Here is a 49,270-nt window from a genome sequence, read left to right as displayed (position 1 = left end):
GTCCCGTTATTCCGGTTGGGCCTGTTTCTCCGGTTGGTCCTGTTATTCCGGTCGGCCCCGTTTCTCCGGTTGGGCCTGTTATTCCGGTCGGCCCCGTTTCTCCGGTTGGGCCTGTTATTCCGGTTGGGCCTGTTATTCCGGTCGGCCCCGTTTCTCCGGTTGGGCCTGTTATTCCGGTTGGGCCTGTTATCCCTGTTGGTCCAGTCGGTCCTGTTTCTCCGGTTGGAATATAAATTGGTGGAAGAATCGGAAAGGTAGGTCCAATATTTTCTGGTCCTATCATCCCCTTATTCAATGATAAATTGTCATTGCGTTTCAATTTAATACCTCATTCCACATGTTTTTTAATTCATACACATCATTATGACCCTATCATTAAAGAAAAAATTTATAACTATTCTCTTTTTTCTTCCCAAAGAATTATTACATATATTAAACATTTTACCGTTGCTATAACCGCTTTAATTAATATAATAAATTAATCATTCTATTTAAAAAGTACTAAATCTATAATATTCTTATTTAAAAAGTTGAGGTGATTTATATTCAAGATAATAATGAAATTAGAAAAAAGGAATTAATATCAATGGCTCTTGACATTATTTTCCCTTACAGGCTTACTGGACCTACGGGGCCTACCGGGAATACTGGATCTACCGGCAGTACTGGGTCTACTGGGAGTACTGGGCCTACCGGCAGTACTGGGTCTATCGTTACAACAAACTCTATGTTCGCTAATAATACATCAGGTGGTCCTGTTTCAGTCATATTAGGAGGAACAAACATTCCACTTTCAAATAACCAAAGTCTTGGTAATTTTACAGTTAACGCTTCAAATGACGTATTTACAATTCCTGTAACTGGAAGATATCATTTAACCTATCAAGTTAATACGACAACCGCTCTACTTGCTGGAACTAGACTACTATTAAACGCTTCTACGCCAATTCCTGGCTCTATTTTTTCTCCCGCTTTATCAACTTCAAATTATAGTAATAATTTAATTACTAATTTAAATGCTGGTAATACAATTTCACTACAATTATTTGGTATATTATCTGTCGTGAATTTAGTTGGAGGTGGATCAACAGGTGCCTCTCTTACAATTATACGAATTGATTAAAAAATGATTCATTCTTTTTATAATAAACAACCTAAATACTCAATTGGTAAATATTACGATAGTGATTACGTAATAAAAGTAAATTGTACTATATCCATAGTAGAAAACATCTATACTAAATTTTCCGTATATATATTATCAATTTACACTTTCCCCATGTCGATGTTACATTAAAGATGAAGATTGTTTCTTTTTTACAGACCATCTCAATATGTATTTGAGGAACATCTCCAATCCTATACGCGAGAGCAATACTATATTGACACTCAATTGAGTGTCTTTTTTTATATTCAAAAAAATAAAACCATCTCTTATAGATGGTTTTAACAATACACTTTTACTCTTCATATTATTGCCAGCTTATAAAGCTGGATAATAAATAGTCATACTTAACCGAGTTAATGTTCTTCCTGAGTTAGTATAAGTATGCGGTCTATCCGCCTTAAAGCGAATTGAGTCTCCATTATTTAACGTATATTGACAATCATTTATGTCAATTGTCAATTTCCCTTCAAATACTGTTATAAACTCCTCTGTTCCTTCTTTATGCGCTTCTGAACTTAATTTCCCTTCTGTATCAATTTCAACCATATAGATTTCAAAGTTCCTATCATCTTGGAAAGGAAATGAGGGATACACCTTATATTTCCCATTGTCTTCAGACAATACTTGAACATCATTTCGTAAAACTACTTTCGTATCAGGCTTTGGATTATTGATTAAAGAGGTAAAGGATACTTTCAAACCATTAGCAATTTTCCATATTGTCGTTATTGTCGGGCTTGAATCTCCTCTTTCTATTTGTCCAATCATTGTTTTACTTACACCTGTTAATTGAGAGACCTTTTCTAAACTTAATTTTTCTTTTTCACGTATTGATTTTAAATTTTTTGCCAGAATAAGTTGAATTTCTTCCATAAAAAACACTCCTACACTGTATACAATATAACGACCGTTATGTATAATAAAAAACGTTATATCGTTCTTTTTGGTCATTATAACACACAAAAAATAAGGAGGTTGAAATGCCTATATTTTCTTTTTTGTTATTTGTATTTATAAGTAGCTTCACACCTGGTCCTAACAATTTCTTAGCTATGACATACGCAAATCAACATGGATTAAAGAGAAGCATAAACTTTTGCTTTGGAGTAGCATTCGGTTTTTTCATCCTCACTTCTTTATGTAGTTTCTTTAATATTGTATTAATTAATATTGTCCCTATAATTGAATTTCCTTTAAAAATTTTAGGTGTCACGTATATGCTATATTTAGCCTTTAAAATAATCACTAGTAAAGGCGGTGCAGATCACAATGAAAAAAATAATAAAAACTTATTTACAGTGGGTATTTTCCTTCAATTTTTTAACCCTAAAGGAATATTATTCGGACTCACAGTAGTCTCTACTTTTATACTCCCTTACTACAATTCATATTCAAGTTTTCTACTTTTCTCATTATTTCTAGGTATAGTCGGTTTACTGAGTACATTTAGTTGGAGCCTTTTGGGTTCCATGTTTCAAAAACTTTTATTAAAACATAATCAATTATTTAACATCATTATGGCTGTTTTATTAGTTTTCAGTGCTATTTCAATTGTTATCCACTAGCTATCAACTCATTCTGGATGCTTTTTTCATCCTCTTTTCTGTATACACCACATCATTATTATAATAATCTTAAAATGTTTTTATTAATAATCCATTTCGTAGTTCTAATTTATGGATTGGGACTACGAAATAAACTAGAATGTTTCTCACTTTATAATATTAATTTTGTTTTGTGACGCTAGCTTAATAAAGCTCTTCAATATTATTCAATTTAATATTATACGATTGTATGCAAAATGAAAACAATAAGTCTACAACATAGGCATTTGAAAATCTTTTTATAATTATAGAAAAAAAATACGTTATAATATAAATTACTGTTCTTTAGGAGGATCACAATGGCTGATAAGTATAAATTTTTAATTCTCATTGTTACCGCATTTTTTCATTCTTTTCTTTAATAAAAGATTTTCGCAATACTTCAAAAAGTTTCTTTTGGGGTAGTTTTATAATTCTTACAAGCTTCATGATACTATTAATACATGCTCTAGATTTAACTCAAATATTTTTTTATCCAAAGCAAATTGCGCTTGAATTTATTACAATACCACGTAAATTATTTCTACCATCTGTCACTGAGGCCGCCAGTTTCCCTCCAACACTAAGATAATAATTTGATGAAGAGCTCTTTTTTAACCTGAACGTACCATATACAAAATCCAACCTTAATCACTTAATTACTTATAAGAATCTAACTTGTAAAACGCATAATAATTATATTTATTTACTAGTATACAAGCCGTATCTCTTAGTAGAAGCACAGCATAATATACGATACAGGACAAAACTTTCAAAAAAACTTGTCTGAGTTAATTCTCAAAAAGGGGTGAATATAAATGCCTATCGTTAAACCTTTTATAGCTGGAAGACGATTTGTAAGTACAGCAGCAACAGGAACTGCTGCTGGAGCAGATTTAACTTTTGCTAACACAGACTTCACTGATGACACTGGTGCTGTAACAACATTCCCTGCTTCATATGCCTTTTTAACACTTTATATTAATGGTGTTATTCAAACAGGTGATACTATTACTGGTGTAACTACTACAGCTGCTACTATTGTAGGAGGAGCTGTCCTAGATGGAGGCACTCCTATCGCAATTGAATTTACTATAACGTAACTTTAGTTGTCTTTTTAGAGGTTTCATTAAAAGAAACCTCTAATTTTAAAAGTTCATATCAATTTTAGTAGCAACTACATAATACAGTGCATATACTAGATAGAATGATAGAAATTTATACTCACTCTCAAAAAGAGCACTTATCTATAGTGATCTTTTATATAGCGCAATAATTTTTCGTCTATTTGCTCTTGGAGAACCTACTAAGCAGTTAGCTAAATTAGCTAACTGCTTTTTCCATATAGTATTTATTATTATTCATAGCTTTATCCGTAATAGTAACGCTTATGCACTATCTACTATAAATTTTCATATATTGTATTATGCTTGTCCAAAATGTGAAGTTAATACTCACGAAATCTAAATACAAGAAAGGAGTGAAAATATGCGCTCATCCATTCGTAAATTCGCTAATTTTAATTGTGAAGCACAAGCATCTAGTACACTACCTGCCCTAGGTTTTGCCTTCAATGCTACTTCACCTCAATTTGCAACATTATTTACACCACTACTATTACCTAGTACAGGCCCAAATCCTAACATTACTGTCCCTGTAATCAATGATACAATTAGTACTGGAACTGGTATTAAAATTCAGGTAGCTGGTATTTATCAAATTAGCTATACATTAACGATTAGCCTTGATAACGTTCCATTAGCCCCAGAAGCAGCACGCTTTTTCTTGACATTAAATTCATCGACTAATGTTATTGCAGGATCCGGAACCGCAGTCCGTTCTAATATTATCGGAACTGGTGAAGTTGATGTATCAAGTGGTGTCATTCTAATTAACTTAAACCCTGGTGATTTAATTCAAATTGTCCCCGTTGAAGTAATAGGTACAGTAGATATTCGTTCTGCAGCGTTAACAGTTGCGCAAATTCGTTAATAAAGTGAAACTTTAATCATTGGGGTTTAGTTCATCCCCCATGATTATTAGCCCTCACCAATTGGGTTGCCCGTTAATGCGGGATAAAAACAAAAGACTTGGCTAACTAACATTTAATGTTCCTTATACACACTAAAAAATATTTTTATAGATTTGACACACATTTATATCAAACAAGCATATTTTATTGTATGTTGACTATATAGTCATACAAATCTAAAGCGTTCATAAAAGCACACTTATATGTGTGCTTTATTTTTAATTAAAACCTACAACATTCTCAAACAATATCCATATATTATCTTGATTCCTCTCTAAATATATAGTTTGTCTCAGAGCGCTTTTAACAGCGCTCTTTTTATTTAAATTCCGATTTTTAAGGTTCGATTTTATGATTTACGTTATACACATGCTACGCTACTTTTGAAACAAGGTATACATCTAAAGACTGTAAGTGAACAATTCAGTTATAAAGATATGTTCATAACATTAAATCGCTATCCACATGCTTTGCCTGGAATGCAGGCGGATGCTGTTAAACTATGTAGTGAAAGACCATTAGAATAATATTTACAAATATAAAAAAATGCGGTTTCTCCTCTCAAGAGAAACCGCAACATATCAATGCTTTTACTATATTTTAAACTGGCTCGTATACAAATCAAAATAGAATCCTTTATCTTTCATAAGAGATTCGTGATCCCCTCTTTCTAAAATTCTTCCATCCTTTATAACAAGGATTTGATCTGCTTTTTCAATTGTTTTAAGTCGATGAGCGATCACAAAACTTGTGCGACCTCTCATTAAATTATTTAGTCCTGCTTGTATTTGTAATTCTGTTCTTGTGTCAATATTAGATGTCGCTTCATCGAGAATTAATATATCTGCATCTGCTAAAATTGCTCGTGCAATCGCAAGAAGTTGTTTTTGTCCTTGACTTAAATTCGATCCTTCTGAAGCAATTTCTGTTTCATATTGATTTGGCAAATGCTTAATAAAAGAATGTGCAGATGCTGCCTTGGCTGCAGTGATGACTTCTTCATCAGTAGCATCTAAGCGTCCATAACGGATATTATCCATAATCGAACCAGCAAATAAATACGTATCCTGTAAAACTACTCCTATTTTACTTCGTAAAGAATTAATATCATAATCTTTTATATCTTTTTCATCAATATGAATTTGTCCTTGCTGTATATCATAAAAGCGAGTTAACAAATTAATGATTGTTGTTTTCCCTGATCCAGTCGGACCAACTAAAGCAATTGTCTCTCCTGGCTGCGCTTTAAGACTCACTTCTTTTAAAATCGTTTTATTCTCTGCATAGCCAAATGAAACATTCTCAAGTGCAACATGCCCTTGTAAATTTTGTACAACAAATGCGTCTTTTTTATTTTGAATTTCTGGTACCTCATCCATAATCTCAAAAACACGTTCTCCACCAGCAACTGCCGCTTGAATTGTATTCATTAAAGTCGCAAATTGACTTAACGGTCTTGAGAATTGACGAGAATAATTAATAAAAGCTGCAATAACACCTACTGTTGTCATTCCGTTTAAGACCATAACTGATCCAGTCCCAATGACAAGCCCCATACCTAAGTTATTAATAAAGTTCATACTTGGAAAAATAAAAGCTGAAAATGTATCAGCCTTCGTAGCTGAAACTCTTAGCTGTTCATTAATTTTATTGAAATTTTGTACAGTTTCTTTTTCTTTTCCGTACAACGTCGTAACATCCGCACCTGTAATTGCTTCCTCAATAAATCCATTTAATTCACCTAAATCTTTTTGACGCTTCGCAAAGTTTTTACCACTATATGCAACTAGTTTTTTTGTAACGTAAAACATAATAGGTACTGTAATTAAAGTTACAATTGCTAAAATCCAATTTAAAGCGAACATCGCAATCGTTACACCTATAAAAGTTAACGCTGATGAAATAATTTGTACAACACTTTGTGTCAAAGCTTGATTCAAATTATCTATATCATTTGTCACCCGGCTCATTAAATCACCTTGAGAACGCACATCAAAGAACCGTAAAGAAAGCGTTTGGATTTTCTCAAAAATATCTTGTCTTATTTTTTGAATTGTTTTTAATGCAACGTTAATCATGACAAATGTTTGTAACCATGTTAAAAGTACAGTTACACCGTAAATCGCGATAAGTAACATACACATTCTTGCTGTACCACTTAAATCTTTCGGTACAATATATTGATCTATAATGACTCCCATAAAATAGGGACCTAATAATCCAAGTAAAGTAGTAACAACGACTAGAAATATAACAAACATTAGAGCAGCTTTTTGATAGCCCATATAGTTCCATATCCGCATTACAGTTCCTTGGGCATTTTTAGCTTTTCCCATCTTTGGTGTGTTTCGTCCACCTTTATTAGCAAATTGCCCTTGAAAATTACGCATGTTCTTCCCCACCTTCTTTATGCAAATTACCACCTTGGGAAAGATAAATTTCCTGATAAACCTCACTTCGTTCTAACAATTGTTCATGTGTACCATTGCCAACTAATTCACCATTATCTAATACAAGTATTTTATCCGCATCCATTATGGAAGAAATTTTGGACGCAATTAATAAAGTCGTTGTGCCTTTATATTTTGTTTTTAAAGCTGTTTGAATAGTAGCCTCTGATTTCGCATCAACTGCTGATGTAGAATCATCTAATATGAGAATCGGTGGTTTTCTCACAAGTGCCCTTGCAATTGATAGACGTTGTTTTTGTCCACCTGATAGATTTGTCGCACCTTGTGTTAAATTATATTGATAAGATTCTCCCAGCTTATTGATAAACTCAGTCGCACAAGCTGATGCAGCTGCTACTTCCAGCTCATCATGTGTTGCATCTTCTTTACCATAACGTAAATTCTCTTCTATACTACCTGAGAACAACAAAGCCTTCTGAGGTACAAACCCTATTGAAGCACGAAGTTTTTGCAAATCATATGTTTTAACATCTATTCCATCTATACATATTTCACCTTGATCAACATCATATAGACGTGGTAACAGCTTCGCTAAGGTAGATTTACCACTTCCAGTCGATCCAATAATCCCTACTTTTTCACCTTTTTGTATGCTAAACGAAATATCTTTTAAAACGTATTCATTATTTTTCGTATAGCTATAACTAACATTTTTAAATTGAATATTCCCCTCGATTTTCTCAGGTTCGATCGCATTCGCTCCGCTTATAATATCAACCTCTGTATTTAACACTTGCTGTACACGATCCGCAGATGGAAAAGCTCGCGCAATTTGAATAAATACCATGCTAATCGACATAAGTGACATTAAAATGATATTCAAGTAATTAATAAATGCCAAAATCGCTCCTACTTGAAGCGTTCCATTGAATACTTTTTCTCCACCAATCCATAATGTTGCGACAATCCCGCCACTTACAACTAGCATAATGATTGGCATCATTAAAGAAATAAGCTGCACAGCTCGAATATTTATCTTCGTTAAATTTGTATTTACATTTCCAAATTGAGCGATTTCATATTTTTGTCTTACATACGCTTTTATAACACGCACACCAGATAAATTTTCTTGTAACTTTGTATTGACTTTGTCTAATGCCTCTTGCACCTTTTTAAATGTACCACTTGCTTTGCTTGCAATTAAAATAATCGCAAGTAATAAAATTGGAATAACTACAAGTAATATTGGAAATAACTCTCGCGCTGTTACAAAAACAATAATTATACTTCCAATAAACAACAGCGGACCACGAACGAGAACACGTAATGTCATTGTCATTGCCGATTGGATGGAAGTGATATCATTCGTCACAATCGTTAATAATTTACCTGTTCCAAATGAATCACGATTATTACTAGAAAATGTTTCTATTGTCGCAAACACATCTTTTCGTATGTCTGTAGCGAAATTAACAGCTGCTTTTGTAGAATACATCATACACCCAAGCCCTCCAACTAAACCGAGTGCTGCTGCTCCTATCATAAGAAGCCCCATTTTTATTACATAATTTAAATCCCGATTTGCAATCCCAACATCAATGATATGTTGCATAATAGTCGGTTGAATTAAGTCCATCGCAACCTCAAGTACCATAAATAGCGGTCCAATAATAGCGAAGAACATGTATGGTTTTAAATACTGTAATAACTTACGAAATGATTTCATACATAATCTCCTTTTCCTATGAAATTACCACTGAATAATTCATATCCCTCCTTATTTAAGCGATATTTTTTGCAATTTCTTCATTACTTCTATTATATTATGTAAATTAATATTTAACATTATTAAATGATAAGTATTAATGACTTTCTGGTCAATACATATGCTTTATATTATGTAAATACAAAAACCGCATTCTTAATAAAAAGAATACGGTTTTTCATCTATATTTCTTCAATTGTAAAATTTAAAAACTCAGTCTCAAATCCCTTATTTTTAGAAGGACTACACGTGTAAAAACCTATTTTAATAGGCTCATTCCCTATATCCTCCATTAAATGAGCGATTCTTATTTGTTCCCATTGATGGCTCTTTTTCACATATATTGTATAATCACCGCGTTTTCGAATAATGCGAAAACGAAGTTGTTGCTTAGCTGCTTCAGTTGGATAATCTTGCGTTGACCAGTCAGAATATCCATTATTCGTTACGACAGCACCTAAGTGAGATGGACCATCTGGAATATATTCTAATGAAGTTTTCAGCCAACAGTTCTCCGAAATCATAACAAAAAGACCTGCTTGATCGAATTTTGAATTTGGATTCATACGTAACTGAACTTCAGCTTGAAAGTCTGTCATCATCTCATTATAAAATACATGACCATTCATTACTTCAAAACCATAATGTGTTTTAAGCCAAAAATCGGTTTCTGCTTTCGAACGGACAATAAACGCATGATTGTCATTAATTTTATAGTATTCAGGTACATTCATTATAGTGAGTTGCTCAATACTTTCTGGTATATACGATATATTCATAGCTCCTCCATAACAAAGCATTTATATAGACATTTAAAACTCCGCTAATACTGGGAATTTATAACCTTTAAAATCTAACTCTTTATCACTTCGAACCATTAAATACTTGCTAGACTGTAATTCTGTAAACTGTACATCCTCAACCCCTAATTGATCCGGAGAAAAATAAAATTCGATTTCCGTAAACCTTTCATTGATTTCTCCACATAATTCATCTAAAACCGGAAGTACTGGCGCAAATACTCCAAATAATTTCAACTTTTCATTGTCTACTTCATAAACGATTAAAGCATCTAGTTTCTCTGAATAATACAGTTTCTCATTCCATTCTGAATCATACATATTCAAATAAAATGAAGGATGGAAGTTTAAAGTTGAAAAACTATTTGAAAGTCTTTGGCTACTATCAATAGTTTCATGTATTAACTGTCTATTCTCTATATTATAGAAATCTAACTTTTTAAGTAGTGAATCGTTATTATTAATATTTTTATCATATGGTATAGTCATCAAATATTCCTGCACAACTTCAAATCCAAATGCTGTATATAGTTCAGGTTTTTCCGTAAACAATAATGCACATTCACATTTCTTATCGATTTCCTCTATCATTTTACTCATTAATTGTGTCATTAGCCCTTGTCTACGGAAATTAGGGTGTGTCATTACTGATTGAATACCCGCTGCATTTATTTTTTCACCATTAATTAATAATGGGAGTGAAAATGCCGAAACATTTGCAATCACTTTACCTTCTTGTAAAAATGATAAAGCTTTATATGTATCATCCCAATATCCTTTATCCGAAAAATCATTTAATGTTTGAGTTGCAATTCCAAACACTTCTTCAAATAAAGGAAATAACTGCTCTCTTTTCGGTTCTTCTATTAGAAGACTTGCCAATTTTTCAACATTCCCCATGTTGTACCTCCAAATGTTAAATTCCATTAAATTAGATATACTTATATGACCTACTCTTAAAAATAGAGGTCTTACCAATCAATATACTATCATAAAACATAAAAAAAAAGTCTAATTAATTTTATGTTTTGACTATTTGAAAATAAGTCGAATAAAAAAATATTAAGATTTTCGGATATTAATTAGTTTATTTTATAAAAATAGCGCTTTCTAATTAGCTTTTACTAATAGAAATACACTATTTATAATAAAATATTTTTATTCTTTTATCCCTTCAAGTCTTTCCTTCGTATTAATTTCTTCTCCACTTATACGCTTTTCAAAAGACTTTCTCCAACTATTTGAAAGTGCATTTACTTCTAATATTCTTTTTACCCCTTCAATATTTTGTTTTTCCTTGTGCATAATACGGTTAGCGAATGCTACTGAAACACCTTTTGGATCAGACTGTATTCTTTTTAAGGTATCGACTGATGATACCCATCCTTCTTTTAATACACGAAAATAAAATCCTGTATACCCTGTTTCTTGAAAATATAGTGGTAACCTTGGAAAATTATATTTATTTGCTAATTTAAAACAAGGTTGCCTTGGTTGTGTTACCTGTACGATTGCCTGTCCTAACTCAAACGTATCACCAATACAAACATCCTCTTCGCTCATACCACTAACTGTTATATTTTCTCCGAAAGCCCCATATACAAGATCTTGATTCAATTCTTTTTCCCAGTATGGATAGTGATCACCAGTATAAACACAAACTGCTTTATCTACTCCTCCATGATGAACTAAGTCAGCTTGTCCATCCCCATTAAATTTTACAAAGGATAAATATACCGGTTCCTTTACTTGTTTCTTATTTATGCCTGTATGAATTACCTTTCCGCCGTATGTAACCTCTTTTGGTAATCCTATATTTAAAGATAATAATTGATATTCATTAGCCATTCTATTTCCTCCTTTAAAGGTGTTACATGTATTTTCTCTCAATTAATTTTTACAACCCTCTCTGTTATTTAAAGATGATTATAAAACCTCTAAAATCATTGTTCAATTCAATTATTTATATAATAATGATAGGTATAACCTATTATTATACTTGAGGTGATTTCAATCGAATTACGACAACTTGAATACTTTTTAGCTGTTTCAAAAGAATTACATTTCACAAAAGCAGCTGAGAAATTAAATATTTCACAGCCTTCTCTAAGTCAACAAATACGTGCATTAGAGCATGAAGTAGGAATGCCACTTTTCGATCGAATTGGTAAAAAAATATCTCTAACTGAAGCAGGGAAGATTTTATTATCACATAGTAAAACCATTTTTCATGAAGTCGAACAAGCTCGTTCAGCTATTCAAGACCTAAACGGATTACAGCAAGGTTCCTTAACAATAGGGGCTTTGTTAACCGTTGTAAATTACTTACTACCACCAGCTATTTTAAATTTTAATAATTTATATCCTAATATAGAGCTTTCTGTATTAGGGCTTCGTACAGGAGATATTCGTAAAAAATTATTACAAAACGAACTACATATTGGAATTACATTTCTCCCAGTGCAAGATAAAGAGATTATCTCTATCCCTCTATACAAAAGCGATCTTACATTAGTCGTGCCCACTGGTCATCGATTAGCTGAACGTAATCATGTATCTATTGCTGAATTACAGAACTACCCTTTAATTCTTTTACCTAAAAATTTCTTTTTAACCGAACTAATTACATCTTATTGTCAAAAATTCAACTTTAAACCAAGACCAATTTTAGAAATTAGCACGATGGAATCTTTAATCCAAATGATTTCCAAAGGAATGGGAATTACAGTGTTACCCAAACCATATATAGACTTTTTACAAAATAAAAACATTCAAGCTATTAAAATAGAAAACCCTACTCCAACAATTGAAATAGGGCTAATTTATAGAAAAGATAAATATATGTGTGCTGCAACTCGAGAATTTATTGAGCAACTAAAAAGCACAGTACGTTCTTTCCAAAACTAAACAAAAGAGGTTATCCTATGAAACCGTTTCACAACGATCTAGTAGAATAATCTCTTTTCAAAACAAAGTAAACATTATATTAAACTCTTATAAATTTTAATGTACCTTTTTAGATATTGGAATATATTTTGTAAAATATGCACCAACTAGCAATAATACAATTGAAAATAACCAAGTAAAAGCACCACCAAAATGAAACCAATATGCAAACATATTTAAAATCGCAAGTGAAAAGAAGCAAATAGAAGTTACCGCACTTTTCAATCCTTTTACCCCGGATTTTTTTCTCTTTTGATAAGTAATATACATAGCAATAACAAGAAAAAAGATAAGAACAAATGGTAACATAACTTTTAGCATTGGTAATCCCTCCAGTGTAAATGTATTTTTACATTACCATCTTATCCCATTTATCTTTTAGGAATCAATTTATTCTTATCTTCCCTCCAAAAGTCAGTATAAGTTTTATTTTCAAAGTTCACGTTCATCTCAGAAAACGGCATACTTCCTCCAACTTTCAATGAGTACCAGTCGTTTAAAAGTGGTGATCCGAAACAAATATTCATTGTACGATCATGTAAATCGAATAATACAGAATGTAACGTTCCAAAGCATTCTTCATAGTTATGCACACTCAGTCCAATAGGATATTCTTCTTCTACTAACTTTTTTAAAGACTCTATGCTTACTTGTTCACATCTATTTAAATGCTCATGTAAAACGTGATATCTCTTTGTTGATTGTTCTAATTTCCTATTATTTAATTTCTGAATAGATGAACTAACTGCATGGTTTGTTGATACAATAAAAGCTTGGTTGTCACCATCAATCGTTGTTGTGGATTTATGACCGTCAAATATTTCAATATGTGCTGCGTTTAAAGGATCAGCTGCTATTAAATTAATATTACTAGCAATTGGTATTTCTTCTATAAGTGACTTAGCTTCCTGCACATTTTTACATTTCTCCAACAACAATCGAATTACCGCAAAACATTGTAAACCATTTACCATTGGCTTTCTTAAACCTGCAATGTTTCCTACTGGTTGACCACATACTGAAAATGTAACAGATAATCCATGTTCGTTTATCCCTTCTGTTCGACCAAAATATTGAGTAGAAAAACCACTATGTGCATACGCACCTTCAACATGCGTCGAGCAAAAACGCATATCATCTATTACTGGTGACAAATCATAATTCCTTAATACATATGTGTGCTCTAAATCGGTCTTTTTAGGTAATACTGCACAATGACTACAACCTGCTTTCAATAGTGTTTGATAGTAATACATCATATTTTTCGAAGGAATTTTTAACACTTCACAAAACCCTTCAATTTCTTCATTTATGCCTGGACAATGTTTGTTTAGTATATTTCTCGATTCTGTCCAATGGTTATTAGATATTATATTTTCTTCGTGTATAAATTGCGGGATGAGATACGGATTTTGTTTCACGAATTCCCCTTGTTGCTTTCCAGTCTCATAATAACTTCCTTTTAATGATGAAAAATACCCCTTTACTTGATACATCAAATTCCCCCTCACATTGGATATATCCATATCATACCAAATGGATTTCATTCATCCTTGATGTTTTTTACTATCTTTCTTTAACACCATCCCATTTTAATATCTCCACTAATAATTATTTACTAGACAATTAAAGTTTTGTTAATATTGCTGTAATAGCTTTATTTCAAAATAAAGTAGTTTGGATATCAAATGAGCAAAATACTTTGTTAAACCCACTTATAAGCAATCATCTAATTCATGAAACTAAGAAACTTATTTATCAAAACAAAAAGAGAATTTATGTATGAATAATTGCAAACCAATTGATGAATTAACTATTGAAGACCTAAAACAAAACCCCATATGGGAATGGGCAATAGATGAAGAGGAAAATGAAGAACATGACGAAACATGGGTAAAACCAGCAGCAACTACTAATTTTACAGAAGAATTAAACGGTTCAATTGTACTAGGCGAATTATTCTTACATAATGGTGAAAAATTCCCTATGATGTGTGAAATTGATATCGAAGGTGACGAGGCCGTAATTCGTTCTGTTGTTTATTATAACGAAGCAGAAAATGAGTATATTGCTATAGAAGATATTGTGAAAACGGTCGAAATGCCGTTATCGATTATTATTAACCTTACAATTCATGTAGAATCCAAAACCTTACGCTTCTCTGCACATAAAGTAGATATTTATAAAAATTCAATAACAACTAATTTAAATTAAAGTTGGCCGAAATAAAGAAAACAATTATGAAATACAAACTGGGGAATCATTAACGATTCTCCAGTTTTTTTTAACTATATTAAAGTATCCCCTTTTCCACTAAAGTCTCTGCGATTTGAACTGAATTCCAAGCCGCACCTTTTAATAGGTTATCGGAAACAATCCAGAGGTGGAATCCGTTTGGCATATCAGGATCTTTACGTATTCTTCCGACAAATGTATCTATTTTCCCTTCTGCATATAATGGCATTGGATACAGCTGTTTACTAGGGTTATCCTGCAAAATAACACCTGGTGCATCCATTAATACTTCCTTAATTTCCGCAACGGTTGCTTCTTTTTCCAGTTCTATATAAACCGATTCTGAATGCCCTGATACAACTGGAACACGTACACAAGTAGCTGCCATTTTCAGGTTTTCATCTTCTAATATTTTCTTCGTTTCTTGAATCATTTTTACTTCTTCAAAAGTAAAATCATTGTCTGTAAATATATCTACTTGAGGCAGTACATTAAACGCTATTGGGTAATGTTTTTTATCTTTTTTCGCCGGTAATATATTACTTTTCACTTCTTCACCAGCAAGCATAGACTTAGCCTGCTCTTGTAATTCATGAATCGCATGAATGCCAGAACCCGATACAGCTTGATATGTTGAAACGATAATTCTTTCTAAACCGAATGATTTTCGAATCGGCTGAAGTGCTGTTACCATCTGTAATGCTGAACAATTTGGAACTGCAATAATACCTTTATGCTGCTTTAAAGTATGCGCATTCACTTCCGGAACAACGAGCGGTACACCTTGTGCCATTCGGTACTCACTTGTGTTATCAATTACAATTGCACCACTAGAAACTGCATGAGTTACAAATTGTCTAGATACTTCTCCCCCAGCGCTAAAAAAGGCAATATCTACACCTTCAAAGCTAGTTGTTTTTACCTCTTTTATAATTATCTCTCGTCCTTTGAATCTTACTTTCTTACCGGCGGATCGTTTTGACGAAAGCAATGTAACTTCAACTATATTAAACTTCATTTCATTCTCTAACAGTTCAATAATTTTTTGCCCTACCGCACCTGTAGCCCCAACAACAGCTATATGATAGCCCTTTTTGATCATCTTTTCTCCTCCAATATCACCTGAATGAATATTTCTACAATTTCATTTTATACAGAATTTAATCATTTGGAAAATTAAAATACATGATATAATCATTCACAAATCATGATAATAAAAGAGGGATCGCTTATGGAAATGAGACATGTTAAAACATTTTGCGCCATTGTGAAGTATGGTAATTTTTCTAAGGCTGCGCATGCGCTAGGTTATGCGCAATCTACTGTTACAGCACATATGAAAGCTTTAGAGAACGATTTACATATTCCTCTTTTCGATCGGTTAGGGAAAAAAGTGCTACTTACAAAAGCAGGTCATCAATTTCATCCTTATGCATTAGAATTACTTTCAATATATGAAAAAGCGCAAGAAATCCCCCAAAATACAGATTATTTAGAAGGTACATTAAGTATTACATCTAATGAATCATTAGCGGTATACCGATTACCACAATTATTACGTACTTACAAACAGAAAAATCCAAAAGTAAATATCGTACTTGAAACAAACACAAATGAACAAGCATTACAAAAATTACGTGAAGGAGAAACAGACGTTGTCTTCATAATTGGAGAAAGTATAGAACATAATGGTTTTATTACGCGTACTTTTAGTAATGAAACATTTGGATGGATTTTACCAGCTTATTCCTCTGCACATACAAATCCATTCCAGTTATTACAGGACACCCAGTTCATTTTTACAGAACAAAGCTGCGGCTATAGGCAAATGGTAGATCGTTTTTTACGTCAAAGTGGAAATATTCCAGCTAAAACATTTGAAACTTCCAATGTTGAAGTAATTAAACAATCCGTTATGTGTGAGTTAGGCATTTCAATTCTTCCTTATATTGTTGTACAAGAAAGTTGTCAAAAAGAACAACTATGTTTTCAGCCTATCGAAACTCCAACAGTTATTCAAAGTCATGTAATCTATCATAAATCTAGATGGATTTCCCCGGTGTTACAGTCGTTTCTTTCCTTACTTGAACGAGACTAAAATATTAAGATGTACGTAGAAAAAGAGTAATTGCCTAATAAGCAATTACTCTCTTTCATTAATTAGTATACTATTTATTAGTCTGTCCCCCACCTGCAATTAATTTACTACCTGAATATGTACCTTTGTTCATAAACACTTGATTAATTAATTCTTTTTGCTCAGCTTCCGACACTACTCCTTTTCCTTCTCCTAAATTCCCACTTTGTAATTTCCAAATCTTATTGTGATCCCCATCGACCTTTTCATATTTTCCTTGTTTCCATCGTTCTAAAATTTCTACATATGTACTTCCATGTACAAGATCATTACTCTTTACAATATCAATTAAACTTTCAATCCGTTCTTGTGTAATAAAAATATAGCCCCACTTTTGATCAGCTTTCGCTTTTTGATGTGCCATTTCATGTAATGCTGTCTGTATGTTCTCATCTGTCCATTTAAAATTTTTATTAAAACCACTATTCGGCAATGAATAATTTCCATTTTCTAAAAGCTTTGCATCTTCTGCTTTTACGTTACTATCAGCTAATACTTCTACTGCTGGAGCAGCTGGTGATACCTTTTTCGCAGCTGGTTTACTATTATTTAAATAATGCAGCATACCATATGTTAAACCTACTCCGATTACCGCCATACCAGCTAGAATACCGATTATTTTAAATAGTATTTTCATCGCGCTTGTTTCCTCCCAAATTTCTCTGTTCTGACTACCTAATTATTTCTTATATAAAAACTGTTACTTCATTCCAAATATCGCATCCCATCCCCTATCATATTATTTATATATACTTCCTCATATTGTATTTCTTTTCCTTTTAAATTAAAAGATTATTCTGTTAAATATTGAAAATATTCTACAAATTTTTCCTTTATATTTATAAAGAAACAAAAAAACAACGATTGCGTTCTACAACACTCGTTGTTTTTACTTTATGCACGATTTTCTTTTAACCACTTCGTAATAGCATCTAACCTCGAAACATCAAAACGTCCTTCTTCACACACGTTCAAATTTTTTGAGTTTCTCACTATTTCTAATTCATTATTTCTTACACTTTTTGCCTCAATTAATTTACAATACCCATCTGTAACAGTATTTAAATTTTCATAATAACGCTGAAACGATTTTGATATATGTAAATGTTTTTCAAAGTTTCTCCTTCTTTTCGTTTCATCAGATACTTTCCGTTTTCTAAGTTCTTCATCGTTCGTATATAAATAAAAATATTGATCTGGAAAACCAATTTCCCTATTTATCATCTTTTCTTTATAAAAATTTTCTATTAAAGATAATGGCTGATTAAATATATCAAAATGAAAACACCAATTATAACTAAGTGGCTGATATATATCGCCATCGAGTATTACTAATTCATATTGCTCTGACTTCTGAACAGCTATATTCCAGCGCTCAACTTGTTTTTCAAAATACCATGTTCTATGTTCATTTTTTGGCCTTTCAAATAAAGAATTCACTTCAGGTATTATATAAGCACCATAATTCTTTTCTAATTCACGGCACGTGGTACTTTTACCAACAGCGCTTGCTCCCTCAAATGCTATTATCCCCATAGTTTCTCCCTCTTTCATTAACTAAAATTTCGTTGTTTCACTTTTCTTCCCCATAACTTTCTCCATAAAACAATTGAAGCAATAGTGAGCATGATTGTTGTAATGATACTACCTTCAATTCCGAACGTGCCTCCATGCAATGTTTCTGGTCCATTTGTTATAGACTTAAAAATTGGAGTAGAATATACAGTTGTGCCACTAACTGCAAAACCATATACATTATATTGAGCCCAGTTCCAAATTGAGTGCCATGCACATATTCCCCACAGACCGTCTTCTTTCAATACATATAAAGCTGCGAAAACACCCACTAATATTATATTCGATATAGATAATATTGTAATTCCTGGATTAAGTAGATGAAGAAATCCAAATAAAAATGAAGTTACAATTATTCCAACCCATATACGACTTCTAACAGAAAGAATCGGGAATAACCAACCTCGTACAATAATTTCTTCCGTTGCCCCTTGTATTAAAAATGCAACTAGAGATCCTACTATTCCTACTATCACTGTTGAGGTAATATGTTGTACTTGCAATTTCACACTCCCCATTAGTAATAGTAGAATAACTGGCGTTGAAATAAATACAAACCCTATTAACGCACCTTTTAAATATTTTCTCATCCATTTCTCTTTCCAAAAGCCAATAGATGAAAAAGGTCTTTTTTCTACAAAACGAACCCATATAAATAAAATAAATATAGCTCCGCCAAACGTTAACACCATTCTAACATTGTCATAAATACCTTTCATGAATATCGTTTCAGCTTTCGGTAAAAATAACATAAATAACATAAAAAGTTCGCCTAAAGTCAAAAATATAATGGCTAATATTACAGCAAAGACTGGATGGACCTTTTTTCTCCCTGCTTTTGCTGCTTCAATTATTAAAAATGAATTATTTTTCACTTTCTTTTCTCCTTTTATAATATTTAACTACCAACAGTAAACATCCATATTTTACCACAAAAAATACATTATTAATATTTACTCTAAGTTTTTCTTACATGATTTTGCATAAATCCAAATTAGGAATAATATATAAATAAAAGAGGTGCCTTTGTGCCTTTACTATTATCACCCAGATTACTCAGTGGTATTACCAGCACTTGCTATTTCCCACCATTTGTTGTAAGATAGTAATTAAGGTCAATTTAACACTATATTTTCTTTGCATATTATCAAGTATCAATCAGGGACAGTTTGTACTCCTTATGGGTTTTTGATAATATGTGAAATTTTATTTTCATTCAAATAAGGCCGATCATATTGTAATTTTTCTACTTTTAGGAGGCATTACCATGACATTAACAGGTAAAGTAAAATGGTTTAACAGCGAAAAAGGTTTCGGTTTCATCGAAGTTGCAGACGGTAACGATGTATTCGTTCACTTCTCAGCTATCACTGGCGACGGCTTCAAGTCTCTTGACGAAGGTCAAGAAGTTAGCTTTGAAGTTGAAGAAGGTAACCGCGGACCTCAAGCTAAAAACGTTGTAAAGCTATAATTCAAACAATAAAAAGGTTGTTACCAGCAAGGTTAACAACCTTTTTAATATATAACTAAAATTTTTTACATAAAAGGAGTGGTTACATGTATCGCAATCGAAAGAACGATGTAGCAGAAGTACCACCAGAACAAACCCCTGTTTGGGAATGTGAATCAGAGGATTGTTTAGGATGGATGAGAAAGAACTTTTCATTTGAAGAAGAGCCTAAATGCCCTTTATGTAAAAGTAGCATGAAAAGCGGAGAACGTTTATTACCTAAATTAGGTTAATTTATAATAAAAAAAACCTCTTTTAATTAAGAGGTTTTTTTATTATAAATTTATGTCCTCAATATCAGTTCGTACTATAGAATACAATAATGCATCGTGTTGCTTATTTCCTTGATGAATATATCCGCGCAATAGACCTTCCTTTTGGAAGCCAATTTTAGATAACATTCTACAAGAAGTAACATTTTCAGGATATGTAATAGCTCCAATTCTAAACAAACCTAAATCTTTAAATCCATAATCAATAATTTCTCGAGCTGCTTCTGAAGCATAACCATTTCCCCAATAATGAGGATGCAGATCATATCCAATCTCAGATCGTTTGCTCCATAATTGTAAATTGTTTAGTCCAATTGTTCCTATTAAAACATTCGTTTCTTTTAACACAATTCCCCATCGTATTGCCTTTTTCTCAAAGTAATTTTTTGAAAAAGATTCGATCATACGTGAAGCTTGTCCAAACTCCGTAAAAGAATTCATACCGTAATAACACGTCACTTCATCCAATGAAAAGATTTCATATATTTTTTGACAATAAGATTGTTCTATTTCAACTAAACGTAAGCGTTCTGTTTCTAATATAGGAAATGCCATAGGATCACTCCTTTCTCTCTACTCGTTCATTATATCAGAAAAAATATGTATAATTAGTAAAGTCCTTATTGTTCCATAAATCAAACATTTCTAATGGCGCATTCCCTCTTTATTCTATATACACGAATTGGATACCTTCTGATTGCCAATCAAACATGACGCTATAATTTCCATAAATCTAATTTTAAATTATCAAGAACTGTAAAGAAATTGTTTCTTCATTTTCTCCTTCTAAACAACCACCCTACCCCATACATTTATGGTAAAATATAGTTAATGTATTTTTTTATTGTGGAGGTGTAAATTTCCTATGTATATATTCATCGGCTTATCCCTCTTACTCATATTACTTATTTTTTTATTCGCAAAAAAATTCACACCAAACTCATTCATGATGACTAGCTTTAAAGGCAATAGCTTTAGGACATTTTCAATCGGTATTTTAATCGCTGCCATACTCTCACTTTCATATGGAACTTATCATGCAGTAACATATCAACCTAGTTATTTAGATATTAAATTAAAAAATCAAAATTATACTGTTTTCGGTAATGTAGGCGAATTCGGTTATTTCTCCGAAGAATTATTAAAAAAAGATACAGAAGTACAACTATATTTCGTCTCTTGGAAAACAATACAGTTAAAAAATCCGGTAATACTTATAGAATATCCTTCAGGAAAACAAGAAACATGGAAGCCAAATATCGTATCAATACCGGTAAATAAATTACAAGAAAAACATGATATAAAAGATATTTATCAACTATCACCGTATTCATTTAAAGAGTCTGGAGAAATAACATTAACAATAAAAGAAAACAATGTAAAAAACAATACAATTTCGATTCAAATAAAATAAATAAAAACTGTTCCTCCATTTTGCTGAAGGGACAGTTTTTATTTATTCTACAGTATTATTTATTTAATGTAGCCATTATTTCATTGGCTATATTCTTTCCATTTCCAATACACGCACCAATTCCGACACCGTAATATGAGGCACCAGCTAAATATACATTTGGATAAAGATTCGTCATTTTTTCTTGCAATGTTTGAACCGCTTGATTATGTTCTAAATGATATTTCGGCATTAAATCTTTCCAATTTGTAACTTTGACTACTTCTGGTTCACCTTTAATTCCGAGACTTTTTTCAATATCATATAAAGCAACTCGTACTAATTCTTCTTCACTATAATTTTTGATTGTTTCATATACCGGATTGGTGCTCTTATAAAACATTCTTACTAATAATTTTTGTTTACCCGATGTATGTTTCCACTTTCGACTTGTCCATGTGCAAGCATCACAATGTAAATCACTGTTTTCCGTTACAATAAACCCTGTGCCGTCAGCTGGTAGTTGTTCATCTAGTATGTCAAATCCTAAGTAAATACTTATAAGAGATGAGTTTTTAAATGTATTAAACTGCTCATTTAACTCATTAGACTGTAATAAAGTTTGTGCTATATCATGTGGAGCTGCTAAAACAACATAATCAGCTTGTATTGTTTCATGATTTACAAAAGAAATCTCATATCGATCTTCTTGTTTACTTACAGCCGTCGTTATAGCACCTTTTTTTACGACAGTTTCAGTCAGCACTTCTTCTAAGCGATTAATTATCGTAGATAGTCCACCTTTAAATGATACGAATTTTTTATTTCCTGCTGATTGAAATTGTTTTTTATTCTCTTCAAAACCTTTAATAATACTTCCATACTTATTTTTATAATCCAGTAAATATGGTAATGTAGATGCCATTGTAAGCTCATTCAATTTACCAGAATATACGCCTGAAAGCACAGGAGCAATTTGTCTTTCCACTAACTCTTTCCCTAAGAAACTTTCTAAAAATAGAGCAAGTGATGTGTCTTTCGTAAACTCTTTATTTTTCGTTATGAAATCTTTTAAAGCTACGATTTTCCCTTTCGTTGAGACTAGCGTACTGCTAAACAACGACCGGGCGCTCATAGGTATCCCAAATATAGTATCAGAAGGAATCGGATGTAACATGTTTTCAGAATATATGTAAGAAATACCCGTTTCATTATATACCATTTCATCTTCTAAATTTAAATCTTTTACAAGTGGCATAACATATTCATTACGAGCAACGATTGAATCCGCTCCTGACTCCATAATGAAATCCTTTTCTTCCACACTATGGATTTTACCACCTAAATACTCTTCTTTCTCAATAAGAATTAAATTTAAATCGATATTATAATCCTTTTTTAATTTTTCTAAATAAAACATAGTAGAAAGTCCCGTTATACCTCCACCGATAACAACAACTGTTTTCATATGTGCTGCGCTCCTAACCGATACAATTAATAATTCCTTTTTATTATAACCAAAAGTCCTTATATTCGACTAGCAAGTTGCGCATTCTGTAAGAAATTAGACAATATATTTGAATATATTTTCAAATTACCTAATAAAAAAGAACTATAACATTTACAAACCCCGTCATAGTTCTCTTTATTTTAAAAACATAAAGTAATTGATTAATTTGTCTAGTTCTTGACTCAATGCCAATACTTTTTCATGTTGAATTCCATAATCCGATACTAAATATAAAAGTTCTTCTTTTTTTATTTCAATTACTTTTTCCAATTTCGCTAGTTCCATGTCGTTTTACATCTCTCCAAAAATAAAATGTATGTATTTCAGTATAGCCTACTTACATAATTAGTAAAAGTAAAATACGCATGTAAAATCTTACATATTTGAAAAAATAATATACTACTAACAAAAAAAGAAACTAGATTAAGCTTCTTTTTTCAGATTATTAAAGTTCATTAAGAATGAATAACATACCGGAATTTTTCTAATGTTATATCTTTATAATTTGGAGCTCTCTTTATATGATTAAAATAACTAGCAATTGCAGCTGCTCCAAAATGCGCATGCCAAATATCATTTGTTTCTTTTTTGCATTGAGAAATAATTGAAAGGCCGCCTTTTAAAATACTTTTGTTTTCCATTTTCTTTCTCCCCTAATTAAAATCACTATATTTTCATCCTAAAGATGGTGTCAGGACAAATAAAATGTGATTCGATTCATCACTTTTATTCAAAAATCGATGCTTCACATTTGGTGGAATACGTACAACATCGCCTTCTTCTAAAAAATATTCTTTTCCCTCCAATTCTACGTATACTTCCCCTTTCATAATAACAGCAATCTCTTCCTTATCTTCATGGGAATAATGGCTTTCTGTTGTGTTTGCTTGTTTATTTAAATCCATCATTAACATTTCAATACGTGCTTTCATAAAATCAGGTGTTAATACATCATATACAATGTGATCATTGTTTTCCCGATATACTTTTTTTCGATCTTTTTTCTTGGAAATGAGCGAATCTGTATCAATATCGTTAATAAAAAGTGTAAACAGCGGTACATTTAATGCTTTTGCAATTAACTCCAAAACATTTAAAGAAGGATTAGCATGTCCTCTTTCAATTTGGCTAATTAGTGATGTACTAATCCCTGCATACTCAGCGAATTCACGAATTGTCATATTATTTTTCTTACGATAACTTAATACCGTTTGTCCAAGCCTATCATGTATCATAGTAAAACTTCCTTTCGTCCATCATAATGCATATTTCATTGTCTTTGTGCTGACATACTAAACAAAGGCAAATAATCCTTTCCTATTATCTCCGGGACTTATATACTTACCTTCGTACATTATATCGCACTAAGTTTATTATAATAAACAATCTATCGGAGGGACAAACTTTGAAATCACCTATTCTTTCATATTTCATCTTATTTTTTGGTGTATTCGCCTTATCAACTTCAGCAATTTTTGTAAAATTGGCAGCTGCTCCTGCGACAATCATTGCTTTTTACCGATTATTCTTTGCCACACTGATCCTGTTACCGTTATTACTATTTAATAAAAATAGTCGAAATGAGCTAAAAACTTTAACGAAAAAACAATGGACATTCGGATTCATATCTGGGCTATTTTTAGCTGCACATTATGTACTATGGTTTGAATCATTACAATATACTTCTGTAGCAAGCTCTACAGTTATCGTAACGTTACAACCTTTGTTCTCAATAATTGGTGGTTATTTTTTATTTAAGGAGAGATTTACGAAAGGAGCGGTTATTGGTTGCCTCATCGCCATTTCAGGTAGTATCATCATTGGCTGGCAAGATTTCCAAATTAGTGGAGAAGCTTTATATGGAGATATTTTAGCATTTATCGCTGCTGGTATCATTACTGCTTATTTTTTCATTAGCCAACACGTCCGTAAAGATTTGTCACTTATACCCTATTCGGTAATTAGTTATGGAAGTAGTGCTGGCTTTCTTGGCATATTTGCTTTCACGCAACAAGAATCTTTCATCCATTACTCTACACAAACTTGGTTGTGCTTTATTGGATTAGCTTTCATTGCTACAATTTTAGGACAAACCATTTTTAATTGGTTATTAAAATGGATGAGTGCTACTGTAATTTCAATGAGTATTTTAGGTGAAACAATTGGCACTTGTATGCTAGCGTACTTTATATTACATGAGACCATTTCTTTACAACAAGGACTAGGAATTGCCGTTATTTTTATTGGTTTAGCATTATTTTTATTACAGCCAAATTCTAATGAAAAAGCATGACAGTATACTGTCATGCTTTTAACTATCAATTATGTACAATTAAACCATTCGGTCTAAAACGACTCATCATAATTTCATTAATAAACTTTCCGTGAGCTTTCAAATTCCCTATCTTTACCCCCTCTTCTACAAATCCAAATTTTTCATATAAAGCTTTTGCTTTTGGATTCGTTTCTAACACACCTAGTTCTACTCTCTCTAACATTAACCAATTATCAGCCAGATCAAGCATCTTCATAAGAAGTGCTTTCCCAATTCCTTTATTATGATATTCACTGTCTACCCCAATGAATAAATCGCCTGAATGAGATCTTCGGCCTGGACTTTGTGTTAAACTTACAAATCCAACAACTTCTCCATCATATTCTGCAACAAATTCAAATTGATTTGGTGCTAAATTTCGAATTCTATTTTCCATAGCTTCTACACGCATGCTAGGTAAGAAAACCATATACGGTAAAACGTCATCTTGTATACATATACAATGAATTGCTCTAGCATCTTGTATTTCTACTGCTCTAACGTTAACCCCCATCTTTCTCTCCTCCATATAAATAACAATATATTTGTGTGTATTCTAGAAATGTTCATGAATGACCTTCTCGTCCGTATTTCTTTATGTCATTTTTACATAATTATTCCGATATAATATTTAATTCCCAAAAAGATTAACAACTATATCTATATGATTAACTTTTCACTTTGCTATATAAATTAAGCAAATCTTCAATTTGAATACCATTTATTTCCATACCGACTATATCACAATTTTCTATTTCAATATTTTTCAGATTACTGTTACTTATGGTGCTACCTTCCAAGTCACATTTATCGAATACAATAGGTTCCTTCTCATCTCCGAGACTTGTATTTTTGAATTGTACTCCACCTAAAGTCACCAAATTAAATTTACTGCCAGAAAGATTTAAATCTGCATATGATGAACTTCTAAAATTTATATTTCTAAACTTTGATTGACTTACATTGCAATTACTCATATTCGTATTCATTATATTGCTACCAACAAATGAACTGTTTTTTAAATTCACTTGATAATACCCTGTATTTGCTAAATTACAGTTTTCGTATTGACTATTTTTCATATCTTTATTTGTAACTACACTCTCTTTGTTTGAGCTTGTTTTTATTCTTTTCACGTAACAATACTCATCTTCCGATTCAAAAATCATTTGGTAGCCCATCTTTTTATAAAAGTGATGATTATTAATTTGTCTACTAGATGTTTCGAGATCCCAAATCTTTATGTTTGGATATTCCTTTTCTATTAATTTCATAACATGTGATCCAATTCCTTTTCCTTGATAAACAGGAGCTACAAAAATACGATCAATTCGACCGTACGACTTACCAGAAATCGTAACTATTATCCCTCCAATTATTTCTTTATCCATTACAACTTTGAAAGAATCCAATTCTTCAATGGAATATTCCATCATTTCAACTGAAGAATACCCTGGCGGTTGAATGTTATAATCAATGACATCATCTTGGCCGTATAGCCATTGTTTTGCTTCTGCATCAAATGTTCTTTTCATTATTTCTGTTAATTTCTCAGCATCTAAAATTGTAGCTTTTTCTATAGATATTCTCGTCATTTTCGTTTTCCCCTTCATTATTACAAACCAACCATTTTTGTGAATGGCATAATTATCAATTCACTTTTGTTTTTAATGCTTTTCCCATTATTACATATGGAACATCATTTGTACTTGGATGAAATGGCTCCAATACATTTATCCAATCTAATCTTTCATATAACGAACGTGCTTTTTCATTGTTTATTTGTGTTGTTAAAACACTCGTTCTATTTGGAATCCCTTCTAGTAATTCATTATGTAATTTCGTTCCAAGACCTTCATTTTGATATTGTGGGTGGACTGCTAACTCTACAAATTCAAAACAATCTTGTAACCATTCGTCTACTTGCTCTAGATGTAACGCTTCTCTCATTAATTGATTATAGTACTGTCCCTCCATTGAGCGATAACCATAAGTAAAGCCAACTACTTCATTTTCATCATTTATTGCTACTATACCTTTAAAACCTGTATATTCTATATGCCTATTCATTCGCTCGATCATTTCATTGAAATTTATTTTCTCAAATACTTTACAATACAATTTTGCCATATCCCCAATTAAGATTTCATCTTTTTTAATGCTTACGAATTTCACTTTATCCCCCCCCTGTTAAACATTTATATACTTAAAATTTTAAAAACAAAGAAAATTAATACCAATCACTCTCTTTACTATTAAACTACAAATCACCCTATATTTTCCACAATTACTTAGTATTAATGAATAAAAGAAGAGACCATGTAATACCAACATGGTCTCTTCTTTTATTCATTTTCAATTTTATCCCGCTATTTGCTGGGCAGTAAGACCCCCACCTCAAAATTCAGCGAAAGCAAAGAAGTTAGGTGGGGGTCGGGCTAATAATCAGTGGGGGCTGAACAAAACCCCCACTGATTAAAGTTTCACTTTATATAATTAAAAATTAAATATTACTTAAGCCACTCGTTGCAAGTATTACTTAACTGCTGTAAATCTTCTATAAATTGACTCGCATCATATCCATCACAAACCGAATGATGTACTTGCAATGAAACTGGTAGCATAACCTTGTTTCCTTCATTAAAATATTTCCCACAAGTTATAATTGGCAATAGAAAATTTTCATCATTATTAATATTAAGATTAAATCCAGTAAAACTAGTCCAAGGTATACTAGAAATCGGAAATACATTAGGTGGAATATTTTCTTTCGTGAAAAAACCATGAACACTAGCATAGCATCTCATATCGTCTTCATAATTCTTATAGAAAGTGCGGAAATCACTTGAATAATCCGTCCATATACTTGAAAAAGACTTATCATCTTTATGAAAGATTGTATAACTCGGTATCATTTCCTCCCAATAGCCTAAAACTCCTTCATCGTTAAAACATGTTCGAAATTTTTTATGATTATTTACTACTCTAGAAATTAAATATATAAAAACGGGATAAAATTTTATTCCCTTTTGATATAATTCCTCTAATAACATCGTGATATCAACATTAACAGTCATACTAAATGTACATTTCAACTTTAAATAATGCTCAAAATACTGCTCTCTATTCCAATCTTCTCTATCAATTACATGAAACTTCATTCTAATAGCCTCCTAAAATTTTCTTTTTATTTTAGAAGGCTATTTCCCTTGCTTTCACCATAATTGTTCACTCCTAACAGTTTACATTTCACCCTAATTATTTATTTAATTATATAACATATGTAAGAATCAATTCACATATTTCTTGAAATCCATCCACATACTATAGATAAATCAAATGAAATTTGGAGGATACATACATGAATAACAAAAATATGAATAAAAAAGAAAATATTACTGAAAATACTACATCTATTCAAAATAATAATACTGCAAACCTTACTATTGAAGAACAAGCAATGAACGGCTTATACGGAATGCCCGAAACAACAATTGAAGATGCTGATCACGCTGCAGCTGATGATTTGACTTCAAAAAATTAATTAACTACATTGAAAAAGCCAAGGAAAATATCCTTGGCTTTTTTAACTATGCATCCACCTTTTGTATTTCTTCACTCTTTCTTGAAAGTTTACCTGGCCAAAAAGCAAATCGGCCTAACACAACTGTAATTGCGGGTACAAGTAACGGTCTTACAATAAACGTATCTAGTAATACGCCAATTGCAGTTACAATACCAAATTGAACTAATACTTGAATTGGAAGTGTACCTAACACTGCAAAAGTTCCTGCTAAAATTAAACCTGCCGATGTAATAACACTACCTGTTTGTATTACACCATTTTTTACTGCATCCAAGTGATTTTGTGTCTTTCTGTTTTTCCATATTTCTGAAACCATAAAGATATTATAATCTTCACCTAAAGCAACTAAAAATACGAATGCGTACAACGGTATCGCACCTTGAATGGCCGGCGCTCCCATACCGTAATGAAGTAATATCCATCCTGCTCCTAACGCTGAGAAGAATGATAAGACAACAGTTACAATTAAATAAATCATCGCAACAACCGATCGTAAGTAGACAAGTAATAATAAAGCGATAATGCTAATCATTACTGGAATAATTACTGATTCATCACGTTCAGTAATTTGCTTTGTATCATATAATGAAGCTGTTTCTCCACCAATCCACAATTGCTCTTCAGCATTACTAATCCCAGCATCTTTTAATACTTTTTCTACATTACTTTTCAATTTAGGAATTTGATCTAACGCTTCAATTGAGTATGGATTTTCCGCTAAAGAAACTTCATACATTTGTATTTGCTTATTTTCTTTTCCCTCTTTTGGCTCTTTCACTGTATTTATGAAAGAAAATTTCTCTAGTTCTTGTTTAATAGGAAGCTCTTTTCCTTTCGTATCAACAACAACTTTTACTGGTGCTAGTTCACCAGCTGAGAAATGATCACTAATTAACGTAAACCCTTCACGAGAAGGCATATCCTTTGGAAACGATTCTAATAAGTCATATGTGTATTGAATACGTGGTACGAACGAAGCCAATCCACCTAATACAAACACAGTTAGCATAATTATTGTCCACGGTCTTCGTACTACTACATCTCCAAGTTTTTTACTAAAGGAGCCTTTTGATTTTTCAACTTTTACAGCCCTCTTTTTCTTTCTTGCAAACTCCTCATTCATTGAAGTTGTTCTCGGTATAAACGGGAAAAATGCAATCCTACCGAAAATTAATAATAGTGCTGGTAAAATCGTTAAAGCCGCGATTCCCATTATAAATACAGCAACACTAAATGGTACTGCAAATCGATGAAAGGCACCATAATGAGCAAGTAATAATGTCCCTAATCCAAGTACAACAGTTAACGCGCTCATTATTATTGCACCGCCAGAAGCTTTAATCGCAAGTTGTAATGCTTTATATTTACTTTCTTCTTCTAACAAGTACTCTCTATATCTCGAAATTAAAAATAGACAATAGTCCGTTCCAGCACCAAACAATAATACTGTCATAATTGATATTGCTTGGGCATCTACTTTAATCCATCCATGATCAGCTAAAAAACCGAGTGTAGGACTAATGATACCGTATGCAAAGCCAACAACAAGTATAGGTAAAATTGCTAAAATTGGCGAACGGTAAAGTAAAATTAATAGGACCAAGACTAATAATACAGTAGCCACTAACAATTTCACATCTGCTTGACTAAATAAACTAACTGCATCCGTTTGAATACCTACAGGTCCAGATAATCGAACATGTAAACCAGATTCACTTATTTTTTGTTTAAATGGATCTTCATCCACCTTACTATTCACTATTTTTCTAAACTCTTCAAGATTTCCTTTTAATATATCCGTACCAGCAGATTTATTAAAGAATACCGGTGTAACAAATGATGTACCATCTTTTGATGCACTTTTTGATAATACTTGCTCTGGAATTGTATCAAATGGCGGTAACGTTGATTGTTCTTTTAAAGGACTAGCTTTTAACTCTTTATAAACGTCTTGTATGAGTTTATAATCCTGTGACTGTAATCCACCATCTCTATACCATACTACTAACAACGGATTCCCTGCATTATTCGGAAACTCTTTTTTCATAAGCGCTTCCGCTTGCTGTGACATAGCTGTTTCAGGTAAATTTTTTGGATTCGGTTCTTTCGTACTGTTTACTTGTGGTAACGTAAATGAAAGTAATAATGTAATAAGAACCCACACCGATAAAGTGATCCATTGCGTATTTTTTCCTGCTACAAGCCTCCCTAACATATGTAACGGGTGCTTTTTCATAAAAACCCACCTTCCTTTTTTCCTTCATTATTAATTATATATACTGGTAGGTTAATTAATCAAGAATGATTGAAAATTATGTTATAATTATCTCAAGAATAAATGTCAGGAGCGAATGGATTTGGAACAAAAACAACGTCCTCTCGGAAGGCCACGTCAAAATAAAAATACAAAATCTACAAAAGAAACCATTTTAGAAGTGGCAACTCGCTTATTTCTTACACAAAATTATCAAGTCGTTTCTATGGATGAAGTCGCAAAAGTTTGTGGTGTTACGAAAGCAACCGTCTACTATTACTATTCAACAAAAGCCGATTTATTTACCGCTACTATGACCCAAATGATGATACGTATACGAGAGAATATGTCTCAAATACTCTCTACAAACAAAACTTTAGAAGAAAGATTATTAGACTTCGCCAAAGTTTACTTACACGCAACGATGGATATTGATATGAAAAATTTTATGAAAGATGCTAAACTGTCGTTATCTGAAGAACAATTGAAGGAATTAAAAAATGCTGAAAATAATATGTATGAAGTGCTAGAAAAAGCACTCGATACTGCGATGCACATGGGAGAAATTCCGAAAGGAAACGCTAAATTTGTGGCTCATGCTTTCGTATCTTTATTATCAATTGGGAATTTTAAAGATGAAAATCACAATCCTATTCTGGCAAATATAGATGAATTAGCACAAGAAATCGTTTCTTTTTATTGGAATGGGTTAGGTCATTCATATTAAACTGATTTACTTTAATAAAAGAGCATGTTTAATTTTTTCAAACATGCTCTTTTATAATTTATTTATATACTAATAATCAGATTATACTTCAACGTCACTTAACAAAAAACTCCATTTTAACTTTACAAATTTTGAAGTTGAACATTTATATTCTCCTTACTTAATCCCCCATGGTAACAAACTACAGATTCAATATGTAAATTTAAATACTTCTTCAAAGACTGCTTTGCTTCCTTAATATTTATAGTTGTTGGGGCGTGAATTCCTCCTAACATCCCATTCACACTATACATAGAGTCTCCTGCAATAAGAATTTTGCTTTGTTTCAAATATAAACTAATATGACCCGGAGTATGCCCTGGAGTATGAAGAATTAGTATTCCACCGCAATACGGAAGTTCTTGCCCGTCAATCACAGTATCACTCACTTTTCCTTTTGGGCGGTTCTCTACATTTCCGTCCTTCAATAAAGGTAAATCCCCCTCGATATATGGCTTATCTAGTTCGTGCGCATAAACTTTAATATTACTTCGACAGCGCTGCAACAATTCTGGCAGACTACCTATATGATCAATATCCTGATGCGTCAAAATCACGACTTTTAACTTATCAAATGATACCCCAATCTTTTCCATCTCTACTTGTATATCTTCAATTTGTCCTGGGAAACCCGTATCTATTAATACTGCCATTTCATCATCCCATAAAAGAATTGGATGAATAACAAATTCTTGAAATTCAAGTTGTAACATTTCTATCCCTTTAGCAATCTCCATACAGCCATTCTCCTTTATATTGAAGTTTGAAAATATGTACGAGTAAACTGAAAATATAAAGTGAAACTTTAATCCGTGGGGTTTTACTACCCGACAAATAGCGGGATAAAGCACCTCTATCTTATAATATGTTTTGTCATCCCAATAGAGAATGCTTCAAACCCTATAGATTCATAGTAAGATTGCAATTTTTCTACACACATAAGTTGTGGAATAACCTTATTTTGTTCACAGTGCTGGATTAATCGTTTCACTATTTCTTTTCCGATGCCACTAGACTGATATTTTGGCAATACACCAACTCCACAAATAATGCCTGTTATGACTCCATCTGATATGACACGCCCCATCCCTACTAACCTCTTATCATCAAAAACATAAATTGCATACCAACTTTGCTTACACATTCGTTCTAACTCGTTAACCGTTAATTTAAGAGAATTCCATCCTAAAGATTCGTATAAGGATAATAATCCATTAAAATCTGTAGGATGTTCACTTGTGTAGCGTATACTATTTTCCATGTCAATACTCCCTATTCTCAGGCTTGTTTTTATTTCATAAAATTCCCTTTACACAAATCTGATCGATGTAAAAATAACTAGAACAAACTTCAATAAGAAAGATAGAATTCCTTCTCAATATAAAATAAAAAGAAGTTATCTCACTTAAGATAACTTCTTTTATATAAGACTCTCATTATATTATCAACCAAAAAATATACAACTGCATACGATTAGCACAAACAAAACTAATAAACCATTTGAGAAATAACCCATTGAATACTACCCCTTTATTAAATTATGTAAAAGATTTTATCATAAAATGATTTACAACATAATAACTGAAAAAGACATTGTATTCATTAGTTACGTATATTTAGTAATATTTTAATTTCCAGTCATATTCTCCTTATCTAAAAACACTTCTCATAATCCTATACTTAAATTCTTATAATCTCAAAACAATAAATAAAGAAGACCTCGACATATCGATGTTTTCTTTTCAACTATGCTAATTGCTAACTCACGTTTTTTTATTAAATAGATACAAACCTTTCACAAACAGGGCATATAAGAAAAGCATTCCCTACTGCATAAATATATAATCTGAACATTAACATATTTCCTTTATATTCTTTAAATCTCATCTTCAGTTATTTTAATAGCTTTCTTATTCAAAAATAGATTTTTAAAAATTCCTACTCCCACAATTAATAAACCTATACCAACTAATTTATTTATTTGTAATGGAATGCTCTCCATTCCAAATAATCCAAATGTATCAATGCATAACGCAACAACCAATTGAATAATAAGACTAATTAGCACCGTATATGCTGGACCTAAGCTCTTTATTGCACCCATTATGCAAATAATTAACCCGATGCCAAAAAGTCCACTTACATAAAACAAATAATTTGTAGTATACACTTTAATGTTACTACTGTTTTCTGTAATGATATAAAATAGAATAGAACTAATGAGACCTATTCCAAGGACACATGTAGTCGTTAACCACTGTCCTACATTTTCATTTACTTTTGCATTAAAAACAGATTGTAAGCTAATTAATATTCCTGCTAATATGGCTAAACTAAATCCAATCAAAATCTTCCTCTCCCTTTCATTGCTCATATATATTATCTTTAGCGACTTCCTTCATTCTAGAAAAATCCTTAATTACAATAACTCCATTACTCTTTTCAATTAGTTTTTCATTATAAAATCTTTGTAATACCCGAATTACGTGCCTATAACTTACCCCTATAAAATCTGCAATACTCGTTACCGAAGTTGCATCCAAATCCCCTTTATACATATTCCCGTTACTATCTGTTGAAATTGAAAGTAAATAACTAGCTACACGTACTTCTACAGGATACAGTAAATTAAGAGCAGTAAAACGAGTCGATATTTTTAACGTGTTCGCAATGTTTTCAAGCAAGAACTTCATAAATATAGGATCATGTAATAACTTGTTTCTAATAACCGTATTAGAAATAGAGATTGCTACAACATCTGAACAAGCTTCAACGACATTATGTGCTTTGCTATTTTGAATTAATTCAATATCACCAACAATGGCCAATGGATTGATAAAGCGAAGAATTAGTTTCTTCCCTTCAGGTGTAATCGTATAAACTTTTACTTTACCTTTAACAACAAAATATAAACGACCCATTTCGTCATCTATATTGCAAATAAGCTCGCCTTTTTCAAAGTGATTTATTTGAAAATACGCTGTATCTATTTCTGAAAATACCTCGAGCGTTTTATTGTTTTTTAAATAATGCGTAATTAAACTTGATCTATCCCACATATTCATTTCCCCCTTTCATTTACATATTAAATACAACAATACCTATAATCATTACTATTGTTCCCACAATATGATATCTCTCCATCTGTATCTTTTTTATATGAAACAGTCCTTTCATTTCAATAACTGTTGCCGTTAACAATTGAGCAACCATTAGTGTACCAGCTGTCAATGTAACTCCTAATGAATATATCGACATAGTTTCTGCACAAATAATGAATCCACCAAATGCACCCGCTGCTAAATATATTTTTTTCACACTCTTTAAATCCGTTATTTTCTCTTCTTTCTTTAACAAAAATACAGTTGTTACAATAATGAATCCAATTAAATGGGTTATAATACTCGTCGACCATATACCGATATGTGAACTAAGTTTCGCATTAAAGGTTCCTTGAAGTGTTATAAATATCCCCGCAAAAACAGCAAATATAATACCTTTCAAAAAATCATCTCCTCATCTTTTATTTCTGACTTAATTAAAAGCTATAATCCTATAATGGCAAAAGGACAAATGTCACATCACTATGAAAATAACTAGGAATGAACAAAAAACCACACCTCAAAAATGCGAGGTGTGGTTTTTATTTGTATATAATGTTTTTTAAATTATAATTACGCTACATTAAAAGATTTCTTTTTCATAACAAACTTTGCAAATAAGAAACGCACAAGCGGTCCCATAATAATTAATTGTAATGGATATGCCATTATGAAATTTTTAATAAAAATTGAAACAAATGAATCTCCTTGTAGTCCACCATGTAAATGCATCATAGCCATACCGAAAAATGACATAAAGAACACCATTCCGATTACCATAGTTGTCGCCATCGCAACGATAATATTTATTTTCTTAGATTTATCAAATGGTAACATAAATACAATTTTTTTCGCACAAGGTCCAACGATACATATTTCAATTAATAGCGCAATAATAAATCCAATCAATAGTTCTAATGCAATCTCTTTAATATAAATTGGTCCTCCTGCTTCATTCATTAGTAAATTGTAAAACGTCATTACGATAACCATCCCAAGGCACATCATCATGCCAAATTGGAGGTTTTCCTTTCTTGTTGTTGGCAAACTTCATCATCCTTTCTCTTTGAGTCTTTGTCATTATATCGACATTGGAAACCCCTTCGTAAGTGAACATTTTGTGAACAAACTTAAAACGTTTTCATATATTCTCTTTACTTTCATCTCAAATTCTAACTTTTACTTATAAAGGTTTTATATATTTCGATGTTGAATTACTAAATTTAAACATTACTACTAGGAGGAGAACCATGAATGAACAAGAATTTTTCGTATATCATATCGTAACAAAGAAAAAAATGCATATCGGACAAATCATTCCTGTTAACAAAAATCAACACAATACTCTATATCACTTCTTTTTTGAAAGAGAACAATTAAATGCTAGTGGTGAAGATGGCATACAAATTTTAAATAATCACTATAAAAATGAAGAATTACATATAAATAATGAAAATGCTAAAGTAATTATGAGTTATATGGATCAAACAATTAGAGCAGTTAGAGAAACAATTGTAGAAATGGTTAGACTACAAGAATTCCCTAAATACCCTTCCAGGTTATCTTGCTTATATGCTGCTAAAAGCTATGAAGATGCTTTAAAATGGAAAGCATTATTTGATTCTTACAATCGAGAAGTTTTACAGATTGTTAAACTACGAGTAATCGGAAGTTCTTTTGAAGGTGACGGTAATCTTTTACCGAAAGAAGATGGTATTCCTTTTTCTCAAAAATTCGAACAAGCTAGAGAGTATTGGAAAGGAAATATTAGAAATGAGCTTCCTGAGCTACTGATTAATGGAGAAATTGAAGTTGTGGAAATTGTTGATGACTTCTCCTCAATTCATATTTAATTTCTAACTAAATCATATAGGATGGAGATTACAATGAAGAAAAAAGTGTACTTCAATCATGATGGCGGCGTAGATGATTTAATTTCATTATTTTTATTACTTCAAATGGAAAACGTTGAGCTTACCGGTGTATCTGTTATCCCAGCAGACTGCTATTTAGAACCCGCAATGTCTGCCAGTCGTAAAATTATCGATCGCTTCGGCAAAGGTAATATTGCAGTAGCCGCTTCAAACTCTCGCGGGCAAAACCCGTTTCCAAAAGACTGGCGGATGCATGCATTTTATGTAGATGCTTTACCAATTTTAAATGAGTCTGGAAAAGTTGTAACACCCGTGGCGGCAAAACCCGCGCATCATCATTTAATAGAAATACTTCTACAAACGGAAGGAAAAACAACTTTATTATTTTCTGGGCCCCTAACTGACCTTGCTCGTGCATTATATGAAGCTCCCATAATCGAAGATAAAATTGAACGTCTCGTTTGGATGGGTGGTACATTTCTTACAGCAGGCAATGTACATGAACCAGAGCATGATGGAACAGCTGAGTGGAATTCGTTTTGGGACCCTAAAGCAGTGGCTCGTGTATGGGATGCAAAAATTAAAATCGACTTAGTGACACTAGAAAGTACAAACCAAGTTCCGTTAACTATAAACATACGTGAACAGTGGGCAAAAGAACGAAAGTATATTGGTATGGATTTCCTTGGTCAATGCTATGCAATGGTTCCCCCTCTCGTTCACTTCTCAACGAACTCTACCTACTATTTATGGGATGTACTAACTACCGCGCTTGTCGGAAACACTAACCTTGCAAAAACTGAAACAATTAATAGTATCGTTCATACATACGGACCAAGCCAAGGACGTACAGAGGAAGCTGCTAATGGACGACCTGTAAATGTCGTTTACGATGTAAAACATGATACTTTCTTCGAGTATATTACTGAATTAGCAAAGAAAGCTTCTACCTGTACCCCTATAAAGTGATATAACTTCAGATAACGAGCCCTAATTTTAGAAATTGGTTGTAACTAGATATTTAACTATTAAAAAGAGTATTGAATTAAATTTCAATACTCTTTTTGTGCAATTTAATTATATTTGATTAATGTAGTGTCTTACAGATTATTCATTTCATAACCATTGACAAAATACGTTATTGTTTCTAACTCATCTGCATTTAATTCTCTATCTAGCTCTTGTTTATACGCTGTCTTTATCTTCTCTTCATCGCCTTTATGAGCTTCTGTATATGTTCCTACTGTTTTTAGCAAATGAATTTCTTGTAAAAACTCGTCTCGATTTATAGCTGTCCCATGAGAAAGAATATATGTCTCAGCATCAAATTTCTCTAATTCATCTATCAATTTAAACGTTCTTTTCGTCGTATAGTTCCACTTTGAAGAAAAAATATCTGCATATATACAATCTCCTACAAACAATATCTTTTCTTCTTTTATATACATAACAACTGAATCATGCGCATGATCTCCGCCCACATGTTTTAACACGCATGTCACTTCACCAAGGTCTAATTCCATTTGATCCTGGAACGTTAAGGTTGGAGGAATAATGTTAATATTTCTCGCTTTTTCTTCAAACTCTTTCTTGATACAATCCGCACAAAATGCAATTTCAGTACCCTCTTTTACGCGTGCGTCCAACGCTTCATCTGTCCATTCATAAGATACTATTGCCTGCATTTCTTTTTTCGTTTCAGCGTGCGAAATAGTTAATGCATTCCGTAATACGGATAATCCAAAAATATGGTCCCAATGCCAATGCGTTAATGCTACAAAATCAGGATTCGATATATTTTGTTCTTTTAACATTTCTAAAAATAATTGTGCATGTTCTTCTGAATTTCCTGCATCAATCATTAACGTTTTTTCTTGTCCAACGACCATTCCTAAGATAGGCCTATCTGTTTCAGAAACAGGTGTCATATACCAAAATGAGTTTCCTATTTTTTTAATTTGTTGCATAACCAATTCCCCTTTTCATTTTCTCACTTAAAATTAATATATAAATTATAACGAATCACTACTTTTTTCTCTATAATCAAACACAATTACTTGGACTAATCTAACTTTCCTTTTCGTAAGCTAAAAATAAGGGAATAGAATCGGAGTGTGATACTATGGAACGTTTATGGATTCCAATGATTGTAACATTTTTTTCGTTCGGTGGATTACTATTAGGAGGTGCTGTTGGAGTAGCAACACGCCAACTTATTGAAGAAAAGATGCATCGTTTATACGCATTATGTGGTGGTATTTTACTTGGGCTTTTATCCCTTGAAATTATTCCTAAAACATTTTCAAGCTACGAAATGGTTGGGCCTATACTTGGTATCGCTATCGGTATTTTAGTTATGAGCTTATTAGATAACTATTGTCACCATCCAATGATACATAAAAAAGATCAACAAGCATGGCAAACCTTCCTTTTTCTCTCTTTCGCTATATTTATTCATAATATACCGAGTGGATTTGCGTTAGGTACAGCTTTTATAAATCATAATGACTCTGCCATTCCCTTTTTAATAGCAATTGTCGTTCACCATATTCCAGAAGGATTAGCTTTAATTATTCCATTTCTTTTTACAAAACATAAATATATTTCCTTTTTATTAACGACTTTATTACTTTCTCTTATTCTCGGTACTGGCACAGTTTTTGGAATTTTGATGGAAGGAAAAGCTCTTCACCTGCAAGGCCTCATTATGGGAAGTGCTATCGGTTCACTTGGATATGTCACAATTCATGAAATGCTTTGGAAAGCTAAGAAACAGCTCTCTTTCCTTACATTTCTAATGTGGGCAACTAGTGGTTTTCTCCTAATAATAGCGTTTACTCTACTAGCTGGACATCACTAAATTAAACAAAAAAGATAGCTGAAAACAATTTGTTTTCAGCTATCTTTTTTATTCTTTCTATCTCTCTATAGAAAGAATGATTCCAGCAATTATAGAACTAATTCGCTCTAAAATATTCCCTAGAAAAAACGTGCATACACTTTGTTTCCAACTAACTGTAGTATTTCTTTCATACTTCAGATCGTTTCTCTTACTAAAACATTATCATTTTAGTAATTTATTAGAAATAATATTATATTTTTCAACCATTATCCAATCTTTTCCTTATTTATAAAAAACATAAAAAAGAGCCCTTATTCTCAACACAAGGACTCTTTTCATAAACTATTTAGCTACTTCTTCTTTCGGCATTACCATACCTTTATAAAGTTGAACAGTTATCCAGTAATACATAAAATAAATGACTAAGAAGATTCCTATTGGCACCCACACTTTCACAAACGGGTCAACTAATATAAAGCTGAATAAGTTAAGCCCAACTAAAACGTGAGAAATGCCAATGATCGCTGGGAAGATAAATAAATACGAAATTTCTTTATATATACTTTTCGTTAACATACTGCGTCTTACACCGATTTTTCGTAACATTTCATAACGGCGTACATCACGAGAAGCACCTGTTAATATTTTGAACATAAGGGAACTCGCCATCATTGCTAAAAAGGCAATTCCGAGGAAAAATCCCATAAACATTGTTCCGCTCATGAAACTGCTCGTTAACTGATAAATTGTCATTTTCGTAAATATGTCTACTTTTGTACCTGTTGTTTTTTCAATTTGTTCTTTTTGTCTCTTATCTATTTCAATCAATAACGGTTTATACTTTTTCATATCATCTACTTTTGCTAATGTTACAGTGTGTTCTGTTCCTTGAATTCCTTTATAATGCGCTTCATCTGCAATTCTTACAGGTTTTCCGTTGAATTGATTATGTGTAATTTGTATCTCTCTTACAATCGCATCTTCCCAATCTTTTGGCATACGAGGGAATTTTGCTACTTCAGGAGCTTCCAAAGCAGAATATATAGGTTCAGTTAAAGGTTCAGCCACCCGTTTACGCGCAGGCTCTTTTAAAGTTTTCGTATCAAAACGTTCGGAAATTAGTGGTGGTTTCGCTGTTAAATCATTACGTAAGTAATAAACCGCTTCCCCATCTACTTTATAGTTGTACTTGCTTTCTTCAACAATTTCCATTTCTTTTAAGGCCGCTTTATCTTGATCATTTGGATCATGAATTACGACATCATATACACGAGAAAGGTCTGTCATAATACCTACATTTTTTTGGAAAGCCATACCTGCCGTCATCGCACCTGCGCCTAATGCAATTAACATCGCTACAGTACCTAATACTCTCGATAAACTATTTACTCGAAAGCGTAGCTGTGCATATGTAAAACTATTTAAGCCCGTTTCATTTCGTTTTTTATTCCCCTTAATTTTCATCACAAAAAATGGGAGTAATGAACTAAAGATAAAATATGTTCCAAGTGTTGTAACGATGGTTGCTATAATAAAACCTAATTCAGCATATATTTTTACATTGATCATAAAATAGTACCCTGTACTTACTAGTAATACACCAAGTACTGTCATTATTATAATGCGAGTTTTACTTTTCTTCACTTCATCTAGTGTTTCATCTTCACGAATTAACTCTAGTTCAGTTTTACGTAACAATCGGACACCGTTCATTAAGCCAGTAATGAAAAATAGTATTAAGAAGAAAATAGCTGTAACTAAAATTGCTGGTGTGTATACAGATGCATAACTACCTTTTGCTGAAATTTCCATTCCATTCATTAAAAAGTTTCCTGCTACACTTGCAAGTAACATCCCTACTAAAATACCGATAATAATACTGACAATACCCATACCGAATGTTTCAATAAATAATAACTGTGCTACTTTTTTCTTTTTTGCACCAAGCATCATGTACATACCGAGTTCTTTTCTTCTTAACGTGAGTAAGAAAGAGTTGGCATATATAATATAAAATACAGTAATGAAAGATAATAGTATTGCACCTACCCAAAAGACGAGTCTAATACTACTAATTAGGCTATTATCTTTCGTAAATTCACTATTCATCGCCATCGTTTGGAACATGTAGAAAATACTAATACTAATAACGAGGCCAATAAGTAAAACCATATAATCTTTTAACATCTTTTTCATACTATGACGTGATAATTTAAATAACATAGTTTCGCCCCCTACTTAGACTCAGCAGCTGAGCCCATATGAGCGAGCACACCTAAAATGTCTTGATAGAAATTCTCTCGAGTGCCTTGACGATTTAATTCTTTATAAAGAAGACCATCTTGAATAAATAAAATACGCTCACAATAACTTGCACTAAATGCATCGTGTGTAACCATTAAAATACTTACATTGTGATTTTCATGTAAATCTTGCATCGCTTCTAATAAACTTTTTGCATTTTTACTATCAAGCGCTCCTGTCGGTTCATCTGCTAATACAATTGCTGGATTATGTACTAAAGCTCGTGCTGCCGCTGTTCTTTGCTTTTGTCCTCCAGAAACAGCCGTCGGATATTTTTTTAAAATTTCAGTGATGCCTAATTTCTTCGCAACGTCATTTACCTTCCCAGTAATCTCACTTGATGGTACGCCTTGCAAAGAAAGTGGTAAAGCTATATTTTCATAAATTGATAAGTTTTCTAGTAGATTAAAATCTTGAAAAATGAAACCTAATTTTTGAGAGCGAAAATCAGATAACGCATTGCCCTTCATAGAAGTAATATTTGTACCAGCTATCGTCACACTACCACCTGTCGCTTGGTCAAGTGTACTTATCACATTAAGTAACGTCGTTTTTCCAGACCCAGAAGGTCCCATGATCCCGACAAATTCTCCTTCTTTAATACTTAACGATACACCCCTTAATGCTTTTGACTGATTCTCATTTCTTTTTCCATACGTTTTTTCTACACTTTCTACAGTAACTACATTTACTGACATCTCTTTCACTCCATCCCTTTTGTATAAAATTAATTTCTCACATATTTCTTATTATTTTGTCATGTAAATCCTTAATAATTTTTTAATTATTCATTCAATAAGAGTTACACCCTTAACATGAATCTATTTCCTACTTCATATTCTCATTTTTCTACAACTCGTTCCCTCGATTTCGCTTACATTTACCTTACATTTTTGTAAGATAAAAAAGAACACACACTAATTTCTAATAGTGTGTGTTCTTTACAATCAATATTTTCTATTCTTTATTTCCTCTTCAATACTTGCCACAAACACATCTAGCGCAACAACTTCTGACTTCTCTTCCCCATATTTACGTACATTTACAGCTCCTTTTTCCATTTCCTTATCGCCAATAACAAGAACATACGGTACTTTTTGCATTTGTACTTCTCTTATTTTATATCCTAGTTTTTCATCTCGTGCATCTTGTTCAACACGAATCCCAGCTTGTGCTAATTTATGTGCAACCTCACTGGCATATTGTTCATGTACTGCATTTGAAACTGGAATTACTTTCACTTGAACTGGTGCTACCCATGCCGGGAACGCACCTCCAAAGTGCTCAATTAATATTGCTAAGAAGCGATCTAATGAACCTAAAACTGCCCGATGAATAACAACTGGTCTTTTCTTTTCATTATTTTCATCTATATAATTTAAATCAAATTTCTCTGGCATTTGGAAATCAAGCTGGATTGTTCCGCACTGGTGACTTCTATTTAAAGCATCTTTAATATGAAAATCAATTTTCGGCCCGTAAAATGCACCGTCACCTTCATTTAGTCTATATTTATAATTTAGCGATTGTAATACATTTTCTAATGCTGCTTCTGCTTGCTCCCATAATTTATCATCACCCATTGAATCTTCTGGACGAGTAGAAAGCTCTACTTCATATTCGAATCCAAAAGTTTTATATACGTAATCAATTTGCGCCATTACTGATTTAATTTCATCTTCAATTTGTTTTGGAGTTACAAATAAATGTGCATCATCTTGGCAGAAAGTACGTACTCTTAATAAGCCGTTTAATGCACCACTAAATTCATGGCGATGTACTTGACCAAATTCACACATACGAATCGGTAATTCACGATAAGAATGCAATTTATTTTTAAACATAAGCATGTGCCCTGGACAGTTCATCGGTTTTAATGCAAAACTTTTATTATCTACTTCAGAGAAATACATATTATCTTTATAATGTCCCCAGTGCCCTGATCTCTCCCATACTTCTTGGTTCATCATGAACGGAGTGCGTACTTCTTGATACTTATACTCTTTTTGAATTTCTCTTAAAAATGCTTCTAATTCATTTCGGATAATCTGTCCTTTCGGTAAATAAAATGGCATTCCAGGAGCCTCTTCAGAAAACATAAATAACTCCAGCTCACTACCTAATTTGCGATGATTTCTCTTTGCTGCTTCTTCAACGAAATGTAAATACTCTTCTAATTCTTTTTGAGAAGAGAATGCAACGCCATATATACGCTGAAGCACTTGATTGTTACTATCTCCTCGCCAATATGCACCTGAAACGTGAGTTAATTGGAAGGCTTTCAAATAGCCTGTTGACGGTAAATGTGGTCCTCTGCATAGATCTACAAATTCACCTTGTTTATATAGTGTTACACTTTCCCCACTAGGAATTGCTTCTAAAAGTTCTAATTTCAAGAGATCGTTCATTTCTTGAAACAGTTTAGCTGCTTCTTCTCGAGAAACCTCAACTCGTTCTATCTTTATATTTTCATTTGTGATCTTTTTCATTTCTTTTTCGATTTTTCGTAAATCTTCCATGTTTACACTACTTGGAAGATCCATATCATAATAAAATCCATTTTCAATAACAGGCCCTACTCCAAGATTTATATCACCATACATTCTTTTTACAGCTTGCGCTAAAATATGTGCTGCTGAGTGTCTTGCAATTTCTACCCCTTCATTTGAATCTATAGTAATGATTTCCACTTCCGCATTTTCTTCAATATTTCGGCGTAAATCATATAATCCATCATTTACTTTCCCCGCGACTGCTTTCTTTTTCAAACTACTGCTAATGGATCCCGCAATTTCTTCTAAAGTAATTCCTTTTACAAATTCTTTCACGCTACCATCTGGAAATTTAATTTCAATCATTTGTTCTTTCATTTTTCATCTCTCCATTTCATAATAAAAAGCACACTCATCCCTAAAATAGGGACGAGCGTGCTTATACCCGTGGTTCCACCCAGATTCCCATTGTGAACAAACAATGGCTTCTTTTACGGTAACGTCGTTTATACGGCACTAGATACTTAATTTCCCCAGTGCAGCTCTAAGGTGGTAAGTTATTTTTCTGCGTTAGGAAGTTCTCAGCTTTCCTTCCTTCTCTGTATAACCGGGGAAAATAACTCGTGTCCTTTTCTTCGCTTATTATGAAATTGAATGCAAAAAAAGCATATTCATCCCTAAATATAGGGACGAATATGCTTATATCCGTGGTTCCACCCAGATTCCCATCACAAAAAACATAATGGCTTCTTTTGCGATAACGTCGCTTACACGGCACTAGATACTTCGTTTCCCTAGTGCAGCTCTAAGGTGGTAAGTTATTTTTCTGCGTTAGGAAGTTCTCAGCTTTCCTTCCTTCTCTGTATAACCGGGGAAAATAACTCGTGTCCTTTTCTTCGCTTTTGTAAAACATCCATTTATTGTTATTTAATATATCTTATTCATTTTATTTTTGCAAGTGTTTAAAAAAATTATTTATTTAATTTAAAAAAGTGAAACCAAATTTTTTTGGTTTCACTTCACAATTTTACCAATCTTGTGGTTCGTAATTTAAGTCTGCAAATAGACGTCTTTTCTCTTTCTTCGTTAAATCTCTCCACTGTCCAACGGGTAAATTATTCAATTCAATATTCATAATTCTCGTACGTTTTAACGTGTATACTTGATAACCTAAAGCTTCACACATACGACGAATTTGACGATTTAGCCCTTGTGTTAAAATAATTTTGAACTCATATTTTGATAACTGTGTGATCTCACAAGGAAGTGTTTTCGTTCCTAAAATTTTCACACCAGCTGCCATTTTTTCTAAGAAATCAGGTGTAATAGGCTTATCTACTGAAACGATATATTCTTTCTCATGTTTATTTTCAGCACGTAAAATTTCATTAACAATATCACCATCATTCGTTAACAAAATTAAACCGTCTGAGTCTTTATCAAGACGTCCAATGTGACTAATTCGTAAAGGATGGTTCACTAAATCGATAATATTACCTTTTACAGCTTTTTCACTCGTACATGTAATACCTACTGGTTTATTTAAAGCGATATATACATGATCTCGAGCAATTCGAAGCTGCTCTCCATTTACTCGTACATCATCACCTGGGTTCACTTGGTCACCAATTTTTGCAACCTTACCGTTAATAATTACTCTTCTCTCATTAATTAGTTTATCCGCTCCACGTCGAGACGCTTTTCCAGCTTCACTAATAAATTTATTGATACGCAAATTAGGCACATCCTTTTCTAAAAAAATTTCAAGCTCACACTGCTTCTACCGTACAATACAAAAGGGTAAGCCTCCTATTATAACTTAAATATATTAACATGAAAGGGTATATAACGTCTTCTATTAATTACTTGTTTATAAGAAAATATCTTTATTATACATTCATTTATGCACTTTTTCTTTGTTTAATATACAAGCCATTCTTCCTTACATACAGCTTGTTTTCCTTTTATCTCTTCTGTATCTTCATGAATATTAGCTAATTTATATAAATCTGGGAAAATCTCTTCCACATAATGTTGATGCGTCTTTTCATCTTTCCAATACGTTAACACTATGTAACGATTTTCATTTTTTAAAGACTTCCCAACTACTCCACCTAACATTCCTTTTGCTTTTTCCATTCCTTTATTCCAAATTGTTTCTTGCTTATGTAAAAAATGATTTTCCTTTTCCACCTTTACATCACATATAGCAACTCTTACGAATGATCCTTCTGTAACAACGTCTTTCAAATGCGTATCAGTTATATCATACAACGTTTGAAATAATTCAATTTCACATGAAAGAAACGTATCCTCTTGATTACTATTTAAATAAATTGTATCGTGAGCACCATTCATAAATGATTGATATGCATTTCGATTTTCCCATAAAGTAAATACACATGCCTCATCTTTATTCCATCCACCAAATTGTCCATGAAATCCATCTAGATGCTGTATATCGCGCCATTTTTCTTGTGCGTTTGAAAATAACTCTTTTTTCTCTTCTTCCACTTGACAGTAAATTGTTTTTAGTAACATTTTTAATTCCCCCTTAAGATATAATTTATCTTCCACTTACAACTTTTAATTTACATAATATTTTTATGGTCTCTTCGATGCTTTTTATCAACATATAGAACTTATCATATTTATCACTACATCTATCAAACCATCTATCTAATTTTATTTCAAATAATTCAGAATCAAAAAAGATGTAACCCTTAACGAATTACATCTTTATCTTATCTCCCATATTCACCTTTTTCTCAAATAAATAATACGTTAGTTCTCCCGGATAATGTATTACAGTTACATTCCTCTCCCCTTTTTTAAAAGTAACAGTATGCCCGTTTTCCCCTAAGTTCTCCCATCCACTGGCCTTTGTAATAGGCATTACACTTATATATTGATAGTCCTCTTCCTTATCATCGTTAATATGAATTGCTGACATTGGTACTGGAAAACCTTTAATTTTAGATTCTTTATCCATAAATATGAATGCAATTAAAACAACTAATAACATAGCCATTGAAATATTTGAAACTAGTTTTCTTCTATTCATTTTCACTAAAAACCCTCTTTTCTCGCATATAACTTTCATCATTTTACTAACTTTAATTATTTATGTATAGAAAAGAAATAATTTAAATTATTTCTAGCCTATTTTCTCTACTTTAAGCAACATTATTGTTATATATTATAATTATAAGTTTTTAAATTTTGGAGGCGTTACATATTGCAGAAATTACTTTTTACTAAATGGACAGTTGTTATTTCTATTTTCATCATTTTCGGTACGATTCTCTACGCTACTAATGTTAAAAATAACAATGAAAAAGCAACTGTAGAAACAGCGGAGACAAAAACTTTCAAAACTAAATTACAGCCTAAAATCAATGAATTGACTACTCATTATAATGACATCATCGAAAAAGATTGGTTACCTGCCTGGGAAGAGATTAACACGAATGGAGATTCAGTAGATCGAAATAAACTATTAGTTACAATGAGTGCTGTTTCCAAGCAGTACGAAACAATTATGAACGAAATAGACACGCTTAAAATTGAAGAAAACATAACAGATATAGATATACAAAAACAACTACTTCAGTTCACAACTCAGTTTAAATCCGCATCAAATTTCATGAAAAATGCAGCAAATTTAATTATAGACGGAGCAAATAACTCTACTCCAACCGATGAAACTATTGAAAAAACAAAACAAGCTTTAGGACTTGCGGATCAACATATTGTCATCGCTTTATCTACTTTAAATGAAGTTAAAGATAAATTAGGAATTACAAAAAAATAAAACTATTTACTATTTTAAAATAAAAAATGATTGCAATTCACAATTTGTATGTCTATAATGTTTTTATTGATTTACAATCAATGTGTTTATAAATTTTATAATTCGGATGAACCATTCAGGAGAAGGTCTATTGATCTACCGACGGGGCAAAAAGTTGTTATACCAACTTTGAAACTCTCAGGTCTTGGTTACAAGTAGAACTGCATGGGGACGAATCTCTGGAGAGACTCCCTCTCGCTTTCATAGAGCGCGGAGGAAAACGAGCACCGAAGGAGCAAATCCGCTACTTTAGCGGATAATCTCTCAGGTAAAAGGACAGAGACAAGCGAAAGAAAAAGCCGATTGTATCGGTTTATTTTTCTATCCCTTGTTTCTCCAGAGACCATTTCATTTACTTGAAGTGGTTTTTATTTTTTCTAAATAAAGGAGAATAAAGATGGAGACAGTAAGTAAAGTATTAGAACAAATGAATCAATACGTGTGGGGATTACCAACTTTGTTGCTACTCGTTGGAACTGGTATCATTCTCACAGTGCGTTTGAAAGGTTTACAGTTTAGTAAACTATTATACGCTCACAAACTAGCA

Annotated in this window: 54 protein-coding genes, 1 pseudogene, 1 riboswitch and 2 other annotated features (1 of these 58 only partly in view); of the genes and pseudogenes, 19 read left to right on the top strand and 36 right to left on the bottom strand. The window is 32.3% G+C overall.

Going from position 1 to position 49,270, the window contains the following annotated elements; genetic code table 11:
* A partial coding sequence (locus MR143_RS14995; RefSeq protein WP_242280815.1) for an exosporium leader peptide-containing protein occupies nucleotides 1-319 on the bottom strand: 319 nt, incomplete at its 3' end.
* Nucleotides 320-535: 216 nt separating this feature from the next.
* Between MR143_RS14995 and MR143_RS14990 the strand changes: the two genes are divergently transcribed.
* A complete protein-coding gene (locus MR143_RS14990) occupies nucleotides 536-1,123 on the top strand; it encodes a BclA C-terminal domain-containing protein (protein WP_033690119.1) in 588 nt (195 codons plus the stop codon).
* A gap of 360 nt (nucleotides 1,124-1,483) precedes the next feature.
* Here the strand turns inward: MR143_RS14990 and MR143_RS14985 are convergent, their stop codons facing one another.
* Nucleotides 1,484-2,119, bottom strand: a complete 636-nt coding sequence (locus MR143_RS14985; RefSeq protein WP_157407015.1) for a helix-turn-helix domain-containing protein — start codon at nucleotides 2,117-2,119, stop codon at nucleotides 1,484-1,486.
* 29 nt (nucleotides 2,120-2,148) lie between these two features.
* Between MR143_RS14985 and MR143_RS14980 the strand changes: the two genes are divergently transcribed.
* The 4 genes and pseudogenes from MR143_RS14980 (at nucleotide 2,149) to exsF (ending at nucleotide 4,743) form a co-directional block, all read left to right on the top strand.
* Nucleotides 2,149-2,733, top strand: a complete 585-nt coding sequence (locus MR143_RS14980) for a LysE family translocator (RefSeq protein ID WP_001121278.1) — start codon at nucleotides 2,149-2,151, stop codon at nucleotides 2,731-2,733.
* Nucleotides 2,734-3,071: 338 nt separating this feature from the next.
* Nucleotides 3,072-3,343: pseudogene (locus MR143_RS14975) on the top strand (hypothetical protein).
* Between the two features lie 226 nt (nucleotides 3,344-3,569).
* Nucleotides 3,570-3,854, top strand: a complete 285-nt coding sequence (locus MR143_RS14970; protein ID WP_001123247.1) for a DUF4183 domain-containing protein — start codon at nucleotides 3,570-3,572, stop codon at nucleotides 3,852-3,854.
* Between the two features lie 385 nt (nucleotides 3,855-4,239).
* The gene (gene exsF, locus MR143_RS14965; protein WP_001257878.1) at nucleotides 4,240-4,743 is read left to right on the top strand and encodes an exosporium protein ExsF; all 504 of its coding nucleotides are present in this window, start codon (nucleotides 4,240-4,242) and stop codon (nucleotides 4,741-4,743) included.
* Nucleotides 4,744-5,376: 633 nt separating this feature from the next.
* Here the strand turns inward: exsF and MR143_RS14960 are convergent.
* The 5 genes from MR143_RS14960 to MR143_RS14940 all read right to left on the bottom strand — a co-directional run bounded on the left by MR143_RS14960 (nucleotide 5,377) and on the right by MR143_RS14940 (nucleotide 11,607).
* Entirely contained in the window at nucleotides 5,377-7,173 is a 1,797-nt protein-coding gene (locus tag MR143_RS14960) for an ABC transporter ATP-binding protein (protein WP_001243552.1), read from the bottom strand.
* Nucleotides 7,166-8,920, bottom strand: coding sequence for an ABC transporter ATP-binding protein (locus MR143_RS14955; RefSeq protein WP_199717813.1), 1,755 nt, complete (start codon nucleotides 8,918-8,920; stop codon nucleotides 7,166-7,168). Before MR143_RS14955 ends, MR143_RS14960 begins: the two co-directional genes overlap by 8 nt.
* 221 nt (nucleotides 8,921-9,141) lie before the next feature.
* Nucleotides 9,142-9,738: a DUF1349 domain-containing protein gene (locus tag MR143_RS14950; RefSeq protein ID WP_001027685.1), complete on the bottom strand. Its 597-nt coding sequence runs from the start codon at nucleotides 9,736-9,738 to the stop codon at nucleotides 9,142-9,144.
* Nucleotides 9,739-9,771: 33 nt separating this feature from the next.
* Nucleotides 9,772-10,659, bottom strand: coding sequence for a GNAT family N-acetyltransferase (locus MR143_RS14945; RefSeq protein ID WP_000528662.1), 888 nt, complete (start codon nucleotides 10,657-10,659; stop codon nucleotides 9,772-9,774).
* A 258-nt stretch (nucleotides 10,660-10,917) separates the two neighbouring features.
* Nucleotides 10,918-11,607, bottom strand: coding sequence for an MOSC domain-containing protein (locus tag MR143_RS14940; RefSeq protein ID WP_001262999.1), 690 nt, complete (start codon nucleotides 11,605-11,607; stop codon nucleotides 10,918-10,920).
* Between the two features lie 156 nt (nucleotides 11,608-11,763).
* On the opposite strand from MR143_RS14940, the gene MR143_RS14935 reads away from it, so the two are divergent.
* Nucleotides 11,764-12,666, top strand: a complete 903-nt coding sequence (locus MR143_RS14935; RefSeq protein ID WP_000623401.1) for a LysR family transcriptional regulator — start codon at nucleotides 11,764-11,766, stop codon at nucleotides 12,664-12,666.
* A gap of 96 nt (nucleotides 12,667-12,762) precedes the next feature.
* Here the strand turns inward: MR143_RS14935 and MR143_RS14930 are convergent, their stop codons facing one another.
* Entirely contained in the window at nucleotides 12,763-13,026 is a 264-nt protein-coding gene (locus MR143_RS14930) for a hypothetical protein (RefSeq protein WP_000921860.1), read from the bottom strand.
* Between the two features lie 50 nt (nucleotides 13,027-13,076).
* Nucleotides 13,077-14,201: a C45 family autoproteolytic acyltransferase/hydrolase gene (locus tag MR143_RS14925; RefSeq protein ID WP_000285237.1), complete on the bottom strand. Its 1,125-nt coding sequence runs from the start codon at nucleotides 14,199-14,201 to the stop codon at nucleotides 13,077-13,079.
* 286 nt (nucleotides 14,202-14,487) lie between these two features.
* Between MR143_RS14925 and MR143_RS14920 the strand changes: the two genes are divergently transcribed.
* Nucleotides 14,488-14,919 (top strand): hypothetical protein, encoded by a 432-nt coding sequence (locus MR143_RS14920; RefSeq protein WP_001057955.1) that lies wholly within the window; start codon nucleotides 14,488-14,490, stop codon nucleotides 14,917-14,919.
* A gap of 79 nt (nucleotides 14,920-14,998) precedes the next feature.
* Here the strand turns inward: MR143_RS14920 and MR143_RS14915 are convergent, their stop codons facing one another.
* On the bottom strand, nucleotides 14,999-16,042 hold the full coding sequence (locus MR143_RS14915) for an aspartate-semialdehyde dehydrogenase (RefSeq protein ID WP_000591692.1): 1,044 nt from the start codon (nucleotides 16,040-16,042) through the stop codon (nucleotides 14,999-15,001).
* Nucleotides 16,043-16,171: 129 nt separating this feature from the next.
* Between MR143_RS14915 and MR143_RS14910 the strand changes: the two genes are divergently transcribed.
* Entirely contained in the window at nucleotides 16,172-17,038 is an 867-nt protein-coding gene (locus MR143_RS14910) for a LysR family transcriptional regulator (RefSeq protein WP_000425901.1), read from the top strand.
* 70 nt (nucleotides 17,039-17,108) lie between these two features.
* On the opposite strand, the gene MR143_RS14905 is transcribed toward MR143_RS14910, so the two are convergent.
* From MR143_RS14905 to MR143_RS14895, 3 genes are all read right to left on the bottom strand, one after another.
* Nucleotides 17,109-17,714, bottom strand: coding sequence for a PRK06770 family protein (locus MR143_RS14905; protein WP_242280814.1), 606 nt, complete (start codon nucleotides 17,712-17,714; stop codon nucleotides 17,109-17,111).
* A gap of 257 nt (nucleotides 17,715-17,971) precedes the next feature.
* Entirely contained in the window at nucleotides 17,972-18,631 is a 660-nt protein-coding gene (locus MR143_RS14900; RefSeq protein WP_199717811.1) for an AAA family ATPase, read from the bottom strand.
* Nucleotides 18,631-19,527, bottom strand: coding sequence for a CPBP family intramembrane glutamic endopeptidase (locus MR143_RS14895; RefSeq protein WP_000794830.1), 897 nt, complete (start codon nucleotides 19,525-19,527; stop codon nucleotides 18,631-18,633). The genes MR143_RS14900 and MR143_RS14895 overlap by 1 nt, the downstream gene beginning before the upstream one ends.
* A gap of 392 nt (nucleotides 19,528-19,919) precedes the next feature.
* On the opposite strand from MR143_RS14895, the gene cspD reads away from it, so the two are divergent.
* On the top strand, nucleotides 19,920-20,123 hold the full coding sequence (gene cspD, locus MR143_RS14890; RefSeq protein ID WP_000176366.1) for a cold-shock protein CspD: 204 nt from the start codon (nucleotides 19,920-19,922) through the stop codon (nucleotides 20,121-20,123).
* 86 nt (nucleotides 20,124-20,209) lie between these two features.
* Entirely contained in the window at nucleotides 20,210-20,395 is a 186-nt protein-coding gene (locus MR143_RS14885; RefSeq protein ID WP_000286203.1) for a cold-shock protein, read from the top strand.
* Nucleotides 20,396-20,437: 42 nt separating this feature from the next.
* Here the strand turns inward: MR143_RS14885 and MR143_RS14880 are convergent, their stop codons facing one another.
* Nucleotides 20,438-20,989 (bottom strand): GNAT family N-acetyltransferase, encoded by a 552-nt coding sequence (locus MR143_RS14880; protein WP_000885386.1) that lies wholly within the window; start codon nucleotides 20,987-20,989, stop codon nucleotides 20,438-20,440.
* Between the two features lie 310 nt (nucleotides 20,990-21,299).
* On the opposite strand from MR143_RS14880, the gene MR143_RS14875 reads away from it, so the two are divergent.
* Nucleotides 21,300-21,848 carry a hypothetical protein gene (locus MR143_RS14875; RefSeq protein ID WP_000275250.1) on the top strand — a complete coding sequence of 183 codons (549 nt, stop codon included), beginning with the start codon at nucleotides 21,300-21,302 and terminating at the stop codon, nucleotides 21,846-21,848.
* Between the two features lie 55 nt (nucleotides 21,849-21,903).
* Here MR143_RS14875 and MR143_RS14870 read toward each other — a convergent pair whose 3' ends face one another.
* From MR143_RS14870 to MR143_RS14855, 4 genes are all read right to left on the bottom strand, one after another.
* Complete coding sequence (locus MR143_RS14870; RefSeq protein ID WP_000860363.1) at nucleotides 21,904-23,295, bottom strand: protoporphyrinogen oxidase; 1,392 nt, start codon at nucleotides 23,293-23,295, stop codon at nucleotides 21,904-21,906.
* Between the two features lie 177 nt (nucleotides 23,296-23,472).
* Nucleotides 23,473-23,622 (bottom strand): aspartyl-phosphate phosphatase Spo0E family protein, encoded by a 150-nt coding sequence (locus MR143_RS14865; protein WP_000417698.1) that lies wholly within the window; start codon nucleotides 23,620-23,622, stop codon nucleotides 23,473-23,475.
* Nucleotides 23,623-23,792: 170 nt separating this feature from the next.
* A complete protein-coding gene (locus MR143_RS14860; protein ID WP_000428904.1) occupies nucleotides 23,793-23,978 on the bottom strand; it encodes a hypothetical protein in 186 nt (61 codons plus the stop codon).
* Nucleotides 23,979-24,011: 33 nt separating this feature from the next.
* A complete protein-coding gene (locus MR143_RS14855; protein WP_000581041.1) occupies nucleotides 24,012-24,572 on the bottom strand; it encodes a helix-turn-helix domain-containing protein in 561 nt (186 codons plus the stop codon).
* A 170-nt stretch (nucleotides 24,573-24,742) separates the two neighbouring features.
* Here MR143_RS14855 and MR143_RS14850 point away from each other — a divergent pair, with 170 nt between their 5' ends.
* Nucleotides 24,743-25,630: a DMT family transporter gene (locus MR143_RS14850; RefSeq protein WP_000841802.1), complete on the top strand. Its 888-nt coding sequence runs from the start codon at nucleotides 24,743-24,745 to the stop codon at nucleotides 25,628-25,630.
* Between the two features lie 25 nt (nucleotides 25,631-25,655).
* Here MR143_RS14850 and MR143_RS14845 read toward each other — a convergent pair whose 3' ends face one another.
* The 4 genes from MR143_RS14845 to catA all read right to left on the bottom strand — a co-directional run bounded on the left by MR143_RS14845 (nucleotide 25,656) and on the right by catA (nucleotide 28,812).
* The gene (locus tag MR143_RS14845; protein ID WP_000538742.1) at nucleotides 25,656-26,165 is read right to left on the bottom strand and encodes a GNAT family N-acetyltransferase; all 510 of its coding nucleotides are present in this window, start codon (nucleotides 26,163-26,165) and stop codon (nucleotides 25,656-25,658) included.
* 154 nt (nucleotides 26,166-26,319) lie between these two features.
* Nucleotides 26,320-27,264: a GNAT family N-acetyltransferase gene (locus tag MR143_RS14840; RefSeq protein WP_151522211.1), complete on the bottom strand. Its 945-nt coding sequence runs from the start codon at nucleotides 27,262-27,264 to the stop codon at nucleotides 26,320-26,322.
* A gap of 37 nt (nucleotides 27,265-27,301) precedes the next feature.
* A complete protein-coding gene (locus tag MR143_RS14835; RefSeq protein WP_000673978.1) occupies nucleotides 27,302-27,826 on the bottom strand; it encodes a GNAT family N-acetyltransferase in 525 nt (174 codons plus the stop codon).
* A 335-nt stretch (nucleotides 27,827-28,161) separates the two neighbouring features.
* Entirely contained in the window at nucleotides 28,162-28,812 is a 651-nt protein-coding gene (gene catA / locus MR143_RS14830; protein ID WP_000668527.1) for a type A chloramphenicol O-acetyltransferase, read from the bottom strand.
* Nucleotides 28,813-29,012: 200 nt separating this feature from the next.
* On the opposite strand from catA, the gene MR143_RS14825 reads away from it, so the two are divergent.
* Entirely contained in the window at nucleotides 29,013-29,195 is a 183-nt protein-coding gene (locus MR143_RS14825; protein ID WP_001060656.1) for a DUF4021 domain-containing protein, read from the top strand.
* 46 nt (nucleotides 29,196-29,241) lie between these two features.
* Here MR143_RS14825 and MR143_RS14820 read toward each other — a convergent pair whose 3' ends face one another.
* Complete coding sequence (locus MR143_RS14820; RefSeq protein WP_000716579.1) at nucleotides 29,242-31,473, bottom strand: MMPL family transporter; 2,232 nt, start codon at nucleotides 31,471-31,473, stop codon at nucleotides 29,242-29,244.
* Between the two features lie 121 nt (nucleotides 31,474-31,594).
* Between MR143_RS14820 and MR143_RS14815 the strand changes: the two genes are divergently transcribed.
* Nucleotides 31,595-32,218: a TetR/AcrR family transcriptional regulator gene (locus MR143_RS14815; protein WP_000436039.1), complete on the top strand. Its 624-nt coding sequence runs from the start codon at nucleotides 31,595-31,597 to the stop codon at nucleotides 32,216-32,218.
* Between the two features lie 122 nt (nucleotides 32,219-32,340).
* Here the strand turns inward: MR143_RS14815 and MR143_RS14810 are convergent, their stop codons facing one another.
* The 6 genes from MR143_RS14810 to MR143_RS14785 all read right to left on the bottom strand — a co-directional run bounded on the left by MR143_RS14810 (nucleotide 32,341) and on the right by MR143_RS14785 (nucleotide 36,405).
* On the bottom strand, nucleotides 32,341-32,994 hold the full coding sequence (locus MR143_RS14810; RefSeq protein WP_000401468.1) for an MBL fold metallo-hydrolase: 654 nt from the start codon (nucleotides 32,992-32,994) through the stop codon (nucleotides 32,341-32,343).
* A 116-nt stretch (nucleotides 32,995-33,110) separates the two neighbouring features.
* On the bottom strand, nucleotides 33,111-33,518 hold the full coding sequence (locus MR143_RS14805) for a GNAT family N-acetyltransferase (protein ID WP_000431735.1): 408 nt from the start codon (nucleotides 33,516-33,518) through the stop codon (nucleotides 33,111-33,113).
* 615 nt (nucleotides 33,519-34,133) lie between these two features.
* Nucleotides 34,134-34,604 carry a DMT family transporter gene (locus MR143_RS14800; protein ID WP_000579014.1) on the bottom strand — a complete coding sequence of 157 codons (471 nt, stop codon included), beginning with the start codon at nucleotides 34,602-34,604 and terminating at the stop codon, nucleotides 34,134-34,136.
* A gap of 16 nt (nucleotides 34,605-34,620) precedes the next feature.
* On the bottom strand, nucleotides 34,621-35,316 hold the full coding sequence (locus tag MR143_RS14795) for a Crp/Fnr family transcriptional regulator (protein ID WP_000263515.1): 696 nt from the start codon (nucleotides 35,314-35,316) through the stop codon (nucleotides 34,621-34,623).
* Nucleotides 35,317-35,335: 19 nt separating this feature from the next.
* The gene (locus MR143_RS14790) at nucleotides 35,336-35,761 is read right to left on the bottom strand and encodes a DMT family transporter (protein WP_000676017.1); all 426 of its coding nucleotides are present in this window, start codon (nucleotides 35,759-35,761) and stop codon (nucleotides 35,336-35,338) included.
* A 170-nt stretch (nucleotides 35,762-35,931) separates the two neighbouring features.
* Complete coding sequence (locus tag MR143_RS14785; RefSeq protein WP_242280813.1) at nucleotides 35,932-36,405, bottom strand: DUF2798 domain-containing protein; 474 nt, start codon at nucleotides 36,403-36,405, stop codon at nucleotides 35,932-35,934.
* A gap of 203 nt (nucleotides 36,406-36,608) precedes the next feature.
* On the opposite strand from MR143_RS14785, the gene MR143_RS14780 reads away from it, so the two are divergent.
* Nucleotides 36,609-37,211, top strand: a complete 603-nt coding sequence (locus MR143_RS14780) for a DUF2441 domain-containing protein (RefSeq protein ID WP_001005207.1) — start codon at nucleotides 36,609-36,611, stop codon at nucleotides 37,209-37,211.
* Nucleotides 37,212-37,232: 21 nt separating this feature from the next.
* The gene (locus MR143_RS14775; protein ID WP_242280812.1) at nucleotides 37,233-38,201 is read left to right on the top strand and encodes a nucleoside hydrolase; all 969 of its coding nucleotides are present in this window, start codon (nucleotides 37,233-37,235) and stop codon (nucleotides 38,199-38,201) included.
* A 131-nt stretch (nucleotides 38,202-38,332) separates the two neighbouring features.
* Here the strand turns inward: MR143_RS14775 and MR143_RS14770 are convergent, their stop codons facing one another.
* Nucleotides 38,333-39,199: an MBL fold metallo-hydrolase gene (locus tag MR143_RS14770; protein ID WP_001186112.1), complete on the bottom strand. Its 867-nt coding sequence runs from the start codon at nucleotides 39,197-39,199 to the stop codon at nucleotides 38,333-38,335.
* Between the two features lie 155 nt (nucleotides 39,200-39,354).
* Here MR143_RS14770 and MR143_RS14765 point away from each other — a divergent pair, with 155 nt between their 5' ends.
* The gene (locus tag MR143_RS14765) at nucleotides 39,355-40,092 is read left to right on the top strand and encodes a ZIP family metal transporter (protein WP_242280811.1); all 738 of its coding nucleotides are present in this window, start codon (nucleotides 39,355-39,357) and stop codon (nucleotides 40,090-40,092) included.
* Nucleotides 40,093-40,416: 324 nt separating this feature from the next.
* Here MR143_RS14765 and MR143_RS14760 read toward each other — a convergent pair whose 3' ends face one another.
* The 6 genes from MR143_RS14760 to MR143_RS14735 form a co-directional block, all read right to left on the bottom strand.
* Nucleotides 40,417-42,297 carry an FtsX-like permease family protein gene (locus tag MR143_RS14760; RefSeq protein ID WP_000897851.1) on the bottom strand — a complete coding sequence of 627 codons (1,881 nt, stop codon included), beginning with the start codon at nucleotides 42,295-42,297 and terminating at the stop codon, nucleotides 40,417-40,419.
* Between the two features lie 11 nt (nucleotides 42,298-42,308).
* Nucleotides 42,309-43,076: an ABC transporter ATP-binding protein gene (locus tag MR143_RS14755; protein ID WP_000115831.1), complete on the bottom strand. Its 768-nt coding sequence runs from the start codon at nucleotides 43,074-43,076 to the stop codon at nucleotides 42,309-42,311.
* A 249-nt stretch (nucleotides 43,077-43,325) separates the two neighbouring features.
* Nucleotides 43,326-45,248 (bottom strand): threonine--tRNA ligase, encoded by a 1,923-nt coding sequence (thrS, locus tag MR143_RS14750; protein ID WP_000663059.1) that lies wholly within the window; start codon nucleotides 45,246-45,248, stop codon nucleotides 43,326-43,328.
* A gap of 44 nt (nucleotides 45,249-45,292) precedes the next feature.
* Nucleotides 45,293-45,515 (bottom strand) — a binding site (T-box leader).
* Between the two features lie 37 nt (nucleotides 45,516-45,552).
* Nucleotides 45,553-45,776, bottom strand: a binding site (T-box leader).
* Between the two features lie 121 nt (nucleotides 45,777-45,897).
* On the bottom strand, nucleotides 45,898-46,605 hold the full coding sequence (gene rluF, locus MR143_RS14745) for a 23S rRNA pseudouridine(2604) synthase RluF (RefSeq protein ID WP_001222158.1): 708 nt from the start codon (nucleotides 46,603-46,605) through the stop codon (nucleotides 45,898-45,900).
* Between the two features lie 185 nt (nucleotides 46,606-46,790).
* Nucleotides 46,791-47,411 carry a YdbC family protein gene (locus tag MR143_RS14740; protein WP_000925183.1) on the bottom strand — a complete coding sequence of 207 codons (621 nt, stop codon included), beginning with the start codon at nucleotides 47,409-47,411 and terminating at the stop codon, nucleotides 46,791-46,793.
* Between the two features lie 190 nt (nucleotides 47,412-47,601).
* The gene (locus tag MR143_RS14735) at nucleotides 47,602-47,976 is read right to left on the bottom strand and encodes a hypothetical protein (RefSeq protein ID WP_050552460.1); all 375 of its coding nucleotides are present in this window, start codon (nucleotides 47,974-47,976) and stop codon (nucleotides 47,602-47,604) included.
* Between the two features lie 132 nt (nucleotides 47,977-48,108).
* Here MR143_RS14735 and MR143_RS14730 point away from each other — a divergent pair, with 132 nt between their 5' ends.
* Both MR143_RS14730 and MR143_RS14725 read left to right on the top strand, forming a co-directional pair.
* Nucleotides 48,109-48,684, top strand: coding sequence for a hypothetical protein (locus MR143_RS14730; RefSeq protein WP_001170894.1), 576 nt, complete (start codon nucleotides 48,109-48,111; stop codon nucleotides 48,682-48,684).
* Between the two features lie 208 nt (nucleotides 48,685-48,892).
* Nucleotides 48,893-49,013, top strand: a riboswitch (glycine riboswitch).
* 107 nt (nucleotides 49,014-49,120) lie between these two features.
* Nucleotides 49,121-49,270: the 5' end (the start) of an alanine/glycine:cation symporter family protein gene (locus MR143_RS14725; RefSeq protein WP_000451045.1), read on the top strand. 1,218 nt of this gene lie beyond the right edge of the window; 150 of the gene's 1,368 nt are visible here — the first part of the coding sequence; the start codon lies at nucleotides 49,121-49,123; its stop codon lies off the right edge, out of view.

It is taken from the genome of Bacillus cereus group sp. BfR-BA-01347 (genome assembly GCF_022663835.1).
Lineage (GTDB): Bacteria > Bacillota > Bacilli > Bacillales > Bacillaceae_G > Bacillus_A > Bacillus_A thuringiensis_K.
The sequence above is the reverse complement of the archived record's forward strand: the minus strand, read 5'-3'. Positions and strand labels throughout refer to the sequence as shown.

What these genes read in the sequence shown, in the direction of transcription:
- MR143_RS14985 (WP_157407015.1), bottom strand. Translation starts at nt 2,119, where the DNA reads ATGACCAAAAAGAACGATATAACGTTTTTTATTATACATAACGGTCGT.
- MR143_RS14980 (WP_001121278.1), top strand. Translation starts at nt 2,149, where the DNA reads ATGCCTATATTTTCTTTTTTGTTATTTGTATTTATAAGTAGCTTCACA.
- MR143_RS14970 (WP_001123247.1), top strand. Translation starts at nt 3,570, where the DNA reads ATGCCTATCGTTAAACCTTTTATAGCTGGAAGACGATTTGTAAGTACA.
- exsF (WP_001257878.1), top strand. Translation starts at nt 4,240, where the DNA reads ATGCGCTCATCCATTCGTAAATTCGCTAATTTTAATTGTGAAGCACAA.
- MR143_RS14960 (WP_001243552.1), bottom strand. Translation starts at nt 7,173, where the DNA reads ATGCGTAATTTTCAAGGGCAATTTGCTAATAAAGGTGGACGAAACACA.
- MR143_RS14955 (WP_199717813.1), bottom strand. Translation starts at nt 8,920, where the DNA reads ATGAAATCATTTCGTAAGTTATTACAGTATTTAAAACCATACATGTTC.
- MR143_RS14950 (WP_001027685.1), bottom strand. Translation starts at nt 9,738, where the DNA reads ATGAATATATCGTATATACCAGAAAGTATTGAGCAACTCACTATAATG.
- MR143_RS14945 (WP_000528662.1), bottom strand. Translation starts at nt 10,659, where the DNA reads ATGGGGAATGTTGAAAAATTGGCAAGTCTTCTAATAGAAGAACCGAAA.
- MR143_RS14940 (WP_001262999.1), bottom strand. Translation starts at nt 11,607, where the DNA reads ATGGCTAATGAATATCAATTATTATCTTTAAATATAGGATTACCAAAA.
- MR143_RS14930 (WP_000921860.1), bottom strand. Translation starts at nt 13,026, where the DNA reads ATGCTAAAAGTTATGTTACCATTTGTTCTTATCTTTTTTCTTGTTATT.
- MR143_RS14925 (WP_000285237.1), bottom strand. Translation starts at nt 14,201, where the DNA reads ATGTATCAAGTAAAGGGGTATTTTTCATCATTAAAAGGAAGTTATTAT.
- MR143_RS14920 (WP_001057955.1), top strand. Translation starts at nt 14,488, where the DNA reads ATGAATAATTGCAAACCAATTGATGAATTAACTATTGAAGACCTAAAA.
- MR143_RS14915 (WP_000591692.1), bottom strand. Translation starts at nt 16,042, where the DNA reads ATGATCAAAAAGGGCTATCATATAGCTGTTGTTGGGGCTACAGGTGCG.
- MR143_RS14910 (WP_000425901.1), top strand. Translation starts at nt 16,172, where the DNA reads ATGGAAATGAGACATGTTAAAACATTTTGCGCCATTGTGAAGTATGGT.
- MR143_RS14905 (WP_242280814.1), bottom strand. Translation starts at nt 17,714, where the DNA reads ATGAAAATACTATTTAAAATAATCGGTATTCTAGCTGGTATGGCGGTA.
- MR143_RS14900 (WP_199717811.1), bottom strand. Translation starts at nt 18,631, where the DNA reads ATGAAAGAGGGAGAAACTATGGGGATAATAGCATTTGAGGGAGCAAGC.
- cspD (WP_000176366.1), top strand. Translation starts at nt 19,920, where the DNA reads ATGACATTAACAGGTAAAGTAAAATGGTTTAACAGCGAAAAAGGTTTC.
- MR143_RS14885 (WP_000286203.1), top strand. Translation starts at nt 20,210, where the DNA reads ATGTATCGCAATCGAAAGAACGATGTAGCAGAAGTACCACCAGAACAA.
- MR143_RS14880 (WP_000885386.1), bottom strand. Translation starts at nt 20,989, where the DNA reads ATGGCATTTCCTATATTAGAAACAGAACGCTTACGTTTAGTTGAAATA.
- MR143_RS14875 (WP_000275250.1), top strand. Translation starts at nt 21,300, where the DNA reads ATGTATATATTCATCGGCTTATCCCTCTTACTCATATTACTTATTTTT.
- MR143_RS14870 (WP_000860363.1), bottom strand. Translation starts at nt 23,295, where the DNA reads ATGAAAACAGTTGTTGTTATCGGTGGAGGTATAACGGGACTTTCTACT.
- MR143_RS14865 (WP_000417698.1), bottom strand. Translation starts at nt 23,622, where the DNA reads ATGGAACTAGCGAAATTGGAAAAAGTAATTGAAATAAAAAAAGAAGAA.
- MR143_RS14860 (WP_000428904.1), bottom strand. Translation starts at nt 23,978, where the DNA reads ATGGAAAACAAAAGTATTTTAAAAGGCGGCCTTTCAATTATTTCTCAA.
- MR143_RS14855 (WP_000581041.1), bottom strand. Translation starts at nt 24,572, where the DNA reads ATGATACATGATAGGCTTGGACAAACGGTATTAAGTTATCGTAAGAAA.
- MR143_RS14845 (WP_000538742.1), bottom strand. Translation starts at nt 26,165, where the DNA reads ATGGGGGTTAACGTTAGAGCAGTAGAAATACAAGATGCTAGAGCAATT.
- MR143_RS14840 (WP_151522211.1), bottom strand. Translation starts at nt 27,264, where the DNA reads ATGAAGGGGAAAACGAAAATGACGAGAATATCTATAGAAAAAGCTACA.
- catA (WP_000668527.1), bottom strand. Translation starts at nt 28,812, where the DNA reads ATGAAGTTTCATGTAATTGATAGAGAAGATTGGAATAGAGAGCAGTAT.
- MR143_RS14825 (WP_001060656.1), top strand. Translation starts at nt 29,013, where the DNA reads ATGAATAACAAAAATATGAATAAAAAAGAAAATATTACTGAAAATACT.
- MR143_RS14820 (WP_000716579.1), bottom strand. Translation starts at nt 31,473, where the DNA reads ATGAAAAAGCACCCGTTACATATGTTAGGGAGGCTTGTAGCAGGAAAA.
- MR143_RS14810 (WP_000401468.1), bottom strand. Translation starts at nt 32,994, where the DNA reads ATGGAGATTGCTAAAGGGATAGAAATGTTACAACTTGAATTTCAAGAA.
- MR143_RS14805 (WP_000431735.1), bottom strand. Translation starts at nt 33,518, where the DNA reads ATGGAAAATAGTATACGCTACACAAGTGAACATCCTACAGATTTTAAT.
- MR143_RS14795 (WP_000263515.1), bottom strand. Translation starts at nt 35,316, where the DNA reads ATGTGGGATAGATCAAGTTTAATTACGCATTATTTAAAAAACAATAAA.
- MR143_RS14780 (WP_001005207.1), top strand. Translation starts at nt 36,609, where the DNA reads ATGAATGAACAAGAATTTTTCGTATATCATATCGTAACAAAGAAAAAA.
- MR143_RS14775 (WP_242280812.1), top strand. Translation starts at nt 37,233, where the DNA reads ATGGAGATTACAATGAAGAAAAAAGTGTACTTCAATCATGATGGCGGC.
- MR143_RS14770 (WP_001186112.1), bottom strand. Translation starts at nt 39,199, where the DNA reads ATGCAACAAATTAAAAAAATAGGAAACTCATTTTGGTATATGACACCT.
- MR143_RS14765 (WP_242280811.1), top strand. Translation starts at nt 39,355, where the DNA reads ATGGAACGTTTATGGATTCCAATGATTGTAACATTTTTTTCGTTCGGT.
- MR143_RS14760 (WP_000897851.1), bottom strand. Translation starts at nt 42,297, where the DNA reads ATGTTATTTAAATTATCACGTCATAGTATGAAAAAGATGTTAAAAGAT.
- MR143_RS14755 (WP_000115831.1), bottom strand. Translation starts at nt 43,076, where the DNA reads ATGTCAGTAAATGTAGTTACTGTAGAAAGTGTAGAAAAAACGTATGGA.
- thrS (WP_000663059.1), bottom strand. Translation starts at nt 45,248, where the DNA reads ATGAAAGAACAAATGATTGAAATTAAATTTCCAGATGGTAGCGTGAAA.
- MR143_RS14740 (WP_000925183.1), bottom strand. Translation starts at nt 47,411, where the DNA reads ATGTTACTAAAAACAATTTACTGTCAAGTGGAAGAAGAGAAAAAAGAG.
- MR143_RS14735 (WP_050552460.1), bottom strand. Translation starts at nt 47,976, where the DNA reads ATGATGAAAGTTATATGCGAGAAAAGAGGGTTTTTAGTGAAAATGAAT.